Annotated in this window: 50 protein-coding genes, 1 tRNA gene and 1 pseudogene (2 of these 52 cut by a window edge); 33 read left to right on the forward strand and 19 right to left on the reverse strand. The window is 49.5% G+C overall.

The features are described from left to right. From QUF18_RS03780 to QUF18_RS03815, 8 genes are all read left to right on the forward strand, one after another. A protein-coding gene (locus tag QUF18_RS03780; RefSeq protein WP_289385359.1) for a helix-turn-helix domain-containing protein crosses the window boundary here: on the forward strand, positions 1-724 show its 3' portion. The gene continues 41 nt to the left of window position 1, outside the view; the window shows 724 of its 765 coding nt (coding positions 42-765); its start codon lies beyond the left edge, outside the window; its stop codon occupies positions 722-724. Between the two features lie 196 nt (positions 725-920). Continuing rightward, positions 921-2114 carry a tyrosine-type recombinase/integrase gene (locus QUF18_RS03785; RefSeq protein WP_289386124.1) on the forward strand — a complete coding sequence of 398 codons (1194 nt, stop codon included), beginning with the start codon at positions 921-923 and terminating at the stop codon, positions 2112-2114. 2 nt (positions 2115-2116) lie between these two features. Beyond that, the gene (locus tag QUF18_RS03790; protein WP_289385361.1) at positions 2117-3070 is read left to right on the forward strand and encodes a hypothetical protein; all 954 of its coding nucleotides are present in this window, start codon (positions 2117-2119) and stop codon (positions 3068-3070) included. Between the two features lie 96 nt (positions 3071-3166). Then, positions 3167-3361: a helix-turn-helix transcriptional regulator gene (locus QUF18_RS03795; RefSeq protein WP_022711063.1), complete on the forward strand. Its 195-nt coding sequence runs from the start codon at positions 3167-3169 to the stop codon at positions 3359-3361. A 94-nt stretch (positions 3362-3455) separates the two neighbouring features. Then, complete coding sequence (locus QUF18_RS03800) at positions 3456-3770, forward strand: winged helix domain-containing protein (protein ID WP_289385367.1); 315 nt, start codon at positions 3456-3458, stop codon at positions 3768-3770. Then, complete coding sequence (locus tag QUF18_RS03805; protein ID WP_289385370.1) at positions 3767-4654, forward strand: DUF7146 domain-containing protein; 888 nt, start codon at positions 3767-3769, stop codon at positions 4652-4654. The genes QUF18_RS03800 and QUF18_RS03805 overlap by 4 nt, the downstream gene beginning before the upstream one ends. Further along, positions 4651-6159, forward strand: a complete 1509-nt coding sequence (locus QUF18_RS03810) for a YfjI family protein (protein ID WP_289385371.1) — start codon at positions 4651-4653, stop codon at positions 6157-6159. The genes QUF18_RS03805 and QUF18_RS03810 overlap by 4 nt, the downstream gene beginning before the upstream one ends. 82 nt (positions 6160-6241) lie before the next feature. Beyond that, positions 6242-6628: a hypothetical protein gene (locus QUF18_RS03815; RefSeq protein ID WP_289385373.1), complete on the forward strand. Its 387-nt coding sequence runs from the start codon at positions 6242-6244 to the stop codon at positions 6626-6628. 140 nt (positions 6629-6768) lie between these two features. Here the strand turns inward: QUF18_RS03815 and QUF18_RS03820 are convergent, their stop codons facing one another. The 3 genes from QUF18_RS03820 to QUF18_RS03830 form a co-directional block, all read right to left on the reverse strand. Beyond that, positions 6769-7539 carry a toll/interleukin-1 receptor domain-containing protein gene (locus tag QUF18_RS03820; RefSeq protein WP_289385375.1) on the reverse strand — a complete coding sequence of 257 codons (771 nt, stop codon included), beginning with the start codon at positions 7537-7539 and terminating at the stop codon, positions 6769-6771. A 383-nt stretch (positions 7540-7922) separates the two neighbouring features. Then, positions 7923-8291: a hypothetical protein gene (locus QUF18_RS03825; RefSeq protein ID WP_289385377.1), complete on the reverse strand. Its 369-nt coding sequence runs from the start codon at positions 8289-8291 to the stop codon at positions 7923-7925. A gap of 53 nt (positions 8292-8344) precedes the next feature. After that, positions 8345-9010, reverse strand: a complete 666-nt coding sequence (locus tag QUF18_RS03830) for a hypothetical protein (RefSeq protein WP_289385379.1) — start codon at positions 9008-9010, stop codon at positions 8345-8347. 544 nt (positions 9011-9554) lie between these two features. Between QUF18_RS03830 and QUF18_RS03835 the strand changes: the two genes are divergently transcribed. From QUF18_RS03835 to QUF18_RS03850, 4 genes are all read left to right on the forward strand, one after another. Further along, positions 9555-9713: a plasmid mobilization protein gene (locus QUF18_RS03835; RefSeq protein ID WP_289385381.1), complete on the forward strand. Its 159-nt coding sequence runs from the start codon at positions 9555-9557 to the stop codon at positions 9711-9713. Further along, positions 9710-10006 (forward strand): hypothetical protein, encoded by a 297-nt coding sequence (locus tag QUF18_RS03840; RefSeq protein WP_289385382.1) that lies wholly within the window; start codon positions 9710-9712, stop codon positions 10004-10006. The genes QUF18_RS03835 and QUF18_RS03840 overlap by 4 nt, the downstream gene beginning before the upstream one ends. 84 nt (positions 10007-10090) lie before the next feature. Continuing rightward, positions 10091-11587 (forward strand): hypothetical protein, encoded by a 1497-nt coding sequence (locus QUF18_RS03845; protein WP_289385384.1) that lies wholly within the window; start codon positions 10091-10093, stop codon positions 11585-11587. Then, a complete protein-coding gene (locus QUF18_RS03850) occupies positions 11587-13638 on the forward strand; it encodes a hypothetical protein (RefSeq protein WP_289385386.1) in 2052 nt (683 codons plus the stop codon). The genes QUF18_RS03845 and QUF18_RS03850 overlap by 1 nt, the downstream gene beginning before the upstream one ends. Here the strand turns inward: QUF18_RS03850 and QUF18_RS03855 are convergent. The 5 genes from QUF18_RS03855 to QUF18_RS03875 form a co-directional block, all read right to left on the reverse strand. Then, positions 13632-13877: a hypothetical protein gene (locus QUF18_RS03855; RefSeq protein WP_289386172.1), complete on the reverse strand. Its 246-nt coding sequence runs from the start codon at positions 13875-13877 to the stop codon at positions 13632-13634. The genes QUF18_RS03850 and QUF18_RS03855 overlap by 7 nt on opposite strands. Continuing rightward, a complete protein-coding gene (locus QUF18_RS20360; protein WP_353074477.1) occupies positions 13819-14424 on the reverse strand; it encodes an SH3 domain-containing protein in 606 nt (201 codons plus the stop codon). Before QUF18_RS20360 ends, QUF18_RS03855 begins: the two co-directional genes overlap by 59 nt. Before the next feature lie 189 nt (positions 14425-14613). Further along, positions 14614-15192, reverse strand: a complete 579-nt coding sequence (locus QUF18_RS03865) for a hypothetical protein (protein ID WP_289385388.1) — start codon at positions 15190-15192, stop codon at positions 14614-14616. Between the two features lie 7 nt (positions 15193-15199). Continuing rightward, entirely contained in the window at positions 15200-16540 is a 1341-nt protein-coding gene (locus QUF18_RS03870; RefSeq protein WP_289385390.1) for an AAA family ATPase, read from the reverse strand. 60 nt (positions 16541-16600) lie between these two features. Next, positions 16601-16855, reverse strand: coding sequence for a helix-turn-helix domain-containing protein (locus QUF18_RS03875; protein ID WP_353074478.1), 255 nt, complete (start codon positions 16853-16855; stop codon positions 16601-16603). 285 nt (positions 16856-17140) lie between these two features. Here QUF18_RS03875 and QUF18_RS03880 point away from each other — a divergent pair, with 285 nt between their 5' ends. Both QUF18_RS03880 and QUF18_RS03885 read left to right on the forward strand, forming a co-directional pair. Continuing rightward, complete coding sequence (locus QUF18_RS03880) at positions 17141-17434, forward strand: hypothetical protein (protein WP_289385392.1); 294 nt, start codon at positions 17141-17143, stop codon at positions 17432-17434. A gap of 290 nt (positions 17435-17724) precedes the next feature. Beyond that, positions 17725-17907: a hypothetical protein gene (locus QUF18_RS03885; protein ID WP_289385394.1), complete on the forward strand. Its 183-nt coding sequence runs from the start codon at positions 17725-17727 to the stop codon at positions 17905-17907. Between the two features lie 417 nt (positions 17908-18324). Here the strand turns inward: QUF18_RS03885 and QUF18_RS03890 are convergent. Then, positions 18325-18400: transfer RNA gene (locus QUF18_RS03890), tRNA-Thr, on the reverse strand. Positions 18401-18621: 221 nt separating this feature from the next. Continuing rightward, entirely contained in the window at positions 18622-19584 is a 963-nt protein-coding gene (locus tag QUF18_RS03895; RefSeq protein WP_289385397.1) for an NAD(P)H-dependent flavin oxidoreductase, read from the reverse strand. A 492-nt stretch (positions 19585-20076) separates the two neighbouring features. Between QUF18_RS03895 and QUF18_RS03900 the strand changes: the two genes are divergently transcribed. Both QUF18_RS03900 and QUF18_RS03905 read left to right on the forward strand, forming a co-directional pair. Then, complete coding sequence (locus tag QUF18_RS03900; RefSeq protein ID WP_289385399.1) at positions 20077-21090, forward strand: hypothetical protein; 1014 nt, start codon at positions 20077-20079, stop codon at positions 21088-21090. Between the two features lie 204 nt (positions 21091-21294). Beyond that, positions 21295-22263: a methyltransferase domain-containing protein gene (locus tag QUF18_RS03905; RefSeq protein ID WP_289385400.1), complete on the forward strand. Its 969-nt coding sequence runs from the start codon at positions 21295-21297 to the stop codon at positions 22261-22263. 35 nt (positions 22264-22298) lie between these two features. On the opposite strand, the gene QUF18_RS03910 is transcribed toward QUF18_RS03905, so the two are convergent. From QUF18_RS03910 to QUF18_RS03925, 4 genes are all read right to left on the reverse strand, one after another. Further along, the gene (locus tag QUF18_RS03910) at positions 22299-23153 is read right to left on the reverse strand and encodes a TIGR02186 family protein (protein ID WP_289385402.1); all 855 of its coding nucleotides are present in this window, start codon (positions 23151-23153) and stop codon (positions 22299-22301) included. A 1-nt stretch (position 23154) separates the two neighbouring features. Beyond that, a complete protein-coding gene (locus tag QUF18_RS03915; protein ID WP_289386127.1) occupies positions 23155-24036 on the reverse strand; it encodes a sulfite exporter TauE/SafE family protein in 882 nt (293 codons plus the stop codon). A gap of 666 nt (positions 24037-24702) precedes the next feature. Next, the gene (locus QUF18_RS03920) at positions 24703-28278 is read right to left on the reverse strand and encodes a peptidoglycan-binding protein (protein ID WP_289385404.1); all 3576 of its coding nucleotides are present in this window, start codon (positions 28276-28278) and stop codon (positions 24703-24705) included. A 353-nt stretch (positions 28279-28631) separates the two neighbouring features. After that, positions 28632-29381 carry an outer membrane protein gene (locus QUF18_RS03925; RefSeq protein ID WP_289385407.1) on the reverse strand — a complete coding sequence of 250 codons (750 nt, stop codon included), beginning with the start codon at positions 29379-29381 and terminating at the stop codon, positions 28632-28634. A gap of 967 nt (positions 29382-30348) precedes the next feature. On the opposite strand from QUF18_RS03925, the gene QUF18_RS03930 reads away from it, so the two are divergent. The 5 genes and pseudogenes from QUF18_RS03930 (at position 30349) to QUF18_RS03950 (ending at position 36936) form a co-directional block, all read left to right on the forward strand. After that, entirely contained in the window at positions 30349-32142 is a 1794-nt protein-coding gene (locus QUF18_RS03930; RefSeq protein WP_289385408.1) for an acyl-CoA dehydrogenase C-terminal domain-containing protein, read from the forward strand. A 56-nt stretch (positions 32143-32198) separates the two neighbouring features. After that, on the forward strand, positions 32199-33407 hold the full coding sequence (locus QUF18_RS03935) for an acetyl-CoA C-acetyltransferase (RefSeq protein ID WP_289385410.1): 1209 nt from the start codon (positions 32199-32201) through the stop codon (positions 33405-33407). A gap of 14 nt (positions 33408-33421) precedes the next feature. Then, positions 33422-35638 (forward strand): 3-hydroxyacyl-CoA dehydrogenase NAD-binding domain-containing protein, encoded by a 2217-nt coding sequence (locus tag QUF18_RS03940; protein WP_289385412.1) that lies wholly within the window; start codon positions 33422-33424, stop codon positions 35636-35638. Positions 35639-35761: 123 nt separating this feature from the next. Next, positions 35762-35983 (forward strand): annotated as a pseudogene (locus QUF18_RS03945) (S24 family peptidase); the annotation flags it as partial. Positions 35984-36042: 59 nt separating this feature from the next. Then, entirely contained in the window at positions 36043-36936 is an 894-nt protein-coding gene (locus QUF18_RS03950; RefSeq protein WP_289385415.1) for a thermonuclease family protein, read from the forward strand. A 57-nt stretch (positions 36937-36993) separates the two neighbouring features. Here QUF18_RS03950 and QUF18_RS03955 read toward each other — a convergent pair whose 3' ends face one another. Next, on the reverse strand, positions 36994-38643 hold the full coding sequence (locus QUF18_RS03955) for a lysine--tRNA ligase (protein ID WP_289385417.1): 1650 nt from the start codon (positions 38641-38643) through the stop codon (positions 36994-36996). Positions 38644-38954: 311 nt separating this feature from the next. Here QUF18_RS03955 and QUF18_RS03960 point away from each other — a divergent pair, with 311 nt between their 5' ends. Beyond that, complete coding sequence (locus QUF18_RS03960; protein ID WP_289385419.1) at positions 38955-39362, forward strand: tellurite resistance TerB family protein; 408 nt, start codon at positions 38955-38957, stop codon at positions 39360-39362. A gap of 76 nt (positions 39363-39438) precedes the next feature. Here QUF18_RS03960 and QUF18_RS03965 read toward each other — a convergent pair whose 3' ends face one another. Further along, complete coding sequence (locus tag QUF18_RS03965; protein ID WP_289385421.1) at positions 39439-40326, reverse strand: transporter substrate-binding domain-containing protein; 888 nt, start codon at positions 40324-40326, stop codon at positions 39439-39441. Positions 40327-40596: 270 nt separating this feature from the next. On the opposite strand from QUF18_RS03965, the gene QUF18_RS03970 reads away from it, so the two are divergent. Further along, entirely contained in the window at positions 40597-42546 is a 1950-nt protein-coding gene (locus QUF18_RS03970) for a glycosyltransferase family 2 protein (RefSeq protein ID WP_289385423.1), read from the forward strand. A 445-nt stretch (positions 42547-42991) separates the two neighbouring features. Then, entirely contained in the window at positions 42992-44185 is a 1194-nt protein-coding gene (locus tag QUF18_RS03975) for an ATP-binding protein (RefSeq protein WP_374806462.1), read from the forward strand. 35 nt (positions 44186-44220) lie between these two features. Here the strand turns inward: QUF18_RS03975 and QUF18_RS03980 are convergent, their stop codons facing one another. Then, positions 44221-45513: a GNAT family N-acetyltransferase gene (locus QUF18_RS03980; RefSeq protein WP_289385425.1), complete on the reverse strand. Its 1293-nt coding sequence runs from the start codon at positions 45511-45513 to the stop codon at positions 44221-44223. Between the two features lie 342 nt (positions 45514-45855). Here QUF18_RS03980 and QUF18_RS03985 point away from each other — a divergent pair, with 342 nt between their 5' ends. Next, positions 45856-46863 carry a glycosyltransferase family 2 protein gene (locus tag QUF18_RS03985; RefSeq protein WP_289385428.1) on the forward strand — a complete coding sequence of 336 codons (1008 nt, stop codon included), beginning with the start codon at positions 45856-45858 and terminating at the stop codon, positions 46861-46863. 162 nt (positions 46864-47025) lie between these two features. Here QUF18_RS03985 and QUF18_RS03990 read toward each other — a convergent pair whose 3' ends face one another. Continuing rightward, positions 47026-48324, reverse strand: a complete 1299-nt coding sequence (locus QUF18_RS03990; protein ID WP_289385430.1) for a lipopolysaccharide biosynthesis protein — start codon at positions 48322-48324, stop codon at positions 47026-47028. A gap of 263 nt (positions 48325-48587) precedes the next feature. Between QUF18_RS03990 and QUF18_RS03995 the strand changes: the two genes are divergently transcribed. The 5 genes from QUF18_RS03995 to QUF18_RS04015 all read left to right on the forward strand — a co-directional run bounded on the left by QUF18_RS03995 (position 48588) and on the right by QUF18_RS04015 (position 54697). Continuing rightward, positions 48588-50120, forward strand: a complete 1533-nt coding sequence (locus QUF18_RS03995) for a GumC family protein (protein WP_289385432.1) — start codon at positions 48588-48590, stop codon at positions 50118-50120. Between the two features lie 41 nt (positions 50121-50161). After that, a complete protein-coding gene (locus QUF18_RS04000) occupies positions 50162-51502 on the forward strand; it encodes an O-antigen ligase family protein (protein ID WP_289385434.1) in 1341 nt (446 codons plus the stop codon). Continuing rightward, entirely contained in the window at positions 51499-52278 is a 780-nt protein-coding gene (locus QUF18_RS04005) for a polysaccharide deacetylase family protein (protein ID WP_289385436.1), read from the forward strand. The genes QUF18_RS04000 and QUF18_RS04005 overlap by 4 nt, the downstream gene beginning before the upstream one ends. A gap of 62 nt (positions 52279-52340) precedes the next feature. Further along, positions 52341-53573: a glycosyltransferase family 4 protein gene (locus tag QUF18_RS04010; protein WP_289386128.1), complete on the forward strand. Its 1233-nt coding sequence runs from the start codon at positions 52341-52343 to the stop codon at positions 53571-53573. Continuing rightward, the gene (locus tag QUF18_RS04015) at positions 53570-54697 is read left to right on the forward strand and encodes a glycosyltransferase family 4 protein (protein ID WP_289385439.1); all 1128 of its coding nucleotides are present in this window, start codon (positions 53570-53572) and stop codon (positions 54695-54697) included. The genes QUF18_RS04010 and QUF18_RS04015 overlap by 4 nt, the downstream gene beginning before the upstream one ends. A 154-nt stretch (positions 54698-54851) precedes the next feature. Here the strand turns inward: QUF18_RS04015 and QUF18_RS04020 are convergent, their stop codons facing one another. Further along, entirely contained in the window at positions 54852-55415 is a 564-nt protein-coding gene (locus QUF18_RS04020; RefSeq protein ID WP_289385441.1) for a GcrA family cell cycle regulator, read from the reverse strand. Positions 55416-55567: 152 nt separating this feature from the next. On the opposite strand from QUF18_RS04020, the gene QUF18_RS04025 reads away from it, so the two are divergent. From QUF18_RS04025 to argF, 3 genes are all read left to right on the forward strand, one after another. After that, positions 55568-55804 carry a hypothetical protein gene (locus tag QUF18_RS04025; RefSeq protein ID WP_289385445.1) on the forward strand — a complete coding sequence of 79 codons (237 nt, stop codon included), beginning with the start codon at positions 55568-55570 and terminating at the stop codon, positions 55802-55804. 216 nt (positions 55805-56020) lie between these two features. Further along, positions 56021-57214 carry an aspartate aminotransferase family protein gene (locus QUF18_RS04030; protein WP_289385447.1) on the forward strand — a complete coding sequence of 398 codons (1194 nt, stop codon included), beginning with the start codon at positions 56021-56023 and terminating at the stop codon, positions 57212-57214. 13 nt (positions 57215-57227) lie between these two features. Further along, positions 57228-57671 carry the start of an ornithine carbamoyltransferase gene (gene argF / locus QUF18_RS04035; protein WP_289385449.1) on the forward strand. Its footprint extends 483 nt past the window's final position, so 444 of the gene's 927 nt are visible here — the first part of the coding sequence; its start codon is at positions 57228-57230; the stop codon falls past the right edge of the window.

Genomic DNA, 57671 nt, shown 5'->3' on the forward strand with positions numbered 1-57671 from the left:
CCGCGTCGCTGAACGTGTGCGCGAGGAGATCGCGCGCCGCAGGATTTCCCGCCAGCATCTGGCAGATGAGGCACGTATCAGCCTCTCGACACTTGAAAAAGCACTGTCAGGGCATCGGCCTTTTACACTCGCTACCATTATCAGGCTTGAGCAGGCTATGGGGTTTGAACTGCGCGATCAAACGGAGACAGAAAAGCCGAAGCCTGCCGCTTCCAGCGGACATGCGGCGGAAGAGCTTGGTTCTTATTCGCGCGCTGCCGTTTCGTGGCTGGAAGGGACATTCATAACGCTTCGCCCTTCTTTCGGTAATCACGGTGATATTTTTGCTTACTGCACGGACATTGTCTGGGACTCTGAGAACACGCATCTCAAATTCGAAGAACGTGAGCGTACCGATGCATCCTTTTCACAGCGTGGTTGTGTTTCTGTCCCGCATCTCTCGGGGCATGTCTATCTGGTGACCAATACGTCTGGCCAGTACCGGATGGCGGTTCTTTCGCGTCCGAGTATTGCTGGTGAAATGTATGGCATTCTGACGACCCTACGTGCAGGGCAGGGTGCACAACTGACGCCGGTATCAGTGCCTTTGGTGCTTGTTCCGATGAAGGTTTTTGAAGTGCCGGTTTTTGGACGTATCACACCCACAGATCAGGCCTATGAGCAATATTCGCGTTTGCTCAACAAAACGACTAGCGATGGCTATGCCAGTTTTGTGACGCCATAATTCAAGTCGAAGTGGCTTCGCATTTTATGGTGCCGCTTACGGGCAACTAATTGTAATATCAAGATAAATCAGCTTGTATCACCTGTTATCAATTGCCACATACTGCCGGATGGTTCTTGTTTCGTTCGGAATCATGGCCTATCATTAAATCTCATACAATCGCACCTTAAAAGGTGGATTGAGGGGTGGATTGAAAATGGCTCGTGGGTTGAACAAATTAAGCGCCCTTGCTGTGAAAAATGCCCCCGCTGGCAAATATGCTGACGGGGGCGGTCTGTGGCTTCACAAGCGAGATGATGGTGGGGCGCAATGGGTGCTGCGTATCACTATTCATGGTAGGCGCAGAGAAATGGGGCTTGGCTCTGTTTCCGTTGTCTCCTTAAAGGAGGCTAGGGAAGCGGCTGACCGATATCGGGCGCTAGTACGCGATAACATTGATCCTATTAAAGATAGAGAGCGCCAAAAAAGAGAGGCAGCCCGTAATCTGCATTTCTTAAGTGATATCGCTCTTGATGCTTTTGAAAGTCGCAAAGCCGAACTTAAAGGAGACGGAAAGGCTGGGCGTTGGTTCAGCCCGCTGGAGCTTCATATCATGCCGAAGCTGGGCAAGATGCCTGTGGCTGAATTGGATCAAAAGGACATACGTGATGTTTTAGCTCCTATTTGGCATGATAAGGCTGAAACTGCACGTAAAGCACTGAACCGTCTTAGCATTTGCTTAAAACACGCCGCAGCACTCGGTCTTGAAGTTGATCTGCAGGCTACAGAGAAAGCCCGTGCTCTTCTCGGAAAGCAACGGCATAAGGCTCAGAACATTCCTGCAATGCCTTGGCTAGAAGTTCCGGCCTTCTATTCAGGGCTATCTGACGGATCAGTTACACACCTTGCTTTGCGCTTACTTATTCTGACCGGTGTTCGCTCGAGGCCACTCCGTCATATACGAGAGGAACAAATAGACGGTGATATCTGGACAATCCCCGCTGATGATATGAAAGGCCGCAAAGATGCCACAAGTGATTTCCGCGTTCCATTATCGCCGGAAGCAATGAGCGTTATTGAGCAAGCCCGCAACCATGCCCGTGACGGTTATTTATTCCCGAGTATTCGCAAGGGCGTAATATCAGACATGACAATGGCAATGTTCATGTCACGGGCAGGATTAGAAGCGCGTCCACACGGCTTCCGCTCAAGTCTGCGGGACTGGATCGCAGAAGCAACCGAAACGCCCCATGATATTGCAGAGACTGTTTTAGGGCATGTCGTCGGGGGCTCTGTAGAGCGTGCATATCGCAGAACAGATTTTATTGAACAGCGGCGTAATCTGATGGTTCGCTGGTCGCAACATGTCACAGGCCAAAATGGGCAGGTCGTAAAAATGGTGAAGGGTTAAATATGCTTGCTATTGATGGCTATGGCTCATTGTATCGGTTTTATTTAGCTGCAAAGAAGGCAATACAAGACCGCGTCCCGCTGCCATATAGTTTTAGCGAAGAACCTCAGCCGGAAGTATTTTCATGGGATGCGTACCGTGAGAATGTAGATGTCGCGGCAAAATATCTGGTGCGGAATGTGCTTTCGGACAGAATAAACAAAGGTGATACGTTTCCTTGCATATTAAATAAAGATGGCACACTCATTACATTATCAACATTCTTACTCACAGTGACTGAAGGGTTTGCGCTCGAAAATTCAGCATTTTTAGACGCCAAAGATAAGGCGAAGGCTGATGGCTTGGTGCTTGATGGAGAGTACATCTTTGGTCTAAAATCACTCACCTCTGATTATTGGCATGCCCCCTTCATTTCAGAGCGAATATTTACTGATAGTTCTTTGGTTCTCGATGATGTTCTCTATCCTTATGGTAGGGGGATGCCGTTAATCGATTGGCGTAGCGGCACCGTATCTCTCAAAAGGTTAAGAGCTTTGCATGAGGCGATTGAAGCTATGCGTATCTCTACGTCTGCTTTTGAAAAAGCTGGTATTCAAGTGGATCAATTTGATGCCAGAGAAATTATTGACGCATACGATGAATCTGACGCGCCCAATCTATTGAATATGCTCGCCCCCTACGATGGTTGCACGATTGTCGCTCCGATTGAATGGATTGGTGAACTGAATGGCAGCGAGGAGGAGGCGCTAAATGAGCCTGCTGATAACCTATTCTCTGGGGCTCCAAAATCTGCAATCCTTTCTCTCTTAAAGGCGCAGCCAACACTCACGAAATCGGGAGTAAAGGCGAAACTGTTCCCCAAAACATCTACGCGCCGCTTTAATATGCATTGGCAGCAAGCCGCAGAGGAAAACCCCGCACTTGCTAAACCTGGACGGCGTAAAGAGAAATCATAACGCCGTATCGATACGCTTTTAATTTCGTGCAGACTATTTGTTTCTTTTTTGTTCACTCATGTTTCAGCCCATATCAACAAATATCGAGGCTGATTGATGAATATCACTGACACTCTTTTGACTGCACGTGAAGGCGCTCAAGTCCTGCAGGTGAGCATCCCAACATTTTGGCGACGCGTGGCTGATGGCACCGTGCCAAAGCCCGTGAAAATCGGGGCGCTGTCTCGCTGGCCGCGCTCTGAAATCATGGCTGTGATTGAAGCCGCAAAAGCTCAACGCTCTGCAGCATAAACAAACGACCCCGCCATTATGGACGGGGCCGAGGGTAATCTATCTCACGCATAGACTATAACCCCACCCGTCCTCTGTTGAAAGAGGATTTCCCATGTCTGATAAAAATAAGCCTTGGAAGGCCGCAAGCTATACCGTGAGCCATAATGAGGCTGAGCCGTTCAATGTGAGCGTAAAAGGCCGTGAGCGCTGGACGCTGGAATGTCTTATCGCTGCTGGTTCAAAAGGCTGCACACCGATTGATAATCCTGCCCCGCGCTGGTCTGCCTATGTCTTTGATCTGCGTAAAGTTGGTATTCAGATTGAAACTGTGACCGAGCAGCATGGCGGCCAGTTCAAGGGCAATCATGCGCGCTATGTCCTGCGCTCCAAGGTTTCACGGGTAGAGACAGAAGCGAGCGCTGCATGAAGACCAGCGCCCGAACAATTACAAAGGCACTGAACGGGCATTGGCATGGCCGCTATGGTTTGTGCCTTTGTCCTGCACACGCCAATACCAAAAGCCCCGCCCTGAGTGTTTCAGATGGTTTTGACGGACGGCTGTTGCTGCGCTGTCATGCCGGTTGTGACTTCCTGTCCATATTGGACGCTCTGAAAGGTCTGGGGCTGATTGAAGGCTCCGGCCATTATGCTCCGCCTTCCTTTGAGGAAATGGAAGCTCATAGGCTCAAGGAACTGGACAAAGCGAGGAAACAGGAAGCAAGGGCGCTTGAATGCTGGAATGTAGCTAAGCTTATTCATGGTACTCTGGCAGACACTTATCTGCGTTCCCGTGGCATAACTGCCCCCATTGGGCAGTGCTTGAGATTTCATGGCTCGTGCTGGCACCCGACCGGCCAACAGCTACCGGCTATGGTGGCGCTGGTCGAAGGCGCGGAACGTCTGGCAATCCACCGGACATATTTATGCGCTGACGGCATGGGCAAGGCTTTCGTTGAACCTGCCAAGGCCATGCTCGGTTCTGTTGCTGGTGGTGCTGTGCGGCTCTCTGATGGTGCTGACAAGCTGATTGTGTGTGAAGGCATAGAAACCGGCTTATCACTTCTCTCCGGCCTTGTGTGCGGTTCTGTGTCGGTCTGGGCGGCTTTATCAACCAGCGGCATGAAAGCTCTGACCTTGCCGGACAAGCCTGCATTGCTAACCATTGCAACCGATGGCGATGAAGCCGGACGTCAGGCCGGTCATGCGCTTGCTGAGCGTGCCTCTGCCGTTGGCTGGGAGGTTTCAATGCTTCCTGCGCCTGATGGCCGCGACTGGAACGATATTCTCATGATGAAAGGGGCTGCTGCATGAACGCGCCCGAACCTATTCCGTTTAAACCGGACTGGCCTGCGCCTGATATGCGCTATTTACGCTCTGAACTGCCGGAACCGCCCAACCTGCCGCTTGAGGATGTGTTTTCGCCGCGCTGGTCGTCATGGATACGCGCCGCGGCTGAGGCGAAAGCGGCACCACCGGATTATGTCATGGCTGGCGCTTTGTCTGTTTGTGGCGCTCTTATCGGTAATAGCCGCTGGCCGTCCCCGTGGCAGGGCTGGACAGAGCCTCCTGTTTTATGGGCTGTGGCTATCGGCAATCCGTCAATGAATAAATCCCCTGGACTGGACGCTGTTCTTAATCCACTGAAAAAGGTGGAGCGGGCTTTGCGTGAGCAGGTACAAGGCGAGGTCACCGAATGGAGGGCAAGAGCCGAGGTTGCAAAGCTGGCAGAAAGTGCTTGGAAGGAAGCGGTAAAGGCAGCAATCAAATCCGGGGATGCTGTCCCGTCACGCCCAGCCAGTGCCAACGCCGGTAAAGAGCCGATTATGCCGCGTCTGGCCGTCACTGATACCACCGTTGAGAAACTGGCAGTGATTGCCTCTGTGCAGCCTCGTGGGGCGTTATTGGCGCGTGATGAGCTTGCTGGATGGCTGCAAGGTATGTCGCGCTATTCCGGTGGTGGATCCGACCGGCCTTTCTGGTTAGAGGCGTATGGCGGTCGCAGCTATTCAGTGGAACGCATGGGGCGCGACCCAGTTTATGTTGACCGGCTCTCTGTTGGTGTTCTTGGCGGTATTCAGCCGGATCGGTTGCGCTCTTTGCTCATGAAAACTGATGATGATGGCTTATTGGCGCGTTTCCTGCCGGTATGGCCTAATCCTGCGCCGGTTAAACGCCCTGATTTGTCCTATGATGAAAGCTTTATGGAAAATATCATTCATCGGCTTTTGTCGTTGCATATGCATGCCGATGAAAACGGCACTGTCCGGCCTTGGATAATCTCATTCTCGGAGGATAGCCGAGTCTTGCTGGATAGCTTTCGTGAAACAGCAAGAGGCTGGGAGAACGGTGCTGAGGGGCTACTGCTTTCATTCATCGGGAAACTGGCGGGGCTTGCTGTCCGGCTGTCTCTGGTGCTGGGACTAATGGAGTGGGCATCTGGCGAAGCTGAGGAGCCGCAGGAAATTGCTGTTCATCATTTCGGGCGCGCTGCTCATATGGTCGAAAGCTACCTGCTGCCAATGGCACGGCGGGCTTATGCTGATGCATCTGCGCCAAAAGCCGAGCGGGCAGCTAGGCGGCTTGTGAAGCTGATAAAGGAAAAGGGATGGCGGCAATTTACTGCGCGTGAGGTTTTGCGTGCTGAGCGTACAGGGCTGTCCAATTCCGACGACCTTAACCCAGCACTCAATGCCTTGCAGGAGGCAGATATTATTCGGCCTGTTTCCACGTCCAGTGGTTCGCAAGGTGGTAGAGCGCAACGGCTATTTACGGTCAATCCGGCAGTGTTTCGAGGCAATCATGACAAAGTGGCTTGAAGTAGCAAAGAAGGCCTTACCCCCTTCCGACGAAACCGACATAACCGACAAAACGTATAGTCGGGCGTGCAAGGGAGGTGAAATGCAACCTCAAATTGGTGTTTCGTCGGTTATGTCGGTTTCGTCGGGAGGGGGTATATCAAACTCTCAGCCGGTGAACGCCTCACCGCGGTCGGCACAGAAACCCATCCAGCAAAAACAATCATCGTCCGAAATGCAGACGATGTTTCGCCATGAGTGGAAGCCAAACACCAATGCAAAGCCGGATGACCCTGAAACCTATGCTGAGGCTCTGCGCATGCATGGAGCTATGTCTTACGGTGTGGCTATGCGGGTGCTTGGCTGGGGCGGTACGCGGGCAAGTCAGGCAGAGGATGCTTTACGGCTCGCCGGGCGTATTGTGTTCAACAGCCAAGGCCGCGCTGTTTTATCTGATAATGAGAACCATCAAAACGAGGTGGCGAAATGAGTGTAAATAATGCGTCCAAATTGGACATTCAGTAACTCCGCACACTGAGGTGGGGTTTACCTACCCCTGTCAACAGACCCGAACTTATCGGGTCTGTTGACAGGGGTGCCAATATGGATGCTCTTTAGTCGCTTTTCGCGCTAATGGGATATTAAATTTTTTAATAGTTCATGTAAGTTATTGTTGCACGAAATAGTTATTGTGCCTGCTGTGCCTCCACCTGAATCTCCAAGAGTAAATTGCGTTGCTTTAAATGAATATTGGATGGCAGATTCATTTTGCAATTGATCCAAAACAGTCTTGATTGGTATAAAGTCCCGCTCATAAACGTTAGATACAGCAATCACTTGATTTGGCTCATGAATTATTATTTCTTGGACAAGGAATGCTCCTATGGCTATCAACTCATGCGCCATTTTACCTAAACGCAGACGTATTATATAAGGAGCCTCAAAGGTTAAGACAGATTGTACAAGGCTATTCGCATCAATCGAGGGTACCTGAGAGCCTAGTTGGCGTGCTATTAGTTCAAATATCTGAGTTACCTGTAGTGGATCATTCGCTTCAATGCCCTGTAGGAGACTAATAGGCAAAGGAAGATCAACCGGACGCAGTCCTGAATGGCAAAGAGGCGCAATTGGAATGTCTCGTGCCCATCCTGCACCAGCTTCAAAATTAATCCATGGTCTGCTGATGCTATTAGGGCTGCAGAGAAGTATCATTGCTGCGCAAGAACGTAAACCTTCCGTAATTCGGTCCAGCCAATTTTGTCCAATCTTAATTGTGTCTGAATCAGAAGATACGAATACTTCGACCATTCCTAAAAAGGTTTTCTCAATTTGTTGTTTAAATATATTTGCAAGCTCTTTTTCTTCTGTAATATGACTTAAAAATATCGTGGTTTTTTTCATATTTAAGTTTCCTTTTCGCAGCGCCACCGACATTAATTGTGAGGTATTGTTTTAAAATAACATTGTCTATCATGGGATTCCAAAGTGCGAGATTCTAATGCTTGTCGTTACATTTATATTATAGTTTCGGAGAGCTGTTGGAATTAAAGGAAATATACCTGTCCATTCCCTTGTTGCGTTGCAAAATGTGCGCGCGAGACCTATCACATTAGCGCAAAGTAGTCTTATCCGTATTGGGCAGTCAGCGGGGGCTATCAGATAGAGATATCGCGGCGAACCGGTATTAGCCTGCAGACGGTAGGGAATTTGCGACGGAGGCGAAAGGTAGCTACTTAACGGGGGGCTAACGGAAGGCGACATTTAAGTAGCCTTCCTAAGTGCCGTTAGCGAAGTTTTTCTAATGGCATATCATAATTTATGCGGTAGTACTCGTTTGGATTGTCCGTAGGAGGCCAATCTGTCTTGATGCGGTTTTCTTTTGTGGCTTTGAATTGAACAATAGCACGTACTTCGCCGTCATTATCAGCAATAGCTTCTCTGCGAATACCAATAATTGTGCCATTCAAATATGACTGCTTGTTCTTAGCTTCATGCATGAAGAACTCTTTACCAATCAACCCATCAATCTCAGCGTCTTTTATGCGCCATGAGACTGAATCAAAAAGTCCAGCCTTTTGATCAAGTGTCACAAGGCCTTTGGGCCTGCCATCTTCATACCGGCACAGTACATGAAGGGATATTGCATTGTTCATTTTGACCCTCAGGGTTTAATTTATTTATGGATGCTATGCGTGAGAGATTAGCGTTATTCTATGGGGAGGGTGACCAAGAATGCAGCTAATCGCTTAGCTTCAGCTTCAGATAGATCAGAGGGAAGCTTTATTTCGACTTTATAGTCCGCTCTGAGCTGAAAAGTATGATCGAGAACCATCTTTGATGGCTCAAGTACTATTGGATCCTCTGCTTCCAAGGTCTCTTCACGCGAGATGGCTGGAACATGGCCGATAGTTGTGCTTTCACCTTTGGCTGTGGAGGCTAAGCCGCGTATACTTAACTCCCATTGCATACGGCTTTCTCCTGATGGGTATCTGCCTTTGATGTAACGGCCACATTCAAGAGTTTCTAACTCCTTAAAGACCCGCCTGACATCGTACTCTGATAAGCCCGTTCGATACGCGGCTATACGTACAGGCATTTCCCAAGAGTCTTTTTTGCGGTCATCAAACCAATTGAATATACGTTTTGCGGCGTCATCCTCTTGGTACATCTTCTGCAGTTTATGCGTTATGCTTTCGTCCATTTTATTATCATAACCCTTTAAAATCATCAAATAACATTTATCATTGATGTACAGCGTTGATTGATGATTGTAAACGATATTATTGATTGTTGTGGACGAGGGGGCAATCAACAGGCTACCAGCGCACACGGAACAATGTGGGTTTAAATGGCTGGGGCGATGATGGTGCAAATCTGCCTCATGTCGAATTTAGTGACCAATACGCGTGTGTACGCGTACGCGAGGCAATCTACCATTCAAGGCAGAGACGGCCTTTAGATACGTCTACCCCCTTCCGACAAAACTTATCATATTGGTAATTATGGCTTTTCATTTTGACATGCAGCGTCATGATTTTCTGCGCAATACGTACGCGGGGGAAATATAGCGCCTATAACGGGAAAGGACTTTCGGGAGCAGTACGCGCACGCACGCGAGGGTTTCACTGTTTAATCCCATATCGACTGAAAGAAAATCAAAGCAGGCCTGAGTTTTCCGACACTATAAAAAGGGTCAAAAAAGAGTTTTGCGACCAATACGCGCGTACGCGCGAGGGAAAGCACGTTATTTTTGGGTTGCCAAATTGTCGCACTGTTAGACGATTATAATCCAGCATGATCTATTATGATCCGATATGATCTAGCCTGACATTGTATTCAACTATTTGTAATTACAGCATTATTTTTGTTTGCTGGCGCTGGTTGTGGTATTCTTTGTTATAACAAAGGAGGCCGTTATGCGCTCAGACGTTGCAATGCCAGACTATATTCGTATTCGCGTTTTTCCAGATGAAAAACAGCACCTGAAAGAGGCCGCTCAAAAGCGCGGTATTTCTCTTTCTGAACTGATCCGCTCCAAGACCCTGCCAGCCAAAGAATGCGAGGCTGCCGCATGAGCGAAGTAAATGAGCCAGTCATTAAACCGTACCGTACCAGCAATGGCATGTATTTGCTCCACCCTGAATTTATCAGCGGGCTAATCGCTCAAATCTCTTGGCAGTGTATCAATCCAACGACCGGCGAAGCGGATCTGGCAGCAGGGGCGGCACTGTTTCAGAAGGCCGCATTTCTGCTCTGTAAGCAAGTGGAAACCGATGTTCTACAGCGCGGCGGCACGACAGCAGAGGCTGAGTATCATGCGCAGGAAATGTTCACCTTCTTCGATGCCGGAGCAATCGGCATTCAGTAATGCCCAGCCATGAAAGGGCTATCAATGCGAAATCAGAAATCTCTCATTCTCGACCACTCCACTTTGAATGGAAAGGCGTGACATATGCGTAATCTACTCACAAGTTTTCTCGACCAGCGCGAAACCATCGGCAATCTGTTAGCGCCATTCGTGACCGGTCAACCACAACAGTTTCAGCAGCGCGACCCGCAAGCTCTACGGGATGCCGTGCTTTCAGGATTGCCACAGCAAGCACCGCAACAGCAGGCACCAGCTACCCCTGATCTGCTTGGGGCATTTTTTAATGCACAACCTCAACAGCAGCAGCCTGCCGTTGCGAATATGTTGCTTCAAGGTTTAGAGCCATCTCAGAAGTCGGTTCAGCCTTTACTGCCGCCTATCAACATTGACCCGCAGAAGGTGGCAGAGGTGCCGCGTGCGGTCGATTCGATGCAAACCGCAGCAACACCGCATACAGTGCTACAGCAGCAGCCACAGGCTAAATCTGGTGGTTTTGCAGACATGCTGTCCAAATTTGGCGAAAGTGATTTCGGCCAGCGGTTCAGTGATATGATGCTCGGCTGGGGTATGGGCGGCACCATGCAGGATAGTCTGTCAAAAGGCAGCCAGATGATTGCCGCCGGAAACCAAGACCGGAAGACCAAAAAAACACAGAACCAGACGATTGAATGGCTCAAAGGCCAAGGCATGAGCGAGGCTGAAGCTCAGGCAACAGCCAGCGACCGCCCTGCATTGAATGCCTTCCTGATTGCTCTGCGTAAAGGCGTTGATCCGAAAGACGCGTTACAACAGCGGAAGCTGGAACTGGAAATCAAAAGTCTGGAAAACCCGCAGCTTTCACCATCCGATCAGCTTGCTCGTGAAAAGTTCGAATGGGATAAAACGCAGGGCGGCGTTGATGCGCCTAAGATTGTCGAGTTGTATGACGCAGAGGTCGGCCAGCCATACAAAGCCACATGGAACGCAGCCACCCAGACATTTGACCGGATTGGTGGTATCAAAGCACCAAGCGGTACGCAGCTATCAGTGGGGCCGAATGGTGAAATCACATTCCAGCAGGGCAGCGGGTTAAAGCCGCTCACCGAAGGCCAGTCAAAAGACGCGGTATTTGCTACCCGTGCGGAAGGTTCGCTCGGTATCCTCAACCAGCACGGCAATGCCTTAGCAGACTTTCAAGATAAAATGGCTAGCGGTGTTCCGGTGGTCGGGAATTACCTCAAATCTGAGGGCTACCAGAAAGCGGAACAGGCAGGGCAAGAGTTTTTGCAGGCTATTCTGCGTAAAGACACTGGTGCCGCCATCACCAAGGAAGAAACCTCTGAGTATGGCGCTGTATATCTTCCTCGCCCGGGGGATAGCGCTGCTGTCCTTCAACAGAAAGCAGCTTCTCGTCAGCGAGCGCTTGAAGCACTTAAAGCCGGTATGCCGCCGCAGGCTATTTTGCAGGCTGAGACTGCAATGAAAAACACTGATGCGGCATATCCTCCTTCTGGCGCTCCGCAGTCTGGAATGCTTGAGGACGGTTATCGCTTCAAGGGGGGCAATCCTTCTGATCCGAACAATTGGGAAAAGGTGCAATAATGACTGGCCCTTGGGAAAAGTACAAAACACAAGAAACCGCGCCTGCTGGCCCTTGGCAGAAATATGCCGTCCCAGCCGCAGGCCCCTATCAGGGCAGCTTTGCCAATGATAGCACACAAGGTCCGACATTTGCCCGCGGTGGTGCTGGACTGCCACAGGAAAAGACTTTGGGCGGCGCGGGTATGACATGGATGGAAAACGCCATTAACGGCATTCCGATTGTAGGCCCATCCATTCAGAAAGGCTCTGACTATATCGGCAGTAATCTTTACGGGCTGGCAACTGGTCAAGACCCTGCGCAAATCCGTGAGGAAGTGAACCAGCGCCGCGAAGGGCGAAATGAAGCTTATCCAGTCTCAGCCTTCTCGGGGCAGCTTGCAGCCAACATTGCACCAATGTCTGCTATCGGGCGCACAGCAGCGGGAGCAGAGGCTTTAGGCGTAACCGGCACAAACTGGCTAACCCGTGCCGGCAACTCTGCTGCATCCAGCGCGATAGTTTCAGGAGCGGATATTGCGGCGCGTGGTGGCGGAGCAGCGGACATGATAAATAATGCGTTGATTTCAGGCGGTATTGGTGCCGCTATCCCCGCTCTGGGTGCTGGTATCTCCAAAGGGCTTGAGACCTTCGGCAATCGCAATATGTCGACCATCGGCGCAATGCTCAATCCTGCCAAGGAGGCAGAAAGGCGTGTTGGCACTGCATTTTTGCGAGATGCGCAGGCTGATCCGAAATCTATTATGAGCGCCGCTGACAGGCAGGTTGCACAGGCGAACAATATCCCGCTTGTAAATGCCGATATTGGTGGAGAAACAACCCGCGCTCTTGCCCGCTCTGTTGCCAACCAGTCACCGGAAGCGCGCGCAGTCATCGAGCGGACAGCCAGTGACCGCTTTGCAGGGCAAGGCCAAAGAGCGACCGAGTTCATTAAAAAGATTGTTGGCGGAAATGCTGATGATATTGGCTACAGACACGCATTGCAGGAGCAGGCCAGATACCACAATAAAGCCGCCTATGATACAGCATACAGCGCCCCACATGCTCAGCAGGTCTATACCAAAGGTTTGCAGGAACTTATGCAGTCGCCCTCACTGCGTAAGGCTGTTGCTGATGTGCCAACACGCAGCGCAGACAGAGGCGCGGTGCAGGGCTTCAAAGAAATCGGCAATCCATTCACGATAAATAGCCAAGGTGCTTATGTGCTACGTCAAAAAGCGGATGGAACGTTCGTTGCGCCCAATTTGCAGTTTTGGGATCATGTTAAGCGGAATCTTGATAGCCAGATTGGTACGGCACATCGTGGCGGTGATGCTTCATTGGTGGCTGATCTGAGTGCTATCAAAAACAAGCTGACTTCCGAACTGGATACAGCCGTCCCAGCATATAAACAGGCACGGCAAGGGGCTTCCGGTTTCTTTGATGCTGAGGACGCATTAGACGCTGGGCGCAAGTTTGTTAACTCCCCGCGTAGGGTGCCGGAAGTGCGGCAAGCATTTAATGCCTTCAATGGAACTGAGAAACAGGCATTTGCAACCGGCTATGCTTCTGAACTGATTGACAGGATCAAAGTGACAAATGACCGCTCAAATGTGATTAATCAGGTATTCAAATCTCAGTCGGCACGAGAAAGCATGGAAATGGTGCTTGGCGCCCAGAAGATGAAGCAGATTGAAGCTTATGTTCGCGTTGAGGATTTGGCCGACCGGTTGCGCGGGGCAATGGGCAATTCCACTACAGCCCGCCAATTGGCCGAGCTTGGGATTGGTGCTGGCGCTGGTGCCTATGGTGCTTATACTGGCGATTGGAGTAGCGCTTTAACGGTCGGGGCATTAACCGCTGGTGTAACCCGTGGTGGTCGCTGGCTTAAAAATAGCGCGAATGACAAAGTATTGCAGCAAATGGCAAACCTGCTGACAAATGAGCACCCACAGGCGCTTATTATCGCAGCACAACAAGCAGCAATTAAGCCGACCTATATGAGAGCCTTGGAGAAGCTGTCTGAAATGTTAGCAATACCAGCGCGTGGCGGTGCTGTAATGGTCGGTCAGTAAAAGAGGCTCACTACCCAGTCACCAAAGCCAAACAATCTTTCTTCTTTCAACCACCATCCAAGCGGCAGCAATAGGGCTGCCGCTATGATGTAACCAATAAGGGCGAATGGCTGAGGATTGTTTTGCATGAATGAACCATAGTACGGCTGGTGAAAATGTCGAGAGGCATACTGGCGGCAATTAAAAATAACACTGTGGGTTTCTGCCGCCTGGGCGACTATATGCGCTACGTCCACCACATCGCCTACCGTTACGCATTAGATCATAGGGACAGTCACAAGTACCCACATATGGTTCACGGGTTGGCTGACCAGCGCGGCTCTGCCTAACTGGTGCGACTGTTTGAGTAGGTAGAGTTCTTGTTGTGGTTGGCGCTGGTCTAATAACGGGTTTTTCGCTCGTAAGAAGGCTGCTGCTTATCCAGCCTGTGCGGTTGCGATATTCAATGCTGAACCAATCACCGCGGACATTGAGAACTTTCACAAGATGCCCTTTTTCAATCACTGTGATGATTTGGGATTTAGTCGAGGCTTCCGCCCTCATATTGGCGCGCTGCGATGTGTATAGGCTAGCACCAATGAACGGTGATGGTTTCGCGACCGGTGGCGGGGTGTTTGTTGACCGCTGCGTTTGCTGAGGCTGGATAAGACCAAATGCCTGAGTAGTGTTTTCAGATATTGAGTTTTGAGGTGCTGGTGACGGCCGGCTGGGGATATCATCTTTACCGCCTGCAAGATAACCAATGCCTATAAAAGCAATAACCAGCCAAAGACTTGGTTTTTTCATGAGCTTCTCCCCATTCGCCCAATCCCAAGTCTTATTGTTCAGAGTCGTTTAATAAATGCTCTAGTTATAAAGTCTAATATGTTTTTCTTTTTTAGGGAGAAGGCTTTGCTGTTGAGCTAACCAACGCCGCATTGGGAATAGTGACCTATCACACAGAATTAATACGAAATTTTCATCATAGAAGTATGTTTAACTCACATGTCCGAAGTCTGTATTGTTTTGCGCATCTTTCTGCTGAAGAATTATGTTGGCTTTTTTATTATGTGGGAGATCAATACTTTTAGAGTTCCACTCGGTCTTTCCGTCGAGTGTTTTCTTTCCGCCAACAAGGGTCTTATTTAGTATTGCCTGTCCGCCATTAAAATTAACATCGAGTTTTTTATGCGCTAAATAACATGTAACCTTCTGAATATCAAAAATGTTCATCAATCTTGATAAAGCTAGGGCGGAAAGAAACATTCCCTCATATTGCTTTAGAATATGCAACCATGTTCCTTGGTTTACCCTTCCTTTAAGCTCTACAATATGTAGATGAGCCCCACTTTCATCAAAGGTTAAAAATGCTCCGTCTGCACATTTTTGTTCACTCAATGAGACAATAAGTGCTGCCCCTGCTTTTGAACAAATTTGAACAGCTTTACCGGTCACGCTAAATTTAGCTGTGCTCGCTCCGGCCTCTTCTTTTTCTATGATTTCAAGTGAGTCTTGAACTTGATAGACATACTGCTTGCTAAATATTGGCAGATGCCCTTCGCAATCCCTAAACATGCTTAGATTAAGACCCCATTAATGAGATAGTTTCGTCAGCTAAATTAATAAGTATTTCATTTAAACTTGGGACTGCAAAACCGTCATTTTCTCGCTTTAGTTCTACAACGGAGGTTCCAGACTTGGTTGGTCTAAATTCATAAGCTCGAACATCGCCTGGATTTATTAAATCGCTATCTTCGTAATCTTTCTGGTTTAGAAAAGTTTCTTTATTCTTTCGCTCATACATTGCCATCAGGTTGTTAAGTTGTTGGATAAATGTATCGCTGTGTGTCGTTAGCGTGATGTGTATCCCTGCATTTAATAGGCGCGCAATGGCTCGCGCCATATACCTTTGAGCAGACAAGTGAAGATGCGCCTCAGGCTCTTCCAGAATTATGTGAGTACCAACCCCTCTACCTTTTAACAAAATGAGCAACGGAGCTAATTCCGTAATCATTGAGGATGCCGCGTGCATAGGTACGGCTTTGTCACTTCCTTCAGAAAAATATAGATAATTTGGTGTTAAATCATCAGAGGGTTTAATTGTCCCTTTAGCTACGTTTGTTTCGAGCCATCGCGCGACTTCGGATTGAGCTGTTTTCCGCTCAATTGGGGGCCATGTAATACGCTGCAAAAACTCTGCTAAAGGCATAGGAAATTTAGGGGCCTCATCTTCACTTTCAAATAAATTTGAGACGAGTGCTTTAAGAGCTAATAGCAATCCTGTCCTGGCGGCAGGAATGTAAATAGGGTTTCGATATTGCCCCCAAGTGCTACCATAAAGAGCCATACCAATGATTTCATAGAATAATCTACCGCCAATATTATCGTATGCCTGTGGGGTGTTGCGTGGGAAACGAACACGGATCACACTATTACCGCTGGCTTTACTAACGCTGCCCGATACAACTTTATTCGTAGCTTTGTCATATTGTATTTCTGATACATCGATGGCCGCAGTGATGCTTTCAAAATCATCGCTGATTTTGAATTTTATTTGAGTTGTTTCAAAGCCATCATATGCAAAGACACGACTTAAAAACGACTCGCAATTTTCATCAAAATATGCCTGAACAACATTGATAACATCTTCGATTTTTTTACGATCAATCTCTAAAGAACTTCCTTGGTTACTTTTAGATTTACTTATGAATGCCTTATACCAACGCGGCCACGAATCTTTTGAAATTCCATTTATATTTGCTAAAGCCCACATCAAGCTAGCAATATAACTTTTCCCTGTATTATTCTGTCCAATAAATATTGTTAGTGGCGCTGCGCTAATTTCAGCGTGGCCAACCTTACCTAAATTATTTACTTCAAAAGATAGCAATGTATCTACTCTGTTATTAGAAAGAAATTTCAACCGTTTCTATCATGAAGATAGGAGGTTAGGAAAGCCTAAACGGAAAAAGCAATAATTAGCTTATTTAGACATTATTGCCACACCAACGCCCGCAGCCTCTCCCCCATGTTCAAGGAACTGCACGCCTGCATCCTCTAGCGCTCGTTTAATGGCGGTGAGGTTGTTGTGCGTGGGTACACGGCGACCTTTCTCAAAATCGCGAATAGTGGAAAGTCCTAAGTGTGCGGCTTCTGCAAGCTGCTCCTGTGACCATTCGATTAAGCCTCTAGCGGCTCTTGATTGTGCTGGTGTCATCATGGTTGCTTTATAGCGCAATAAATTAATTTCATCAAGAAATAACGAAAACTGTTGACGGTTAACCTTAATGGGTGATAACTGTCATTTATTGATGATTTTCGTTGATTTGGAGTAGCTAATGCCAAACGCACCCGTTCCGGCAAACGCCGAAGGTATGCCCGCATATAAGACTGCATGTGAAATTCACGACAACATATTTCTGGCTCTGGATATTGCGGAGAACCAATGCCCGTTCCCAGAGGAAGCGTGCGAATTGATGCGCGACGCACTGAGCCAGACGAAACAACTACTGGAGAAACTATCATGAGCGGTTCAGTGCCAGACATACAACCAGCGCCAGCAGGCAAAATGGGCGAGACAGCCACCATGCGACCAGCGCTAAAGTTTACGAAGAAAGATGCACAGCTACCATTTACGGCTATGGCTTTACTCGATGTTTGCGCTTTAGCGGTGAATGACCTTGATGCAGACGGGAGTGCGGAACACACTAGGCGCTATGCCAGCAGTATCTCGACTGTGATTAATCATGCGCTCGATGTGTTCGTAGACTTTCATGAGAAACTGGATCGGTTAGGCCGCTTGGAGGTATCAGAATGAACACCTCACACAGTCTACTGGGCGCAAATGATCTGCTGAGCATATCCGGTCATTTGATTGAAGCTATATTCATGGCCGCATGTGACCTATCCGACAAACGGCAGATAGAAGCTATCCAACAGGTATGCATAGTCGCACAAAAGCACATCAGCGATGCCAGCGAGATTATCGACACAGTACGGAAAAGCGGCCTGTCATGATGCTTATTCGTTTATGGTTAGCGCTTGCAATTCTCAGAGTGAGCAGAAAGTTTTCAATCTGGTTGCTGCCGGAAGCTAAAGGGATACGCGATGAAGCAGATCAATAGCCCTGTCATTCATAGTTTCCGTAGGCGGTTGCTCGAAAAGTGGATTGAGGATGCGATTGCGCTTTTAGATCAATTTGACGGCGATGCAGATTTTGAGGAGTGCGACGCTGATTATGAAGATGAGCGAGAGGAGCCGCGCTATATCGTGGGCGGGGCTGGTGTATAATATTCACGCTGAAAACAGCGGCGTATCAGCGTGAGTTTTGTCACTCCATAAAAACCAGCGTTCGAAATATGCGACTTCCTGCATTGCAGGGTGAGTGGTGACAGGCTTTACTTTTCGGAGGCAGACATAGCCGGAAAGCTTCACCGATTAATCCGATATCACAACACGAGAGAACCGGAGTTTGCCGACACTATAAAAAGCTGCTCAAAATCAGTTTCGTCGGTTATGTCGGTTTTGTCAGGAGGGGGTAGAGTAATGTCTTGGGTCTTAAGTGAGCGAGGGGATGTATCGCACTTCAAGCTATTTAGTCTCTGCAGCTATTAATTCTACCGCTGAATAAAAGGGGGATTGGTGGGTGGATTGAAAAGTAAATTTGCAATGTAAGTTATTGATTTTAATTGATACTTTCAACGATTATGGTGCCGCTTACGTGACTCGAACACGTGACCCCATCATTACGAATGATGTGCTCTACCAACTGAGCTAAAGCGGCAGGGATATATTTCCCTCAAACAGGCAACGTATTAAACCAGCCCATACGGGCGCGTGATAACGAAGTCTCATACTCTTTGCAAGGCGCAAAAATAAAAAGGAGTGCTTTCTGACCGGTGATGAAAATTATTATATTGCCCTGAAAGAATGCACAAGAAACTTGGTATTCTTTCCGGGATTTAAATTGCACTCTGCTTGAAAGCATCTTCGCTTAAAATTGATTTATGACTGGCAAAGCGCTGTTTTTGCAGCTTTATATTGTTCAGCCCAGCGCTCAACCAATTGTCCCGCTGGCAGAATTTCCTTGACCGCTCCGATCCCCTGACCGCAGCCCCAGATATCTTTCCATGCCTTTGCGCCAGTGGTTGCTTTCTGGAAATCCATCTTGCTTGGATCAGCTTCCGGCAGATGATCCGGATCCATTCCGGAAGCCTCAATTGACGGGCGCAGATAATTGCCATGAATCCCTGTGAAGTAGTTGGAGTAGACAATATCCTTTGCGCTGGATTGTACAATCATCTCTTTATAGGCGTCTACTGCATTGGCTTCTTTGGTGGCGATAAAGGGTGAGCCGATATAAGCAAGATCGGCGCCCATTGCCTGCGCTGCCAGAATGGCGCTGCCGCTGGAAATAGCGCCAGACAATGCTACCGGCCCGTCAAACCATTCGCGAATTTCGGCCATTAAGGCAAAAGGAGAGAGGGTTCCTGCGTGGCCGCCGGCACCGGCTGCTACGGCGATCAGCCCGTCTGCGCCTTTACGTATGGCCGAATTGGCATGGCGGTTATTGATCACATCATGCAGAACGATGCCCCCATAGGAGTGGATCGCTGCATTGACTTCCGGTACTGCGCCGAGGGAAGAAATTACAACCGGCACTTTATATTTGATGCAAAGTTCAAGATCTTGCTGCAATCGCAAATTGGAGCGATGGACAATTTGATTGACGGCAAACGGTGCGGCTGGTTGCTCCGGATGTTGTTGGTTGTGTTGCTGAAGCCCTTCGGTGATCTCGGCCAGCCACTCGTCCAGTTGTGCCGGAGTGCGGGCGTTCAATGCCGGAAATGCGCCGATAATCCCGCTTTTACACTGCGCCATAACCAGAGCCGGATTGGCAATAATAAACAGCGGTGCCCCGATTGCCGGTAAACGCAGGTGGTTTTTGAGAATATCTGGAAGAGCCATTTCGCATTCCCGTAATTGACGTTAACGTAAACGGTATATTGATGGTATAGATGCCATGATGTCAAAGGCAAAATACCGGCTGAGGATTTAAAATAACAGGAAGCTTGCCGTTTGACGAATGTGCGATATCTATTGTTTAGTGTGCGGGGTACAGGACTTTTGGCTGTTAAGCCACGTATGGCTCAAAGGGATTCATATGGGCTTTCGCGCATTTGAGATAATGAAAAAATTCGGAGCGGGCACTGTGAATTTGATGCGCTGCGACACGCTTTTGGAGAAAAAACAGCATAAAAGAACCACAAAAGCCTGTAAAATCGGGATTTTATGCAAATAGTCTTTGTGGAACAATATGTTAAGATCGTATACAATCTTTTTGCTCTCTGGCGACAGATAGGATTTTATAAAGCTTAAAAATCAGTTAATGCGTATATCTGCTATTTTTTGCATAAATACTGGCGCAGAAGAATGCGACGGTTATAGGAAGGGACAATTTTGCAGGGCATCGAAAGTGCAATTCGCAACGCTTTAACCAAAGCGGATTCATCTGATCCGGCTATGCGCCAGCGGATTTATGAGTCCGTTTGGAGCGCGCATGAACGCGCTATGGCGGCGAATACTCAGCTTTCGGATCAGCAGCGCGCGGAACGTCGCGAAAAGCTGAAAACTGCAATTTCTCAGGTTGAGCAGGAAATGCGCCAGCCTGTCAGCCCTGTTGCTGAAGAGCCGCTTGCACCGCAGCCGCATTATGATGGCGGACTTGGCGTGCCGGAACTGGATCGTACGGAAATGCGGGCACAGCCTGAGGCTTTCCGCAAGCGCCGTGGTAAAGCACAGGCAGAGCCTGACCTTGGTTATGAGCCGGATATCGCGCAGCCTGTTGCTCACAAAAAACGTAAAAAATCACGTCTTGTTTCTCTGGGGTTGCCATTGGCGTTTTTGCTGACGGCGGGTTTGATCGGTTGGTCGCTCTATAATAGTTTTGTCACTGTTGGACCTGTGAGCGGTAATAGTCACTCTCTGCCCGGCAATGTCGCGCCGGTGATGCAGGGCAATGAAGCTGACAGTAAAGACTGGATAACAATCTTTACACCCGCACAGCCAAATCGTGTGGCTGTTCAGGGGAAAGCGACAGCAGAAATTTCCGGCTCCGGCAATGCCCGCTATGTGCGGGTTAAATCGCCGACGGCTCAGGATACAGCCAGCTTTGATATCGGGCAGGGTGTGCTGGATCAGATCGAGGGTAAACAAGCGACTTTTGAAGTGATGGTGCGCAGTGATGACGGCGGCACAGTGCAGATGTCCGTGAGCTGTGATTTAGGCACATTAGGCGATTGCGGTCGCAAGCGTTATGATGTGACAGATCAGCAAAGTAGCTTGTTGTTTGATCTGGCTGTTCCGGAAGTATCGTCTGCGAATAGCGCAGGGCGGATCATTGTTGCCAGTGACATTAATGGCTCCGGCAAAAGCGTCGATATTTATGCGATCCGTGTGAAGGTCGTGCAATAAGCACGATCATACGCGGCGCTCTAACACTCTATATTTACAGCATAATTTCACCTTAAACTGATCCAAGTTTAAGGTGAAATTATGCTATAGCCGGATAAACCGGCACAGAAAAAATCTGTTTCAAAACGCTGACCGTGTAAAAAATATCTTGTCAAATACCGCGCATCACTGCATATCGCGTGCTCTGCAACAAATGCGGTAACTATGGCGCGGGCATTTTTCTCTTCCGGCGATCTGATAGCGGATCGTCGCGCTCATTATGCGGTCATGATGTCTGAGGCGGGAGACCATTCCGCAGCAGCTGACCTGATGCGTCAGTCACTTGATTATCTGAAATCTCAGTTTCTGCAATGGCCTGCCGGCATGTTCATGCTGAGCGAAATGTATGAAAATGCAGGCGAAACTGAAGAGGCCGTTATACTGTGGCGCCAGCTTCTCAAGCTTGATCCTGATGACCGTTTTGGTGCAGCGCTGAAACTGGCGCAATGTGGTCTGGGGGAAACCCCTGATGCAGCCCCGCCTGCTTATATTGAAGCTTTGTTCGATGCCTATGCGCCGGATTTCGAAGAGTCGCTGGTCGATAAACTGCAATATTGTGGGCCGCAAAAGCTGGCCGGATTGATTGCCAAACATTTCCCTGAGCGCCGCTATCAGCATGTGCTGGATTTGGGTTGCGGCACCGGCCTGATGGGCGAGGAAATCCATCAGTATTGCGGCTTGCTCAGCGGTGCCGATTTGTCAGAAGCAATGTTGAAAAAGGCTGATGAGAAACAGATTTACACACGGCTGATTAAGGCTGATGTGAACCTGTGCAGCAGAGCAGCCCTTGTAGATGACGCACTGCCGCAACCGGATATGATCCTTGCGGCCGATGTGTTTATTTATATCGGCCAGTTGGAGCGTGCGTTTGCGCTGGCGGCCGAGTGTCTTCGGAGAGGAGGGGTGTTTGCCTTCTCGGTGGAAACACATGACCGTCCTGAAATGCAGGATTCAGACGGTTCATGTGACGATATGATTTTACAACCCTCTTTACGTTTCACGCATTCTGCCCGCTATATTCAAAATCTTTTACAGGCCAGCCGTTTTGACATGCTGGATTATCAGCATATCGCTTTGCGTCTTGATCGCGGTGAATATCTCGACGGTTATGTTTTCATTGCACAAAAACGCTGACAAATCTGCCTGATAGCCTTGGGCTTGATCTGCTATCAGTCTTTACGGAACAGCACTTGTCCGATCCAGCCTGTCAGACCGGCGAGAAACACGGCGAACAAACCATAAGCCAGACTATATTGATGCGCAGCTTCAAAAATTTGCTGCTCAAGACCGGCTTTGACAATGTTAAGATGACTGGTGGCCTCGCCAATAAAAACGCCGTGGCGGAACAACAAAGCACGCGCTTTGTGCCGGCCGACCGGCACATTGGCTGACAGCGCCAGTGTCGCACGGAAAAGGGTCTGCGAGACAAATTCCACAGAGCCGACATTCTGCGTATAAATTCCCTGTCGGGATTTCAGCTCGCGCAGTTCCTGAGCGAAACGAATAGTATTCGGATCGGTTAAAGTGCCGTATTCCGGCGACAACGAAAAATAATTGACGCCGAGTGATAGCTGGCGATAGGTGCGCTCGTCCGTTATATCCTGCAATGGTCGGGTTGATGCCAGTGAATAGGACAGCGGTACCGATTGGAATGTCTCGGAATCGGCATTCACCCACACACCGAGATAACGCGATTTCTCACGCACAACCAGATTGCGCTGCGGGCCTTCCAGCACCACAATAATGTCGTATCGTGCCTGCCTGCGGATCAGCGGATCAGCATTGTCCAGCGCACCGAAAATTGTCAGGTTGGTGCCGTTGAAATTCGAAGCAATGGCTATCGTCTCGGTAGATAGACCGATCTCAATAGTTTCCGGTAATTGCTGCGGTTCCAGCAAAGCATTGACTGCAGGCACTTCCTGCCCGCGGTCCTTTTTGCGTGGTGCAGTATCACCACTTTGCAGTGGCAACAATGCGGAAAGCAGGAGCGTCGCAAACAAAGTCTTGGCGAATGATGTCTTCATCTTACTCATCCGCAAAGCCGATGGAGAAGAGGTTATCCGGCTGAATAAACAGGCCGAAAGCCAGTCGCAGAGCAACGGCCAACACCAACAGTGCCAGCAACATGCGCAATTGTTCACCACGCAATTTGCGTCCGGCACGAGCGCCGTATTGTGCGCCGATCACGCCGCCGACCATCAGCAAAAAGGCCAGAACAATATCAACCGTATGGTTGTTGGTCGCCTGCATAACCGTTGTAAAGGCGGTGACGAAAGTGATCTGGAACAGCGAGGTGCCAACAACCACATTGGTTGGCACGCGCAACAGATAGATCAGTGCCGGAACCATAATGAAACCGCCGCCGACACCCATAATCGAAGAAAGTAAGCCGATACAAAAGCCGATGACCAGAACCGGAATAATGCTGACATAGATCATCGAAGCGCGGAAACGCGCTTTAAACGGCATTTTGTGAATCCAGTTGTGCTGACCAGAGCGGCGTATATCCGGCGCTGTGCCGCCTTTGCTGCGCCGCAGAGTGCGCCAGCTTTCAACAGCCATCAACCCGCCAACAGAGCCAAGCAACACAACATAAAGCAGCGAGATGATCAGATCGAGCTGACCAAGCTCACGCAACAGGGAAAACAGATAAATACCGATCAGTGATCCGACCAGACCGCCAACAACCAGTAGCAACCCCAGTTTGATATCGAGGGTACGCCGCTTGAAATGCGATAATGCGCCTGAAACCGAAGAGGCAATCACCTGATTAGCGCCGGTCGCGACGGCAATCGCTGGCGGAATATTGTAGAAAATCAGCAAAGGCGTGATGAGAAAACCACCACCGACACCGAACAGGCCGGATAAAAAACCAACAGCTGCCCCCATGCCGAGAAGAACCAGCATGTTGACCGAAATTTCCGCTATTGGCAGATAAATACCCACGTCCCGTTACCGCTACTATGCTGCTGCGGGTACGCAAATATCTGTAAACCTGATCTGTGGTTTGCAGCTTTGATCCCGCAGAATGCTCCCGAATATGCTATCTGTGCCTATCAGCAGACTTTGCAGCTTTTCGATGGCAGAAGACAGTCATTATCAGTGAGCTGACAGAATTATATGTCTGAACATCATTTGCGACGTCAAACCTGAAAAATATCTGTATCGGAACGTGTCGCATTCATGCTGAGTGCAGTCTGCACAACAGACACTGTGTCTGTTTAAAAGCCTGCGAAGAAACGCTGTAATCTCAACTGAACAATACCCGCTCTGATGGCGCTTTTGCATACAACATATTGATTGTTGCAAAAAACTGTTAATTTTCTGCGCCTTTAGCGCCATGATGTCAAACCATGGCTGTGCATAATATGATGCGAAACAAGCAGCCTGTATCTGCACTGTAAATTGTGGGGCATAACTGTTGCAGTAAGGTCGCAATTTTCACCATGATATCAAACAAAAATGCCCTGCTATGGTTGAGTAGCAGGGCATTAAAACGCATTTCGAAAGTATAAGTAGTTTCAACGGTTCAATATTAACTGATGCCGCTCTGATTTTTCAGTTTTCAATCAATCAGCTGTTGCGTGCCAGTAATGCTTCCACCAGCGGCTGATCGACTTCACCGGTTGGCTTCATGCCGTTGGATTTCTGGAAGGCGGCAATCGCGTCACGGGTCTTGGAACCCATTACACCATCGGCGCTGCCTGCATCATAACCGTTCTTCTGCAGGATCAGCTGAATATTGCGAACGGCCTTTTTCATATCCACCGAAGCGGTGGTTAAGGCTTTCTCGTCTGTCCACGCATCCGGAATATGCACAGAATTGGCATCTTCAATCATATCCTTCGGCTTCCAGAGCTTGGTCAGATTGACCGCACGCTCCAGCTGTTCAGGCTTGAGCGATTTCGCAACCTGATCGCGCTTTTCAGCAGCATCGGCGTCACCGGCTTCAGCGGCCAGCGCGAACCATTTATAGCTTTCTTCCAGACTTTGTGTGCGGCCTAAGCCTTTGGCGGTCAGAATGCCGAGATTATACTGGCTGTCTTTAATGCCGAGTTCCGCGGCTTTGAAAAACCACTTGGCAGCATCGTCATTATTAACTTGTCCCTCAGGGCCCATTGCATACAGCACTGCGAGATTATGCATCGCGCTGGCATTGCCCTGAACGGCTGCCTGCTCGTAAAGCTTGGTTGCCTTGGCTGCATTGCGTGGCATGCCGAGGCCTTTTTCGTTGAAATTGCCAAGGCGGTATTGTGCCGGCGCAAAGCCGCGTTCAGCGGAAAGGGCATACCATTTTGCAGCTTCTGCATAGTCACTGGCTACACCGCGACCATCTGTATAACGCATGCCGATTTCGTACAATGCGCGGGCATCACCACCTTCGGCGGCATTGCGCAATGCAATTGAGCCGACCTCTTTCGGGATAGCAGGCACAGCTGATGCTTTGACGGATGCGGTAATCTCCGTCTTTTCAACGCGGGTCTGTGGTGCTGCCTGAAGCGGAGCCGCAACGAAATTTTGTTCTTTAACACCTGGCGCTGCAACATTAAGTGCATCTGGCATTGGCTGGAGTGCCGATGCCGTTGATGCAGGCTGATTGATGGTCACAGGCTTGATAATGGCCTGCGTGCTGCCAGCCATGGATGTGGCCGAGAGTGGCTGTGTCGGGAACTGACGCGCGCCAAGCGGCTGAGCCTCTTCGCCATCTGGCACCGCGCCATGGTCGAGACTGGTGATCTGCACGGAAGGTGTGATCTGCTCCGACGGATAACCAGCATTATTACCGGCACTGCCCAATGTGGTGATGGTTGGTAAAACAGGCTTTGCTTCTTCAGTCACAGCAGGTTTTGCGCTGACAGGAGCAGTCTGAATTTTCGATACATCAGCAGCCTGCGGAACAGTGCTGTCTTTGGTTTCAACTAGATAAGTATTACCGAGCTGCAGGCCGGTTGCTGCAATAATGACAGCGCCGAGTGCCAGCAAAAGCGGCTTACGCAGCGAACGTTTTGGTTTGTCGGGTGTCGCCGTGCGATTTTCATCCGAGGTAATGTCTTCATTCAGATCACCATCGGTCTGCTCCTGATCGCGCAGACGACCGGTTTCATCAGCCGCTGCCTGAACTGCACGACGGGCAGCGCTAATCAGGTCGGATTTTCCGGTGCTTGCAGGCTGATCGGAACTACGATTGCGCTGTTCATCGCGTACACGACGGATAATTGCATTGAGATCCGGCATTGCTGCAAGCGTCTGATCAATGCGGATATCTTCTTTGTTCACATCCGGCTGTGTTGCTGCCGCCTGCGTATCAAGCTCCAGTAAGTCACTGGCTTCGATCTTGAAATCATCCGTGGCGGCAGGTGCCTGAACATCCGGTTTCGGGCGGCGTACAGCTTGTGCAAACCCGCCAAGCAGAGATTTGCGGGCGTCCGCTTTCGGAGTCTCAAGGTCTGCATCTGAACGTGCTTTATCGGCAACCGGATTGGCCGCTGATTTGACAGCAGCGCGTGCTGCCTCAATTGCTGCATCGGCCGGTGAGGGCGCGGTGGAAAAAGAGCGTGCTGCATTGCCTGCGGTCTGAGGTGCATCTGCACCCCATTCCGGAATAGAGAACTGGTTTGTGTAACGACCGGTGTCGCTCTGTTCACGAAGCTGTGCAGCCGGGCGCGACACTGCCGCATGTGGCGGCTTCTGAAGATTGTCCTGCTCCATCTGTCCCAGACGTTCAGCAATTTTCAGCAGTGTGTCATGCACGCGGTTAAAAGTGCGGTTATTGCGCTCATCGGTTTCACGGGTCAGTTGTTCCAGAGCTTTGACATCATCGGCGAGCTGGCGGGCAAAGCCGGTATCACGAGCAGAGCCCTTATCAACAACCTGACGGATCGCTTCTTCGGCTGCTTCACGGGCAGCGCTTAAAACGGTGTCGCGGTTAATATCAATGGCACGTTCAATTACATCCAGGCGCGGCTTGATTTCTGCCAGTTCCGGCATCAGCGCTTCAGGTCTGCTCAGCTGCTCGGTGATGAAGCTCAGCTGTTTTTCAAGATTCTGCATCAGCTGCTGATCGGCCTGTGGTGCAGCTACAGGAACGGCTTGCAAAACAGCAGTCTGTTCTGTGACCTGACGGGTAATGTGGTCGAGACGGCTTTCAAGCGCCTGAATAAAGCGATCATCATTCAGTGCGGTTTTGTGCGCACTGCTGCGATATTGCTCATCCAGATGGCTGGTCAGATCGGCAAAACGGCGATCCAGCTCTTCAAAAACGGCAAGTTCCTGTTCCGGCTGCTGGCGGTTATAGCTGGTTGCCAGAATAGCGCGGCTGATTTCGTCCAGACGTTCATCCAGCTGGCGCAGGCTGTGGCTCTGATTATCCGGTAATCTTTCAACAGCCTGTCGCAGGCCATCAAGACGTGCACTGATGGCTTCCAGAGCCGGATCAAGATTGACCGGCTGATTGGCGATCAGCTTTTCGGACTGTTGCTGTTCAAAATTGTCAAAACGCTCATCGAGTGCATCCCAGCGGTGGCTCATACGACGCAGGGATTCTTCACGTGCCAGTGTTTCGACAGTGCGCTTTAATTCCTCAAAATCACGGCGCATCACTGCATCCGTGTTCGGGGCGTGATTTGCGGCAGATGTAAAATTGCTGGTGCCTGCAATAAAGCGGTCGGTCGCGGAAAGGCGCGCCGGTGCATTCTGACGGGTGTCAGGCATATGTAGTTTTTCACTGATCGCCGCGGCTTGTCTGAGTTCGGTGCGCGCGCGCAGACGCTGCAATTCTTCTGCAATTGCCGACAGGGCTTCTTTGTGCGGATGATCGGCGACAGGTGCTGATTGTTGAGGACGCGCCTGCTGCGCGGGTTGCTGAGGACACGCCTGCTGTGCGGGTGTTTCATGGCGCAGAAATTCCAGCGCATCCGCAGCGGCAGTCTCAGAGAAAGCAGTTTGGGTATTGTTCTGATTTTCAGGTTCTTGCTTTTTGCGCAGATGATCTTCCAGCGCGGACAAGGTGCGGTTCAGCTCATCAAGCGATGCCAGCGGGCGGCGTTCACGACGCATATTCAGGTTTTCGAGAGGGGACCGCTGGTTATTCATCGCCATTTCACCTTCAAACTGTGCCGCCATTTTACTGGCGCCGGTCAGATCATTCATTTTGCTTTCCGCCTGCGGTTAAGCGGGCGCTGAAGCAAAACTTTTGTGCGGTGACGTTAAGAGATCACACGAAACACAGATTTTGCCGTAATCACACTTTTGTCGAAACGTGGTAAATAAGCGGTTAACTTTAGAATTAATTATTAGTTTTATATTGGATGAATATTAGTTTTTTCTGATAGTTCGGCGGTAAACCTTGTGGTGCGGGCTGGTGCAGCCTCTGAAACAAGATGAAACACAATGCCGGCCTTGATGTATCGCGAGCTCTGAAATGCCTTTAAATACAAGAAAAGCCCTGCCTCATGAGAGGCAGGGCTTCTGATTTTAATCGTAATCTTTAACAAATCAGACGATTAGAACTTGTAGTTTACACCGATACGAACTTCGTTAACCGAGGTTTTGAAGTTGCGGTTATTGATGTGATCTTTTGCTCCACCAACAATATTAGGGTCGATCAGCGAAACGCCGTTCTTGCCAAAGTTTTTGTGAAGATACTCGGTTTTGATTGTCCAGTTGTCTGTCACTGCATATTCAACGCCTGCACCAGCAGTCCAGCCAACAATATTTTTCTTTTCGGATGTTTCAAAGGCAGCCTTTGAATAACAATTGCCGATGGTTGCACCAACGCGCGCACTGTCACAACCTAAAGAGTATTTTGACTGACCCCAAGCTAAACCACCTGTTACGAATGGCAGGAAGCGGTCAACAGCATAACCAAGACGTGCACGAACTGTACCGTTTGTGCTCAGCTTATCTGAACCGTAATAAGGATCGTTTACGTTGGCGCCGCCCCAGTTTTTCTTAACTGAACCGAAAGAAACGTCAGCTTCTGCACCGAGAACAACATTGTTGTCGAACTGCCAGTTATAACCAGCCTGCAGACCACCGAAACCACCTTTGGTTTTCTGTTCGCGAGCATCTGGATTGTTTACGTCATGGGACTTGCCCCAGCCGTAACCGGCATGCGCACCAATATATGCACCGGTCCAGCTGAATGCTGAATATTCAACTGCTGCTGGTTCTGGAGCAGAAACGATTGCGTCTGCGGCGAAAGCCTGACCGGACAGAACAGTCATGGCGAGAAGGGCTACGATTTTTTTCATATTCGAAATCCATGAGTTAGAGATTTAACGTGACTATAGCGTCAAAAAAATTAATGGCTACTTATAAAAGACGGTTTAGAAATTACTAACTATTATAACGCAAATTGCTAAAATACGTATATTTTTCAATATGTTGCGAATTTCAAAATTCTTCAGTCAGATTCATCGTTAAAAATCAAAATGTTAAATTATTTGCGAATTGAGTGATTTTCGATTGAGAATAATATATAATCGAATTGCATTTATTTTTCGCAGGCTTTTGTCTTTCTGACTGTTGCGAAAATACATCGTTTTTGAAGATGAATTTGAGTGTGTGCAGTAAAAATTTCTTGCAAGAACCGAAAAATACTCTGGTTTCAAGAGAATCGGGCTTCTAAAATCGGCCTGATTTGTGTTTTTGTGCATCCAAGCGAGAGCATTCCAAAAAGATCAGTGCGGGTTACGTCCAGATTGGGTCAAGGCACCCGCGTCTCAATTCTTTAGCTTTTTCGCATCGTCGTGCCATTCAAGTGTTCCAGCTTGAATGTGAAATGCTCCAGCCCTTCTGAGGCTTGTTGTTTCTGCCATTGCCCGTACAGCGAACCGGAAACACAAAATTAAATGCTGAAAAATGATTTTGACGTTTACGCAAACGTCAAAATTTACTAGGCTGAATTTTGAAGGTGCCGGATTTTCATCTAAGGTGTCATATTCAGGCCGGTTCTTGCGATGATACGCATAATATAGCCACATAATGGAATAGGCTGTATTTTGATAAGCAGGGACTGGTGCAGCCAGCCGGAGAGGGGATGGCTGCGCTATCGGGTCTATATGACAGGGAAGATATCGGCACCACAGAGTGCAGTATACCTGTGTTCTGAATGTTTGAATGAGGCAAAACACGGATTAAGTGCGCCTGACGTTTCAGACGCCTTCATCCGATACCGGCAGAACGCTTTTCTGCCGTCGTCAAACTTGGAGGAAGTGCATGCCAGTCTATCGCGCGCCGGTTCGGGATACGCAATTTATTCTCAATGATGTTTTGGGCGTACAGAGCCGCAATGATCTGCCATCCTATGCGGAAATGAGCAGCGACACTGTTGAGGCTATTCTACAGGAAGGCGCAAAGCTCGCTGAACAGACCCTGTTCCCTGTCAACTATAGTGGCGACCGTGAGGGCTGCGAGCGCTTGCCCGATGCCTCCGTTAAGGTGCCGCAGGGTTTTAAAGAGGCCTATGATCAATATTGTGCCGGTGGCTGGGTTGGGCTTGCAGCACCCGAAGCGTTTGGCGGTCAGGGTCTACCCTATCTGTTGCATGCTGCGGTGGGTGAATATATGTCATCCGCCAATATGGCGTTGATGATGTATCCGGGTCTGACGCAGGGCGCGATTGCTGCGATCATCACCCATGGTACAGATGAGCAGAAACAGACCTATCTGCCAAAAATGATTGAAGGCCGCTGGTCCGGCACCATGAATCTCACCGAACCGCATTGCGGTACGGATTTAGGTTTGTTGCGCACCAAGGCTGTGCCACAGGCCGATGGTTCCTACAAGATTTCCGGTTCGAAGATTTTCATCTCCGCCGGTGAACACGACATGACCGATAATATCATCCATCTGGTGCTGGCACGTATTGAAGGCGCACCGGAAGGGAATAAAGGTATTTCGCTGTTTATCGTGCCAAAATTCAATCTTGATGCCAATGGCGAAGCGGGCACACGCAATGGTGTGACCTGTGGTTCTATTGAAGAAAAGATGGGCATCCACGGCAATTCCACCTGCGTGATGAATTATGATGAGGCAACCGGCTTTCTGATTGGTGGTGAGAATAAAGGCCTGCGCGCTATGTTCACCATGATGAATGAGGCGCGGCTTGGTGTAGCGCTACAGGGCTTGTCGATTGCCGAAACAGCCTATCAGAATGCCGCTGACTATGCACGTGAGCGTTTGCAGGGTCGTGCGCTGACCGGTGCCGCCTATCCGGACAAGAAGGCCGATCCGATCATCGTACATCCGGATATCCGTCGCTCACTTCTGACCATTCGTGCCTTCAACGAGGCAGGCCGTGCGCTGTTGCTATCCACGGCTTTGCAGTCTGACATTGCGCATTACAGCACTGATGAATCTGTCCGCGAATTGGCTGATGATCATGTTGGCCTGCTGACACCGGTGCTGAAAGGCGTACTGACCGATAAGGGCTTTGACCATGCGGTGATGGCGCAGCAGGTGTTTGGCGGTCACGGCTATATCGAAGAAAACGGCATGAGCCAATATGTGCGCGATGCCCGTATTACCATGATTTATGAAGGTGCCAACGGTATTCAGGCGCTGGATCTGGTGGGGCGCAAGCTGCCTGCCCATGGCGGTCGTGCCTTGATGGCCTATTTCAAAGAAATCGGCGATTTTTGTGAAGAAAACCGCGCTGATGAAGCGCTGTCCTTCTACACCAAACATCTGAAAAAAGGTCTGAATGATCTGCAAACCGCTTCCATGTGGCTGATGCAGAATGCGATGGCGAAGCCGGACAATGCTGGCGCTGCCTCGACAGATTATATGCATCTCTTTGGGCTGGTGGCTTTCGGCTATATGTGGGCGAAAATGGTTAAGGCCGCACAGGCAAAATTGAATGCCGGTGATGGTGACAAGGCTTATTTTGAAACCAAGCTCGTCACCGCTCGTTTTTATATGGAACGTATTCTGCCGGAAACGCAATTGCGCCTCGTGCGTATTCAGACCGGTGCCGATACACTGATGACACTGCCGGAAGATGCTTTTTAAGAACTGCTCAGCAGCGTGTTTTGAAGAGCTTATAAAGTTTGGGAGTTAATTGAACTATGACAGACGCTTTTATTTATGATCATGTGCGTACACCGCGCGGACGCGGTAAAAAGGATGGCAGTCTGCATGAAGTGCCTGCCGTGCGCCTTGGTGCCCATGTGCTGAGCGCCTTGCGTGACCGCAATGGCATTGATACCGCAAAAGTAGATGACATCATTTTCGGTTGTGTCGATCCGGTAGGTGAGGCGGGGGCGGTTATTCCGCGCTCCAGTGCTTTTGAAGCAGGTTATGACTTTAAAGCACCGGGTCTGCAAATTTCGCGTTTCTGTGCTTCTGGTCTTGATGCCGTTAATCTCGCTGCCGCTAAAATTGCTGGCGGCACGGATGAGCTGGTGATTGCCGGTGGTGTGGAAAGCATGTCCCGTGTCGGCATGGGTATGTCCGGTGGTGCATGGTATATGGACCCGTCAGTGGGCTTTCCGGGCTGGTTTATGCCGCAGGGTGTTTCTGCCGATCTGATCGCCACCAAATACGGATTTTCCCGTGAAGATGTGGATTCTTATGCGGTGGAAAGTCAGCGCCGTGCAGGTGAGAGCTGGAAAAAAGGCTATTTCAAAAACTCGGTCATTCCCATCAAGGATATTAATGGCCTGACTATTCTCGACCATGATGAGCATATGCGCCCGACCACGGATCTGGCGGCGCTCTCCGGTCTCAACCCGTCTTTCGTGATGCCGGGGGAAATGGGCGGCTTTAATGCTGTCGGTATTCAGGCTCATCCGGAAGTTGAAACCATCAATCATGTCCATCATGCCGGTAACTCGTCAGGTATTGTCGATGGTGCGGCGGGTGTGCTGGTTGGCTCCAAACGCGCAGGCAAAATGCTGGATATCAAGCCGCGTGCCCGCATCCGTGCTTTCACCAATATCGGTTCTGATCCGGCATTGATGCTGACAGGTCCTGTCGATGTGACGGAAAAGCTGCTTGAACGTGCAAAAATGAAGCTCTCGGATATTGATCTGTTCGAGCTGAACGAGGCTTTTGCAGCGGTAGTACTGCGTTACATGCAGGCGTTTAATATTCCACACAGCAAGATCAACGTAAACGGCGGTGCCATTGCCATGGGGCATCCTCTGGGTGCAACCGGCGCGATGATCCTCGGCACTGTACTTGATGAACTGGAGCGGCGTGATCTCAATACAGCACTGGTTACCCTGTGTATCGGTGCGGGCATGGGCACGGCGACCATCATTGAGCGGGTGTGAGGGAGGTTAAACCAATGACAAATTACACGAATTTCAAAGTTGAAACCGGCGCAGACGGTATTGCTGTTGTTACATGGAATATGCCTGACAAAAGCATGAATGTGCTGAATGAAGACGTGCTGACCGAGCTCGACAAGATCATTGATCAGGTTGTGGCAGACAGCACGATTAAAGGCGCGGTGATCACATCGGGTAAGGATACATTCTCCGGCGGCGCTGACCTTACCATGATGCAGAAAATGCTCAGTGTTTTCAAAAAAGAGCAGAAGCAGGATGCTGAAAAAGCTGTCCAGAACCTGTTTGATAATGTCGGCCGTATGACCGGCCTGTTTCGCAAGCTTGAAACTTGCGGCAAACCGTGGGTTTCGGCAATCAATGGCACCTGCATGGGTGGTGCGCTGGAACTGTCGCTGGCTTGTCATGGCCGTGTGGTATCTGATGCGGATGGCGTGAAGCTGGCGCTACCTGAAGTCAAAGTCGGCCTGTTTCCGGGTGCCGGTGGTACGCAACGTGTACCACGTCTGGTCAATCAGCAGGATGCTCTGCAGATGATGACCACAGGTTCGAGCCTGACTGCTGCTCGTGCTAAAGGCATGGGGCTGGTGCATGAAGTGGCTCCGGCGAAGAAGCTCGTGGAAACCGCCAAGAAGATGATCCGCAACGGTCTGAAACCGGTGCAGCCTTGGGATGAGAAGGGCTTTAAACTGCCGGGTGGTGCGATTTATTCCGCAGCCGGTGCCAATCTCTGGCCTGCGGCAACGGCCATTTTGCGTCGTGAAACCTCTGGTAATTATCCGGCGGCACTGACCATTCTCAAATGCGTTTATGAAGGTCTGCTGGTGCCGTTTGATACCGGTCTGAAGATTGAACAGCGCTATTTCACGCATATTCTGCAGACCACCGAAGCCCAATCGATGATCCGCTCGCTTTTCGTCTCCTTGCAGGAGCTGAATAAAGGTGCGCGTCGCCCAACTGATATCAAGCCAACCAAGTTCAAGAAAATCGGCGTGATCGGTGCCGGTTTCATGGGCGCAGGCATTGCTTATGTTACCGCAAAAGCCGGTATTCCGGTGGTTTTGATCGACCGCAATCTCGAAGCAGCTGAAAAAGGCAAAGCGCATTCAGTTGATCTGATTACCAAGGAAATGCAGAAAGGCCGGATGACGGCTGAGGACAAAGACAAGCTGCTGGCGCTGATTACACCGTCTGCCGATTATGCGGCGCTTGACGGTGCGGATATGGTGATTGAAGCCGTATTCGAAGATCGCAATGTTAAGCAAGCCGCAACGGAACAGGCGGAAGCCGTGCTGGGGCAGAATGCCATTTTTGCATCCAACACATCGACATTGCCGATTACCGGTCTTGCCAAAGTTTCACAGCGTCCGAAGAACTTCATCGGACTGCACTTCTTCTCACCGGTCGACAAAATGATGCTGGTGGAAGTGATTATGGGCAAGAAAACCGGCGAGAAAGCTCTGGCAACCGCACTGGATTATGTACGCGCGATCAAGAAAACGCCGATTGTTGTCAATGATACACGCGGCTTCTACGTCAATCGTTGTGTCCTGCGTTATATGTCTGAAGCCTATAATATGCTGGTGGAAGGTGTGCCACCTGCGATGATCGAAAATGCCGCCAAAATGGCCGGTATGCCGGTTGGCCCGTTGGCGCTGAATGACGAAACAGCAATTGATCTGTCGCAGAAAATTCTCAAAGCCACGCTGGCTGATCTGGGTGACAAGGCCGTTGATCCGCGTCATGTCGAACTGGTCAATACGCTGGTGGAGAAATATGATCGCCTTGGCCGCAAGAACGGCAAGGGCTTTTATGATTATCCGGCGCGACCTGCCAAGAAACATCTGTGGCCGGAGCTTGCCACACTCTATCCTCAGCAGGATGCAGACAAAGTAGATGTGGAAACTCTCAAGCAGCGCTTCCTCGTCACGATCGCTTTGGAAGCAGCGCGCGTGATGGAAGAGGGCATTGTGACCGATCCGCGTGAGGCCGATGTCGGCTCTATTCTGGCTTTCGGTTTCGCGCCTTATAGCGGTGGTACTCTGTCTTACATTGACGGTATAGGTGCCAAGGCTTTTGTCAAACTGGCGAAGAAATTGCAGAAGGATTACGGCGCGCAATTTAAGGCACCTAAACTTTTGACAGATATGGCAGAAAACGGGGAGAGCTTTTATCAGAAGTTCAATCCGTACAAGCCAGCCGATAAGGCAGCATGATCGCTGATTTTTAGCTGCAGTCATAAAATGGCGCGGATTTCTCCGCGCCATTTTCGTTTTTGTTGATGTTCTGATATAGGGAATGGGCTATAGTTGTAAGGATTTTATTCCTTGGGATGGCTTATGTTTACCCATGCAGAACTCTGGTCAGCCATTGATATGGTGGCAAAACGGGCGCAGCTGACGCCATCCGGTCTGGCACGACGTGCCGGGCTTGATCCTACAACATTTAACAAGTCCAAACGATTTTCCGCAGATGGCAGACCACGCTGGCCATCTACCGAGTCTCTGGCGAAAATTCTTGAGGTCACAGCAATAGATGTTATGACATTTGCGCAACTGCTGGGCGGCGACAAAATTTTTAACGCACAGCAGAAGAAGCATGACAATGAACAGGAGTGAGTATGCGTAAAACGGCGACTCTTCGTACAATCTTGCCGCCGATCCTCGCTTTTGGCGTTGGTGCCACATTATTTGCTGCCTATGTAGCGCCTTTTTACGGTGCACTTGATCGTGACGCAGGGAGCGGTGATACGGCGATTGTCGTCGAGAATTTTGATCTGCCGGAGGATATGCCGCCGGAAAGACTGTCCTCAGGCACACTCGCAAATGAAGAACCCCGCACGGATAATCCCCTGCCGGATGCGTCCGGTGCTTTGCAGGATCAGCCGCTGGAACGTGTAGATCCGCGACCGCCATTGAGTGATTTAGGTTTAGCAACGCCTATTCAGGAAAAAGAGGCACCTTCTCCTGCCCCTGAGGATAAGGCCGAAGAAGGTGGTTTGTTTTATCGACCGGTTGCTATGGCCGCAGGAAGACTGGCCGTTGGCAACCGCACGATTGAGCTGAATGGTATTAATATTGTGGAGCCGGACGCCTCCTGCGCTGATATCAATGGCGAGGTTTGGCAATGCGGTATGCAGGCGCGTACAGCCTTCCGCTCATGGTTGCGCGGACGTGCTGTCAGTTGTGATTTGCAAGGCACTGATCCTCAGCAAGAGCTGATCCGAACCAGCTGCACATTAGCTGGAACAGATGTCGCCCGTTGGTTGGTAGAGAATGGCTGGGCGAGGGCGACTTTCGGCGGGCAATATGCGGATAGTCAGACACAGGCTGAGAAAATGCTGCTCGGTGTTTTTGGTCGCAAACCTGCAACCGAACTGCCTGAGCCTTCTAGCAATGCACCGGAAATCGCACCGTCACCACTGTTTCCGCAGGATAATGCTGCACCTGAACAAACGGTGCCTGCACAACCGGCCGCACCGGATTTGCCGTTTCCCCCGGCACCACAACAATAGATACAAAAAAAGCCGCGGTTCTCAGAACCGCGGCTTTTTTGATGATTATCTGCAAGGTCAGGCGCGCTTGAGTGCTTCCGCAATCAGACCGCGTGTTTCATCAATGCCATAAAGCGCTACGAATGAACCGAAGCGCGGGCCGCGTTCCTGTCCGATCAGTACTTCATAGAGCATCTGGAAGAACGAGACGGATACGCCTGGGCCGCCGTCAGGGCTCTTCTTATTGTGATCCTGATAGCGTTCAATCACGCGTGCCACATCCAGAATGGCATTTTGGATTGTGCTGCCGTCAGCAGCCTTATCCAGAGCGGTAAGCGCCTGATCAAGATGACGCAGAGCCTGCTGTTCAACTTCATCCGGTGCGCGGAATTTCTTGTTCGGCTTCACGAAATCATTGAAGTAGCGGATGGCATATTCCACCAGAGCATTGAGCTCAGGATGCGTTGCCGGAGATGCGCCCGGTGCATAGCGGGAAATAAAGCCCCACAAGGTGCTGGCATTTTCCGCATTGGAGGCGCTGACAAGATTCAACAACATGGCAAACGGCACCGGCAGATCAACTTTCGGCGGGTTGCCATAATGCTGATGCCAGACCGGATTATTCAGTCGCGCGGCCCAATCCTGTTTTTCATAGGCTGCCAGATAAGTGAAATACTCATCCACCGCTTTCGGGATCACATCGAAATACAGCTTCTTCGCTGTTCTCGGCTTCATATACATGTACAGGCCGAGGCTTTCAGTCGGCGCATAAGTCAGCCACTCATCAATGCTGATACCGTTACCTTTCGACTTGGAAATTTTCTGACCGAGATCATCAAGGAACAGTTCATAGACAAAATGTTCCGGCGCACGACCACCGAGAATTTCACAAATTTTGTCATAGATCGACTGATTGGTCTGGTGATCTTTACCAAACATTTCAAAGTCAACGCCAAGTGCTGCCCAGCGCATGCCGAAATCCGGCTTCCACTGCAGCTTCACATTACCGCCAGTGACCGGCAGCGTGGTTTCAACACCGTTTTCATCGTCAAATGTGATGGTACCGGCTTTCGCATCCACCTTCTTCATCGGTACGTAAAGCACGCGGCCGGAGGTTGGTGAAATTGGCAGGAACGGGCTGTAAGTGGCGCGGCGTTCTTCACCAAGCGTTGGCAGCATGACGGCCATGATGTCGTCGTAACGCTCAACGGCACGGAGCAATACTTCGTCAAAACGACCGGATTTGTAATAGTCGGTCGCGCTTGCAAATTCATAGTCAAAACTGAAGGTGTCGAGGAACCGGCAAAACATGGTGTTGTTGTGATCGGCAAAGCTCTTATAGTCGCCACCAAAGGGATTTGGTACGGCTGACAGTGGTAACTGCAAGTATGGCTCGAGTGCTGTGCGATCCGGAACATTATCCGGAATTTTGCGCATACCGTCCAGATCATCTGAGAAGCAGATGATCTTGGTTTTAACTTTGTCTTCGGTCAAAACGCGGAATGCATGACGCACCATGGACGTACGCGCAACTTCACCGAAAGTACCGATATGCGGCAGACCGGAGGGGCCGTAGCCGGTCTCGAAAATCACGACTTCGGGAAAGCCGGTTTTCTCGTACCGTTTTATGATTTTCCGTGCCTCTTCAAAGGGCCACGCTTTCGCCTGTGCTGCTGCCGCAATCAGGTCGGGCGCAAGGTCGATGTGGTTTGAAAGGTCGGTTGTCATAATATCTTTCCTGATAGGAGGTGTTGATTGAAATATCCGCACTTTTTACGGGTACGGATAGACAGGTCTATGGTGAGACGCGGGTTTCGTCAATGCGGTGCTGCGCTTTCTTTGCAAGCGCTGGGGGATATGCTGTGCTTTCTTCGCAAACGCATGAGGTTATGTTGCGCTTTCTTTGAAAGCGCGGGGGTGTAATGCAAAAATGATGGGGGTTGTGTGCATTATCCATGGGCTTAAACACAATTGAACACTTGTTAAGCGCTATAGAATAGTCTCAATCTTATATTTCAGACTATGCAGGAGTTCTTGGAATGAAAATCACGCCGCAGGATGCGCTGATCTATATTATGGTAACGGTTTCAGCTGCGGATGCGCGGATGACAGATGCGGAATTGTCGTCAATCGGCAATCTGGTACATCGTTTGCCGGTCTTTACTGGTTTTGACGTGGATGCAGTGCCGGAAATCGCAGAGCGTTGCTATGAGCTGCTCACCAATGATGATGGTCTGGATCGTATTCTGGATATTGCCCATCAGGCATTGCCGGAAAAACTTTATGAAACTGCCTATGCGCTGGCTGTTGAAGTGGCTGCCGCCGACTTGCATGTTGAGCAGGAAGAATTGGCATTTTTGCAGCTGATGCGCGATTTGTGGAATCTCGACGAGCTGAGCGTTGCTGCAATTGAACGCAGCGCCCGTGTGCGTTTCCGCAAGCTGTAATATTCTATCGGGCGCGTTTGTTAACCGACGCGCTTTTTAGAGCGAGTTTTGCGTGCCGGTTCTGGCACGCACCGCTCTAATAAAACCCGACCGGAAAATAACGCAGATATAAATCATCAAGAACGCCTTTACGCTCCAATGCGCTGAGTGCATTATTGAATGCGAGGCGCAGATCGGTATCCTGTTTACGCAGGGCGATGGCCATACCTTGGCTCAAGAATTCCGGTGCCGGATAACTGCCGCCAACAAAGTTGCAACATGCGCCATTGGAATTATCTGAGGTAGCAGCAGGGCTCATCCAGAGCGACAGGCTCATTGCATCTCCGAAAATCAGCTGAATTTTACCGTCTTGCAGATCCTTATAAAGTAGCTCGCTACTCTTATAAGGCGTGATTTTGGCTTTCGGAAAATAGGTTTTCAGTAAAGCTTCATGAGCTGTACCCGCAAGGACGCCGACGCTTTTATCATCCGGTGAGAAGGAGGCTATGTTAATTTGCTCTTTCTTGGTGGCGACAAAACGGGCTGGCAGGCTGAAATAAGCACGGGTGAAGCTGAAACTGGTGCGTTTCTCCCGATCAGGGACGAGGCCCGCGACTAAGGCGTCGGCTTCATTGTTGCGGAGTGCGGGGAGCAACTCATTCCATGGTCGCGCTTCGATCTGACAGCGATTGGTGATGGATAGTTCCTGACAAATGGCGCGGATCAGGTCGATATTATAACCACTCAAGCGCCCTTGCGGGGTAAGACTATTGAAAGGTGCAAAATCTGTGCCGGTTAAAAAGCGGATTTCACTTCTTTGCGAAATATCCGGTTTTGCCGGTTTTTGGTTGTCGCCTTCCAGATGCGGTGGTGCGGCATGAGCGGAAAACATACTGCCAGCCAACAGAATTACAAAGACAAAACAAGCCTTTGACCAGATTTTAAAAATCTGTGGCAGCGTGATGTGGTTAGGTGTCTTGCACATGAATGTTTTCGGTTCCGTTTGGCGGCTTGATCTCAGTATAAAATTTTCTCGCTCTCATGAAAGCGGAATATTTTTTTGTAATAAATTTATGTTAAAATATTGATTAATATAAATTATTATTGAAATTTGAAGTTTTGGATAAAGTATATTTTACAGTTTTTATTTTTATGCGATGGATATTATTGTTAAAAAATCGTTAATTTCATAAATATCGCAAATTTGTTTTATCTAAGTTAGTAAAATTTCTCCTTGTTGTTTCTTGGTGGTGAAATGACGTTACATTTATTATTTTCGCAAAGCTTTATAAGCCTGTGCGCAGCCTTCTCTGTCCGCCTTGTTAATGCGGGGCTTGGTAAAGCGGAGATTGTAGCGGCCTTTGCCGGTGCCGTACGTCACAATACATCATTTAATGATGAACTTGTGCATCGCGGCGCTATTTCGGAAAGTGCGCTCTACCGGCTTTGGGCTGAAGAAACGGGGTTGATTTATGATGATGAACCGGCTGCCAGTGATGTTTTGCTGCGCCCTTTTGATGGTGCCGCCCGTCTGAGCAGTATTCGTCATGTGCTGGTCGCAGGACGCAAAGGGCAGAGCCTGCTCTATATGGCGCCGGATCTGAAAGAGCTGGCGATGCTGAAATTTTATCTGCGGGAATATCCTGATATGCGTGAGCGGCTGCGCTTATGCCCGCCAACCGTATTGGTGGCGCTGCTGCATCATCGCTATGGAAAGGCGGCTGCGGGTCGTGCGCAGACAATGACACCGTCTCATTTCTCTGCGCGTCTTGTGTTGAACGGCTGGCAGGGTTTTTGTTTTAGCGGTTTATTGCTCGGATTAATGTGGGTGTTTCTGGCAAAGCACGGGGCTTACTTGTCATTTCTCTATTGGGGCTTGACCCTGTTCTTTTTTGCCTGTGTCGCGATACGTCTTCTGGCTGCATGGAATGCCCGCCCGTTACATATCAGGCCTTTGGCACCCTACCGACCCTATGATCTGCCAATTTATACGATCCTTGTGCCGCTTTATAAAGAAGCCAGTATTGTCCGGCAGCTGGTTACTGCCCTGAGCAGCCTGAACTGGCCGGTAACAAAACTGGACATCAAGCTGATTTGCGAGGCGGATGACAGTGAGACGCTGTCGGCTTTGTCACGGGAAAACCTGCCTGCACATTTTGAGGTTCTGCGCGTGCCCGCGGTCGGTCCGAGGACCAAACCAAAAGCATTGAATTATGCTTTGCAATTTACGCGTGGTGAATTGGTTGTCGTCTATGATGCGGAAGACAGGCCACATCGTGACCAGTTGCTTGAGGCATGGCAGGCATTTCGCCGGGGTGACAAAGCACTGGCTTGTCTGCAAGCGCCATTAGTGATCGGTAATTTTAGTTGTAATTACCTGACGCGATATTTTTCATTTGAATATGCGGGGTTGTTTCGCGGCCTGTTGCCATGGCTAAGCCGGAGAGGGGCGGTGATGCCTCTGGGCGGAACCTCAAACCACCTGAAGCGAAAAATGTTGCAGGAGGTTGGTGGGTGGGACAGTTATAATGTGACGGAGGATGCCGATCTGGGCATGCGCCTTGCACGCTTTGGCTACCGTGTGGATGTGATTAACCGGCCAACGACCGAGGACGCGCCGGAAAACTATAAAGATTGGAAGACCCAACGAACCCGCTGGTTTAAGGGCTGGATGCAGACATGGCTGGTTCATATGCGTTCCCCTGTACAAACGTGCCGTCAGTTGGGTGTTTGGCGTTTCAGTCTTTATCTGCTCTACACAACCGGCTTATTGCTATCTGCATTATTGCATCCTTTTATGCTGGTTGGTCTTATTTGGGGTGTGGTACTAGGCCTGTCCGGTTTCCACGATCAGGCTGTCATAGCGGCGGTTATATTTAACGGAATGAACTTGCTGACGGCCTATCTGAGTTTTCACATACTCTGCAAGAAAACGCTGCGTTTTGATGAAAGGCGTAGGTATTTTTATCTCTGGGGCGTGCCATTCTACTGGTTATTGTTGTCAGTGGCGGCATGGCGCGCTTTTTATCAAATGTTCACGGCGCCGCATCATTGGGAAAAGACACCGCATTTCCCAAGTCGTCTGGCAGAGGGGCAGTTAGAAAACGGTGAGCGGCCGATACCAGTGCATGGATTATCTGTTTATAATCAGAAAAATACACCGAGGCCGGAACGGCTTGTCACAAATTCGCAATATAAATCATAAATAGTCCGCTCACGACGTATCCGGAAAGCGGGAAGCTGTTTTTAGCCAAGATGTTCTGGTTTTGCTGAGGCAGGATGCTTTTAAGTGAGGATTTGCTGTGCCGCAAAAGCAAGTATTTTACATTTGTAGCTGGTTGCTTTCATAATGATTACATGAACACTTGTTGAAATCGAATATGCTCGGAATACTTGCACAGAGTGCAAAATTGCTTCGGGTTAAGTACGTGTAATTCCAAAGAGTGAGCTGCAAATGCTCAGCCCTGTTTGTACAAATAGGGATAAAGGCGGCATTCAGATATATGATAGCGGATAAGAAACAGCAAAATAACGTGTCTGCAGTAACGGGTGCGGATATAGCGGAGATGAGCGATACGCCGCATAAGCCACAATGGTGGAAATCCGTTCGTAAATCTGCGCCTGCTTTGTTGCTTTTGCTACCTTTTTATATGCTGTTGCGCTATTGGGGTGTTTCGGCGCTGTGGGCACTTACAGTTTGCCTGTTACTTTTCATGCTGATTGTTGCGTTTCTTGCTTTCACCGTGCCGAAGCCTGTCGCTGTCATCGCCAAAACTGGTAAGCGTGAAGGCCCGCTGTCCCGTTTATCCGGTGAAATGCTGGCAGATTTTTTACCTGACCCGCTGGTGTTGTTCGATACGGACGGCACAATTCTTTATGTCAATTATGCTGCGCGAGAAGCCTTCCCGCCACTGGCACGGGATACCTCGCTTTATCTCTGCTTCCGTTCGCCGGAAATGCACTCTCTGATACAAGGGATTATTGCTGACGGACAGGCGCGCTCAACGGATTATCTTGAGCGATTGCCGCTGGAGCGTTGGTACCGTGCTTCCGTTATGACTTTTGAAACGGCAAAAGGTGAGGCAGATTGCTTTATCTTGATCTTTCGCGATCAAACGGAGTTGCGTCGCATTGACCGTATGCGCTCAGACTTTATCGCTAATGCCAGCCATGAATTGCGTACACCGCTGGCCTCGCTGCGCGGTTTTATTGAAACCTTGCAAGGTCCTGCACGGGATGATGCGGGGGCACGCGAGCGTTTTTTAGGGATTATGCAGACACAGGCAGATCGTATGTCACGCCTGATTGATGATCTGTTGTCTCTCTCGCGACTTGAGATGAAAGCGGCCATACCGCTGAAAGATCGCGTCGATGTCGGGCAGATCCTCTGCCATGTTGTGGAAACGCTTGCACCCATGGCATCGGGTGTTGGCGTGACTATTGAGTGGGTTAAACCCGATCATCCGGTTTGGTTGCCAGGAGACAGGGACGAGCTTATTCAGGTGTTTCAGAACCTGATCGAGAATGCCTGCAAATACGGGCAGGCTGGCAAGCGTGTTGTGGTTACGCTTGATGAGCAGAGTGCGGAGAGCAGTCAGGTTGATGCGTTGCGCGGTTTTTCTGTGAGTATTGAGGATTTTGGTCCCGGTATTCCGGCAGAGCATTTGCCACGTCTCACGGAACGTTTCTATCGTGTGGATGTTGATAGCAGCCGTGCCCATAAAGGTACCGGCTTGGGTCTGGCAATCGCCAAGCATATTCTGACACGCCACCGCGGACGACTGATCGTTCGCTCACAGCTTGGAGAAGGCTCGGTCTTTACCGTGGTTTTTGCCGGATCATAAGGCCGCTCTAACACTCTAAAACGCTGAAATTGTTGTCAGCGCTGTAATGCACGGAAAAAACGCCACTTCAGCGGGCGCAGTGCCTGCCAGAAGGCGGTGGCGCGCAGATACTCCATCACTGCTTTTTGCATGGCATATAATTTGCCGCGCGTTGTTGCAGTGAATGTCATGCATTTCAGCGGAATGGTCAGGTCGCAATTTTGCAACTTCCATTCCTCATCGCCGACACCGAGGTCGAGACAATCATAACCTTCGTCTTTCAGGTGCTGAAGCAGTAAATAATGCAGCGCATGACCAGGGGAATATTTGGCCCATTTTTTTAAATTAGACGCAATCATAATACCGTAATAATGCGGGCCGCTGACCAATCCCCACATGCAAGCGAGGATTTCACCATCCAGTTTCAATGCGGAAATATGCAAGGTGCCAGTGGCTTGAAATGCAAGCGTAGCCTCTTTGAAATAGTGGATTTTCTCGGGATATTGATCAAATCCCGGAACGTGGGTTTCAATAAAACGCTGTTGCTTTTCATGGAGCATGAATTCCAGAAGCTGTTGTTGCTCCTGAGCAGTTTTAGCGATGGAAAACGTACAGTTGCCTAATTCATGTAGATGACGAAGTTTGCGACGGATCGATTTTGGACGCACAAGGTTTTGTTGTATCGTCTCCCAATCATGCGTCAGATTATTAGCATGGCTGTCTGCAAGATTATCTGTATTGGTCAGCAAAAAAAGCGGGTTTATCAGCGCGCCCAGTTTCTCGGGCATATTCTTGAATTCAGCATAATCAAAGGCTGGTAATATAGCGAGAATTTGGCGCCACAGGTTTTCGGCTTGTGACTGGTTCCACTCTATGCCGCAATCGAACAAAACAGGTGCATTATAATCAGCAACACCCTGATCTGTGAAAGACAGAATACGCGTATGGTTGCAGGGTAGAATTGAAAGGGGCAGAAAAACAACCGGGCGGCCGTCTTTCATCCGGACTTCAATAAGGTACAGTTCTGCTTTGAGAGCCGGCGCGTAGGTTTGCTCCCATATTTTCAGAAATGTTGTAGTCTGAAAAATGTGATAATTGGGGCTGGCATCACTGTTTAACTTGCTCGGAGCGCCTTGGCTTGCAGTCGGCCATTCAGAGGAAACATCCCCAACAGTTTGTACACAGCGAATGTCATAATTGATTTTCAGGGAAGCACGCAGATCCGTGTGTTGATTTGTAAGCTGGTGACCGGACATCTTTTCAGGTGCTGGTCCAGACATTGGTACAGACTCAATAAAGCCCAAACCCGCATCCTGACGGGAAAGCTGTATTGAACTGAATGATGTCATGCCACTTTATCCTGTTTTGCTTCGGTGTCAGGCGTAATTGCGGATTGCAGTTCTTTGGACTCTGGCAGAATTGAGTAAATAATGTCCTAGGGTCAATCAAGATGTCCGGTTTATTGTCTGTCTCGTAGAGAAACACAAAAACTTGGTAAATAATTGTATTCATTTGAATTTTATATAAGCAAATCAATAATGTAATAAGATCTGCACTATGGTTGCCGAGTAATGAGGATAGCCCTTGTTAATTGCATTTTATATGTCTTATGCCTATATGCGCCTGACGTAGAGCGATTTCAGTTCATGTTGAAACCGCTCTGGCAAGTGCTCAGACAGGCAGGATGTCCGATGACGGTCTCAATCATTATTAAAGCATTGAATGAAGAGCGACGGATTGCTGCCGCGATTGAGAGTGCGCTTGCAGCACTGCCGGACGGGCAGGGTGAAGTTATTCTGGCGGATAGTGGTTCCACAGATCGTACGATTGAAATCGCCAAACAATATCCGGTTATTATTGTGCAAATTGAAGCACCGGCAAAACCAAGCTGTGGCTTAGGCCCGCAACTTGGATACCAATATAGCCGCTATCCTTATATTTGCCTGATGGACGGCGATACCGAGCTTGCACCGGACTTTGTTATTGAGGCTAAGACATATCTTGAAGCAAACGCAAAAACTGCCGGTGTAACGGGTCATGTCATGGAGCGTAATCACGACAATCTGGAATATGTCCGCCGTGGTTTGCGCAAGACAGCTTATAAAGCTGTGGGTGTGATTGACCGGATTAACTGTGGCGGTCTTTACAGGCGTGAAGCTATAGAAAGTATCGGTTATCTCTCAGACCGTAATCTGCATAGTTATGAAGAGTATGATTTGGGCGTGAGATTACGCAATCAGGGCTGGACATTGTTCCGGCTTGACCGGCGTTTTGTGTATCATACAGGTCATAATGTGAATGCTTACAAGCTCTTAATCCGACGCTGGAAGACGAAATATATTCGCGGAATTGGTGAACTGTTACGCTCAGCAACCGGAAAACCGCATTTCAAGATGCTTTTTGCAGATTTGCCGGAATTGCGTCTGTGGATGGGGGTCTATGGATGGATCATCATGATGCTGCTGATGTTTGTGGTGCTGCCGCATATGGGGCTTGCCGTTTTGATTGACCTCTTCATGATTGCAGTAGCAATCGGTTTGATGAGCGTTAAAAACCGCAGCTTGTCTGTGGGGCTGTATTCTGTTGTCGCGTGGTTTCTTCATGCGGCGGCATTGCCGCTTGGTTTCTTCGCATCACGCAAAGACCCGGAGACCTTTATTGAAAGTAAAGTTCTTCAGAGCAAGTTAGAGACCGACTAGAGCATAATTTCACCTTAAACTTGGGTCAGTTTAAGGTGAAATTATGCTCTAATTTTAGTGTGTTAGAGCGACCTTTGTGTGCCAAGTATCGCACACGGCGCTCTAAAGCGCATTCCGCAAAGTGTGAAGCGGTTCTCGGGGTACAATACGCGTAAAATGGGATCAATTCATTCGGGCTTGTGCAGCCTTGCGCACGAGCTTGTAGAGGAACAGCCACGCACATAAAGCGATCGAAAATTCAATCAGATAGATCGAGATAAATGTTCCGGTTGGAGGCATCAGCCATGTGGCAAGTGCCAAGACAGGCGCTCCGAGTATATTGCCGGTATTGAGAATAGCTGCGCGATAGACATGTTCACCTGCTGCGCCCATAACTTCTACGGCAACAGACCACAATGCATAAAAAATAATGACCCAGCACAATACCTGTGTGAAGTAGATCATAGACTGATATTCACTGCCGAAAATCAATGGCAGATAAGGTGCTAAGCAGTAAATAACGACGGCAGTGAAGACAGCTATTCCGACAGCCATCACCACAGATTTTTGCGCCAGTGGCCAGGCTTTATCAATACCGTTTGCACTCATCTTGGCAAAGCGCGGATAGAGCAGGCGGCTCATAGCATCGATATTCAGGTAGCTGCTGTCAACAATGCGGCGCGCCACACCGTAGCTACCAATCACTGCAGGCGAAAGAAGAAGGCCAAGCAGAAGTAGATCGATATTTTGCCGAATGGCACGGAAAATAAACGGCGTCGCAAAGAAAATGCCGAGTTTAAGCTCTTCCCGTACAATATGGAATTTAGGCATACCAAGAGGCTTCAACCACAACCAATAAAAACCTGTGACAAGAACGTGGCATATAAATTGCCACCATGCCCAGCCGCTGATTGTATCAACACCAAAGGCGATGCAGGCCAGAATGGCTGCGAGGGTGCGGGCAAATGCAAAACCAACCACAGAAAGATTGGCGGCTTTGAAATTGCTGTGTCCGATATAAATTGCTTCAACCAGCAGGATGAGCCGTAGCAAAACAATATTCGTGACGAGAAACAGAAACAGGCTAATCTGATCAGTCAGGGGATCCGTCGAAAAACTGACCCAATAGGGTAAAATAAACATACCCGCAGCAACGAGCAGGCTGCCGCTGATGCTAACAAGTATCAGATTATGGCCGAGCATTTCCGGATATATAGTTTTATTCTGCGCTACGCGGCGTAAAAGAGATTCTGCTCCGCCTATACCACAAAGATGCACGGCAATGCTGGTGATTGCCATGATGGTAATAAACATACCAAATTCAGAAGCACCAAGAAAACGGGCGAGGATAGCAAATGTCACAAGCTGAGCGACGCTCGCCATGATCAGACTGCCGCTTGAGGCCATATAGGAGAGGAGCGAAGGCAGATAGCGCCTGATACGCGCAGGCAAGCCGTTATCTGGCAACTCCGTTTCACTCATATTTTTGTTTCCCTTGACGCTGTTTCTGTAAAGCATTTTTGAGCAAAAAGAAATGGCTAAGAGCGTCACTTGCAGCAATAGATCACAGCGTATCTAATTAAAATCACTAATATTTAATGCTTTGTTTTTCATGACTTTCAATAGTTAAGCATTATCTCGCAGAGATCGTTAACCTTTTTTTTTAATGTTTCTGTTAGTGCATATATAAGATTGAGCAGATCATGCCCGTAAATGAATTTTGATCAAAATAGTAGAGATGTCTGATGTATACTCTGCAAGAATTAGCCCAAAAAGCCAAAGCCACGCCTGTTGCAACGCGCGGGGACGAGAGTGTTTTGCATGGGCAGACAGAGATGCAGCCTGCAACTTCTGCGGTCTCCTTTGATAGTCTTCCGCCCGTAGTCCGTGCTCAGGGATGGGTTTTTCCGTCCATCGGACTCTCAGATATTATCAATTGGTTATTGCGTTATTGGCTCTTGATTTTGCTTATGGCGGTATTGGGTGCGGCTGCCGGTATTGCTTTTGGTAAAACCGCTAAACCACGCTTTACAGCCGGTACAGATATATTGGTCTCTCCGTCCAATTTGCAGTTGGTGCCAAACGATGTTTTCGCAACCAGCATGCAGGCTGAAAGTCAGCTGATGGATGTTGAGAGCAAACTTCGGGTGCTGACATCCGGTAATGTGCTGCAACGTGTGGTTGATGAACTGAAATTGCAGGATGACCCGGAGTTTAACGGAACAGAAACTGGCCTGCTTTCCGGATTTCTTGGCGGGGCTAAGAAGGATGCCGATAGTATTGATCCTGAGAAGGCAAAGAATATTTCTGCCTTGCGTGAACTGTCCTCCCGCATTGATGCGCGCCGCCCTGAACGCTCCTATTTGATTAATCTATCCGCATGGGCGCGGGAACCGGAAAAAGCCGTATTGCTGGCGAATGCAACTGCGAAAGCTTTTCAGGAAGAAGTTGCCCAAAATGAGCAGGATGGCGCAGCCCGTGCAGCCCGCGCTCTGATCGAGCCTTTGAATGAATTAAAACAGGCTGCCACTGAAGCGGAAATAAAAGTTGCACAATTCCGTAACGCGCAAGGTTTGCAAACCGGTAATGCCGGCGGTCTGGTCAGTGAGCAGGCTCTGACTGAAACCAACTCGCAGCTTGTCGGCGCTCTGAGCCGTCAGGCGGAAGCTAAATCGCGTTATGATGAACTGACGAGTGCAAAAAATCAGGCGCTTGATCCGTCCGCCACATTGCAATCGGCAACGCTGACTGCCCTGCGTACTCAATATGCAACTTTGAAGCAGCGTGTGGATGCAATGGCGATGACCTATGGGCCGCGCTATCCTGAGCTGGTGAGCGCGCAGTCGCAGTTGTCTGGATTGCAGGCGCAAATTTCGCAGGAAACATCACGGATTTTGCGGGCTGCAAAGCTTGATCTTGAACAGGCAAATTCAGTGGTTGAGACATTACGCAGACAAACCGAAACCGCGCGTTCTGCGGTATCTCTTGATACCGATGCGCAGGTGACGCTAAATGATCTGGAGCGGGATCGCTTGGCTAAGACAACATTGTATCAGACTTATCTGACCCGTGCACAGGAGATTGCCCAGCGCCAGCAGATTGATACGACTAATATTCGCATTGTTTCAACAGCTTTGCCGCCGAAAAGCCGCTCATGGCCCCCTGGCACTGCTTTGCTCACGATTGCCGGTGCCATGGTCGGTGGCGGGATGGGTGGCGGACTGGCGTTGTTGTTCGGTTTTGTAGGCGCTATGCGCAGGCAACGGCGTGTTCTTTAAATGAATGTGTTTGGCTGATAACTGAAGAAGACATTTAGCATATGCGTGTAGGCACTATTGCGAATTCGACCAAAACAAAAAATATATTTCCTGCAACTTTGTTTATACTGCAGTTTTTATATTTGTGGGTATCAGTAGATCCCTATGTTGAGGTAAATGCAAATGGCTCAGAAAATACTTCAAGCCTGATCAATCAATTTTCTGTATTATTACTTTTTACTGGTGTGATTTACTATATAAGAATTAGTCCGTTAAAGGGGTTAATATTACAGCCAAGAGTGCTGATGGTGCTGCTGATTTTATGGATGGTACTGGCTGCATGGTTTTCCAATGAGCGCACGGATTCTTTTAAGCAGGTCATTCTTTCCTTAATTTTGCTGATAAATGCCTCGGTGTTTTTGCTCTTACCACGCTCAGAAGAGCAGTTTGCTAAAATGGTTATGGCAGGGCTGTTGATTATGCTGGGATTTGCATATTTCGGCGTGTTGTTTAAGCCATTACAAGCCATTCATCAGTTTAGTACGGAATTGGGTGACGAGCAGCAGGGCAATTGGCGTGGCCATTTTGCTCATAAAAATGTTGCCGCAGCGGCCATGTTGATCTCCTCTTGCTATGGGCTTTATCTAAAGGATAAAGGTTTCCGCCTGGCAGGCTGGCTGATTTTATTTTTCTCTGCAATTTTCTTGACGCATACTGGCGGCAAAACCTCTACTGCTATGCTGCCACTGATTTTGCTGATTGCTTTTGTGTTTGAGAGAATACGATGGCTGCGTTGGCCAATTGTTGTGGGCGGCGTGTTGCTGATCAATTTTTTGACTGTTGGTGCAGCGTTGATACCGGCAGTTTATGATTTCCTCGAATCCTTAGGAATTGATGCCAGTTTTACCAATCGTGCCGATATCTGGCGGTTTGCGGTCAATGCAATCGCTGACAAGCCGTTTCTTGGTCATGGTCTGCACGGTTATTGGCAGACTGAGCGATTGATCAATAATGATACGGTTGAAAACTGGTCGCCAAGAGCATTTAATGGCCATAATGCTTGGGTCGATGCCCTTATTAATCTGGGGGTTGTTGGTTTTGTCTTGATTGTTATCTGGGTGATCTTTTTGCCTTTGATTTATATCAGGCGCATAACAAAACGTAATTTATATTCGCCACTTGTGCGATTATACGTTCGTATTTGGCTTTTTGCTGTGTTTTCAAGCGCGATGGAAAGTGCATTCTTTGAGACTGGCAGCTTGTTATGGTTTAGTTGTATGATGGCTATATTTGGCATGCGTTTGCAGGCGTTTGCTCTTCCGCAATCAGGCAAATCAGCAATGGTAAGTGTTGAAAATGAGCCGACTGACCTCTCAAAGGACAGTATAGGAGTGAAGCAGTGAGGCATAAAATCCAATATTGGATGGGACGCATACAGGCGCATTTAATGCGTCGCTTTGCACCTAAAACACTGCATGTAACATCGGCGCGAGCGGTGATCTCATTTACTTTTGATGATGTGCCGGATAGCACTCTGTATTATGGTGCAACCATTCTGGAAAAATATGGCTTGCGCGGCACATTTTATATCGCAGGTCATCTTGCGGGTACATCGGAAACGACACGACAGCTTATTAATGAAAACGGGATAGCCGAGCTTGCAGAGCGTGACCATGAGATCGGCTGCCATACTTATTCGCATCCGAATATTGCGACATTGAGCGGCGCGCAGTTGCAAAGTGAAACGGATCAGAACCGGGCATTTTTAAATAGGGTGCTAGATAAGCATCAAGGGAAGGCCGGATCGCAACTGAATTTTGCTTATCCCTATAATGCCGTTTCCTATTTTGCCTATCGGCGCATGGCGAAGAATTATCGCAGTTGCCGTGCCGGAGAAAACCGGATTAATCGCGGCGCAACATGCCTGCAAATGTTGTTTGGCATGGAAATCGGCCGGCCAGACGAAGAAGTCACGCAACTAAAAGCGGAGATTGATGCGGTGAAAGCCCAGCCCGGTTGGCTGATCTTTTTCACACATGATATTTCGGAAACGCCAACGCCTTATGGTTGCACGCCTGCTGCTTTTGAAAGACTGGTGCAATATGCAGTGCAAAGTGGCTGTGAGATTTTAACGGTTAATGAAGCGCTGAATAGTTATCAATCGGTGCAAGCAGCCTGAGAAGCATTGTTTGTGCTGTATGATATTTTCCTGCTATTTGAGGAAGCCTGATGAGTTCTGATATGACGCAACTGCGTTTGCTTGCCATTAATAATTATTTTTACCGGCGTGGCGGTGCAGAAGCGATCTTTCTGGATCATATGAGCCTGTTCGAGGAAATCGGCTGGGAAGCTATTCCGTTTGCTATGCAGCATCCGGAGAATTTGCCGTCAGACTGGTCGCGCTATTTCGTGTCTGAGATTGAATATGGTCGTGAAAGCTCGGCACTTACAAAGGTGAAACAGGCGGCAAAAGTCATTTATTCCCGCGAGGCACAGCAAAATCTGAGCCGGTTGCTGGAGACTGCAAAGCCGAATATTGCCCATGCCCATAATGTTTATCACCATTTGTCGCCGTCGATTTTTGCCACGTTGAAGCAGCATAATATTCCGGTTGTGATGACAGTTCATGATCTCAAACTGGCCTGTCCCGCTTATAAAATGCTGGTTGACGGGCATGTTTGCGAGCAGTGCAAGGGTGGGCGGATTTACAATGTCGTCGCCAATCGGTGCATCAAAGGCTCACTACCATTGAGCGGGTTGGTTTTTGTGGAAACCGCAATCCATCGTATGCTCGGGCTTTATCGCAATAAGGTTGACCGTTTTGTGGTGCCGAGCCGTTTCTACCGTGAAAAGCTGATCGAATGGGGCTGGCCGCCAGAACAGCTGGTCTATATCCCGAACTTTGTGGAAACAGATCATCTGAAACCGGTCTATGAGGCGCAGGATTATCTTCTTTTTGCGGGTCGCCTTGCTCCGGAAAAGGGACTGAAAACGCTGATCCATGCAGCGACAAAATCCGATGTTAAGCTGGTGATTGCAGGTACCGGTCCCGATGAAACGGAGCTGAAAGAACTGGCAACAGAACTCAATGCGCCGGTAACTTTCGCCGGTTATGTGACGGGCGAAAAACTGCACCGGCTGATCGGCGAGGCGAGGGCACTGGTGCTGCCATCTGAATGGTATGAAAATGCGCCGGTGAGTATTCTCGAGGCCTATGCGCTGGGTACGCCGGTAATCGGTGCGCGGATCGGCGGTATTCCGGAAATGATCCGAGAAGGTGAAACCGGCTTGATTGCGGAGGCTGGCAATGCAGAAGATTTGGCAAAACAGCTAAGTCATATGGCGGCTTTGCCGGTTGCAGAGCGTAATGCCATGGGGCTTGCAGGACGCGCGTGGGTTTTGAATGAGTTCTCGGCTGAAGCTTATCGCAATCGAATGCTGGAACTCTATGCCACGCTTGGAGTAAGCACATGACTAAGCGCCCCAAAGTGATGATGCTGGGCTTGCGCGGTGTGCCGCATGTGCAGGGTGGCGTGGAAAAGCATGTGGAAGAGCTAGCCCGTGTCTTTGTTGAAAAAGGTTGGGATGTCGAAGTGTTGGGCCGCAAACCCTATCTGACACAGAAAAAGCCCTATCAGTGGGAAGGTGTGCAGGTTACGCCGCTCTGGGCACCGCTTTCAACCAAGTTTGAAGCGATTGCCCATACCTTTCTCGGTGTTTTGGTCGCGGCTATAAGGCGGCCGGATATTTTGCATATTCATGCGATTGGTCCCGCTTTACTGACACCCTTGGCGCGGTTATTGGGCTTAAAAACAGTCGTGACCCATCATGGTTTTGATTATAATCGCGACAAATGGGGCGGGCTTGCCCGCAAAATGCTGAAAACCGGTGAGTGGGCAGGTATGCGCTTTGCCAGTGAGCGGATTGCTGTTTCCCGTCATATCGTTGAGACAATGGCGGAGCGCTATCATGTATCAGCGCAGTTTATTCCCAATGGTGTGACCTTACGCGAAAGTGCCGGCACAAGCGAAGTCCTGCAGCAGTTTGGTTTGATCGAGAAGCAATATGTGGTCATGGTCGCCCGTATTGTGCCGGAGAAAAACCAGCACGATTTGATTGCGGCCTTTGCTGCGATGCAGGCTGATGGGTTCCACACGGATAAAAAGCTGGCGATTGTCGGTGCAGCGGATCATCAGTCGCCCTATGTGGATCAGGTGAAAGCTCTCGCCGCCAAAACGCCTAATGTTATGCTGACAGGAATGCAGCGCGGCGATGATCTGGCAGCTCTTTACCGCAATGCAGCGCTTTTTGTTTTGCCATCCAGCCATGAAGGCATGCCGATCGCGATGATGGAAGCGATGGGCTATGGCCTGCCGGTACTGGCAAGTAATATTACTGCTAATCTGGAGGTTGGTTTGCCGGAGGGGGATTATTTCCCGCTTGGCGATACGCAGGCCTTAGCAAGGCAGATGGCCGTGAAACTCGATCAGCCTTTCAGCCCTGAGCAGGCAAAAGCACAGAGTGCGGAAGTGGCGGCAACCTATGGCTGGTCAGGAATCGCCGATCAGACTTTGGCGGTTTATCAGCGTCTGATTTAAGCCTTGCTTGTCAGATCAGGCAAAAAGCAGTGAATTTCGAGCTTTGCTTTTGCATTATCTCAAGATGAATTAATGCGGTATGCTCATGATGCGCTCGATCTGAGGGCAATAAAAAAGGCGCCGAATGGCGCCTTTTTTATTTAATCTGTTCCGTTTAGCGGGCGCGACGGCGCTCTGCTGTCGGCTGGAAAGCCAGCTTGGAATGATAGCTGCAATACGGGCTGGATTCACCGGATTCATGACCACAAAAATGGAAGTCGTCATGAAGCGGATCGCCAACCGGCCATTTGCATGTGCGTTCGGTCAGCTGCAGCAGGGTCAGGTGACGCGAAATAGGCACCACAACATTTTCATTCGAGCGAATGATTGGTGCTGCAACGGCATCTGTTAAAATCTCGGCCTGCAGCGCTGCGCTGCCAGAGGATTTCATGACTGTTGCACGTGGTGCAGCCGGACTGGCGCTAACACTGGCAGCAGACATGCTGCTGACATTGGAGGTCGTTGCTGACCGTGGTGTTGCGACCGGTGCGGGTGCCGGTTTTTTGCTACGTGGCGCGGCAGTGGTGGTTTTGCCGCGTCCGGAGAGTTTAAGGCGGTGCACTTTGCCGATCACCGCATTACGGCTTACGCCACCCAGCTGGGCTGCGATCTGACTTGCACTCAGACCTTCACTCCACAACTTCTTGAGAAGCTCGACGCGTTCATCTGTCCAGTTCATTGTGGCTCAGGCTCCGTTCTTTATAATCTTATAGCGTCCGGCGTTCGTTTTTGCGGGCCCGTTCAAGCAGGCACCATATGTACCGGACAGCTGGCGCTGTCGCACTAAATCTAGTCTTACTTTAATATGAAACTACCTTATGCAGGGACGCCATGACAAGCGCAGCGCCCTTTGCAGCATTGGTTTTCCCCAACCTTGGAGATCAGCGGGCATTTAATAGACCGCTTTTTTTTAATTACAAGGTTTTCGTGCAACACATGCGCGTTTATTTCATGGCAGTAGCGGCTGAAAATGATTATTCAGTCTTAAAAATGGTTTTAGCACAGTGGTTCCGCAATTTCAGCCTCTATAATAAATTTGTCTGTCAGCGACATTTTTGCGCATTTTGATGGAGTTATTTTCCTGACTTGTCACAGGGGTCTTTGATTGACATTTAAATCATGGCGAACAATAGTGCATTGTCTAGCCGCCCTGAGGGCGGCTTTTTGATTTCATCTGCGCGCAACACCCGCTTTACCGGAGGGGAGTTTGAGAGAACTCACGGAGACCGGCGAAGATTGAGATGCTGCCCGCTTCAATTTAAAGGCTTTGGAGGCCTTATTGGCATGACGACTGCAAATGTGCACCCGCTTTACGACACCTATAATCGTGCAGCGTTGCGCTTTGAGCGAGGGGAAGGCGTTTGGCTGATTACAGAAGATGGCGATCGCTATCTTGATTTTGCGGCCGGAATTGCTGTGAACGCACTCGGCCACAGCCACCCTCATCTGGTAAAGACACTTCAGGATCAGGCTGCCAAATTGTGGCACCTGTCCAATGTTTATGAAGTGCCGGGTCAGGAACGCCTGGGTCAGCGCCTTGTCGATAATACATTTGCCGATAAAGTTTTCTTTACAAACTCGGGTGCCGAAGCTCTGGAATGCGCGATTAAAACCGCGCGCCGCTATCACTTTGTCAATGGCCAGCCTGAGCGTTACCGCGTTGTCACTTTTGATGGTGCTTTCCACGGCCGCACACTTGCAACCATTGCCGCGACCGGTCAGGCCAAATATCTCGAAGGTTTCGGTCCTAAGGTTGATGGCTTCGATCAGGTGCCTTTTGGTGATGAAGCTGCGTTACGCGCTGCCATTACACCTGAAACCGCTGCTGTTCTGCTCGAGCCTGTTCAGGGTGAAGGCGGCCTTCGTTCTGTCTCAACCGAATTTATGCGCCTTGTTCGTCAGATCTGTGATGAAAACGGCCTGCTGCTGATCCTGGATGAAGTGCAGACCGGCGTTGGTCGTACAGGTAAATTCTATGCTTATGAATGGACAGGCGTTACCCCTGACCTGATGGCAACCGCCAAAGGCATCGGCGGCGGCTTCCCGATGGGCGCATGTCTTGCAACTGCAGAAGCAGCCAAAGGCATGGTCGCAGGCGTACACGGCACTACTTATGGCGGCAATCCGCTGGCGATGGCCGTTGGTGAAGCTGTGCTGGATGTGATGCTGGCCGATGGTTTCTTCGATCATGTGAATGATATGGCATCGCAGTTCCGTCAGGGCATGGCGTCAATCATTGACCGTTTTCCGGACGTCTTCACAGAAGTGCGCGGCAAGGGCCTGATGATCGGCCTGAAATGCGCTGTTCCGAATACTGATGTGATTACCGGTCTGCGCGCTGAGAAAATGCTCAGCGTCGGTGCGGGTGATAATGTTGTGCGCTTGCTGCCGCCGCTGACAGTAACGGCAGATGATATGCGTGAAGCCCTGAACCGGATTGAAAAGGTTGCAGCGAAGCTTTCAAAAGCTCCTGCATAAACGGTGACTAATAATGGCAAATGATAAGACTTTAAGGCATTTTACCGATCTCTCAGCAGTCAGCCCGCAGGATCTGCGCTTCATCATGGATGAAGCGCGTGCCCGCAAAGAACGATTAAAAGCCGGTGAGCGCGATAAGCCGCTTGATGGCAAAGTTCTGGCAATGATTTTTGAAAAGCCGTCCACGCGAACCCGCGTCTCTTTTGATGTGGGCATGCGCCAGCTTGGTGGTGAAACCATCATGCTGACCGGTTCGGAAATGCAGCTTGGCCGCAGTGAAACCATTGCGGACACGGCTAAAGTTCTGTCACGCTTTGTCGATGCCATTATGATCCGTACAACCTCCCATGAACGCATGCTCGAACTGGCAGAGCATGCGACCGTGCCGGTTATCAATGCGCTGACTGATGATACGCATCCATGTCAGATCATGGCTGATATTCTGACATTTGAAGAA

The organism is Pseudochrobactrum kiredjianiae (assembly GCF_030362795.1).
In the GTDB taxonomy this organism is placed as follows: domain Bacteria; phylum Pseudomonadota; class Alphaproteobacteria; order Rhizobiales; family Rhizobiaceae; genus Pseudochrobactrum; species Pseudochrobactrum kiredjianiae.

What these genes read in the sequence shown, in the direction of transcription:
- QUF18_RS03785 (WP_289386124.1), top strand. Translation starts at nt 921, where the DNA reads ATGGCTCGTGGGTTGAACAAATTAAGCGCCCTTGCTGTGAAAAATGCC.
- QUF18_RS03790 (WP_289385361.1), top strand. Translation starts at nt 2,117, where the DNA reads ATGCTTGCTATTGATGGCTATGGCTCATTGTATCGGTTTTATTTAGCT.
- QUF18_RS03795 (WP_022711063.1), top strand. Translation starts at nt 3,167, where the DNA reads ATGAATATCACTGACACTCTTTTGACTGCACGTGAAGGCGCTCAAGTC.
- QUF18_RS03800 (WP_289385367.1), top strand. Translation starts at nt 3,456, where the DNA reads ATGTCTGATAAAAATAAGCCTTGGAAGGCCGCAAGCTATACCGTGAGC.
- QUF18_RS03805 (WP_289385370.1), top strand. Translation starts at nt 3,767, where the DNA reads ATGAAGACCAGCGCCCGAACAATTACAAAGGCACTGAACGGGCATTGG.
- QUF18_RS03810 (WP_289385371.1), top strand. Translation starts at nt 4,651, where the DNA reads ATGAACGCGCCCGAACCTATTCCGTTTAAACCGGACTGGCCTGCGCCT.
- QUF18_RS03815 (WP_289385373.1), top strand. Translation starts at nt 6,242, where the DNA reads ATGCAACCTCAAATTGGTGTTTCGTCGGTTATGTCGGTTTCGTCGGGA.
- QUF18_RS03820 (WP_289385375.1), bottom strand. Translation starts at nt 7,539, where the DNA reads ATGAAAAAAACCACGATATTTTTAAGTCATATTACAGAAGAAAAAGAG.
- QUF18_RS03825 (WP_289385377.1), bottom strand. Translation starts at nt 8,291, where the DNA reads ATGAACAATGCAATATCCCTTCATGTACTGTGCCGGTATGAAGATGGC.
- QUF18_RS03835 (WP_289385381.1), top strand. Translation starts at nt 9,555, where the DNA reads ATGCGCTCAGACGTTGCAATGCCAGACTATATTCGTATTCGCGTTTTT.
- QUF18_RS03840 (WP_289385382.1), top strand. Translation starts at nt 9,710, where the DNA reads ATGAGCGAAGTAAATGAGCCAGTCATTAAACCGTACCGTACCAGCAAT.
- QUF18_RS03845 (WP_289385384.1), top strand. Translation starts at nt 10,091, where the DNA reads ATGCGTAATCTACTCACAAGTTTTCTCGACCAGCGCGAAACCATCGGC.
- QUF18_RS03850 (WP_289385386.1), top strand. Translation starts at nt 11,587, where the DNA reads ATGACTGGCCCTTGGGAAAAGTACAAAACACAAGAAACCGCGCCTGCT.
- QUF18_RS20360 (WP_353074477.1), bottom strand. Translation starts at nt 14,424, where the DNA reads ATGAAAAAACCAAGTCTTTGGCTGGTTATTGCTTTTATAGGCATTGGT.
- QUF18_RS03865 (WP_289385388.1), bottom strand. Translation starts at nt 15,192, where the DNA reads ATGTTTAGGGATTGCGAAGGGCATCTGCCAATATTTAGCAAGCAGTAT.
- QUF18_RS03880 (WP_289385392.1), top strand. Translation starts at nt 17,141, where the DNA reads ATGAGCGGTTCAGTGCCAGACATACAACCAGCGCCAGCAGGCAAAATG.
- QUF18_RS03885 (WP_289385394.1), top strand. Translation starts at nt 17,725, where the DNA reads ATGAAGCAGATCAATAGCCCTGTCATTCATAGTTTCCGTAGGCGGTTG.
- QUF18_RS03895 (WP_289385397.1), bottom strand. Translation starts at nt 19,584, where the DNA reads ATGGCTCTTCCAGATATTCTCAAAAACCACCTGCGTTTACCGGCAATC.
- QUF18_RS03905 (WP_289385400.1), top strand. Translation starts at nt 21,295, where the DNA reads ATGGCGCGGGCATTTTTCTCTTCCGGCGATCTGATAGCGGATCGTCGC.
- QUF18_RS03910 (WP_289385402.1), bottom strand. Translation starts at nt 23,153, where the DNA reads ATGAAGACATCATTCGCCAAGACTTTGTTTGCGACGCTCCTGCTTTCC.
- QUF18_RS03915 (WP_289386127.1), bottom strand. Translation starts at nt 24,036, where the DNA reads ATGCTGGTTCTTCTCGGCATGGGGGCAGCTGTTGGTTTTTTATCCGGC.
- QUF18_RS03920 (WP_289385404.1), bottom strand. Translation starts at nt 28,278, where the DNA reads ATGAATGATCTGACCGGCGCCAGTAAAATGGCGGCACAGTTTGAAGGT.
- QUF18_RS03925 (WP_289385407.1), bottom strand. Translation starts at nt 29,381, where the DNA reads ATGAAAAAAATCGTAGCCCTTCTCGCCATGACTGTTCTGTCCGGTCAG.
- QUF18_RS03930 (WP_289385408.1), top strand. Translation starts at nt 30,349, where the DNA reads ATGCCAGTCTATCGCGCGCCGGTTCGGGATACGCAATTTATTCTCAAT.
- QUF18_RS03935 (WP_289385410.1), top strand. Translation starts at nt 32,199, where the DNA reads ATGACAGACGCTTTTATTTATGATCATGTGCGTACACCGCGCGGACGC.
- QUF18_RS03940 (WP_289385412.1), top strand. Translation starts at nt 33,422, where the DNA reads ATGACAAATTACACGAATTTCAAAGTTGAAACCGGCGCAGACGGTATT.
- QUF18_RS03950 (WP_289385415.1), top strand. Translation starts at nt 36,043, where the DNA reads ATGCGTAAAACGGCGACTCTTCGTACAATCTTGCCGCCGATCCTCGCT.
- QUF18_RS03955 (WP_289385417.1), bottom strand. Translation starts at nt 38,643, where the DNA reads ATGACAACCGACCTTTCAAACCACATCGACCTTGCGCCCGACCTGATT.
- QUF18_RS03960 (WP_289385419.1), top strand. Translation starts at nt 38,955, where the DNA reads ATGAAAATCACGCCGCAGGATGCGCTGATCTATATTATGGTAACGGTT.
- QUF18_RS03965 (WP_289385421.1), bottom strand. Translation starts at nt 40,326, where the DNA reads ATGTGCAAGACACCTAACCACATCACGCTGCCACAGATTTTTAAAATC.
- QUF18_RS03970 (WP_289385423.1), top strand. Translation starts at nt 40,597, where the DNA reads ATGACGTTACATTTATTATTTTCGCAAAGCTTTATAAGCCTGTGCGCA.
- QUF18_RS03975 (WP_374806462.1), top strand. Translation starts at nt 42,992, where the DNA reads ATGCTGTTGCGCTATTGGGGTGTTTCGGCGCTGTGGGCACTTACAGTT.
- QUF18_RS03980 (WP_289385425.1), bottom strand. Translation starts at nt 45,513, where the DNA reads ATGACATCATTCAGTTCAATACAGCTTTCCCGTCAGGATGCGGGTTTG.
- QUF18_RS03985 (WP_289385428.1), top strand. Translation starts at nt 45,856, where the DNA reads ATGACGGTCTCAATCATTATTAAAGCATTGAATGAAGAGCGACGGATT.
- QUF18_RS03990 (WP_289385430.1), bottom strand. Translation starts at nt 48,324, where the DNA reads ATGAGTGAAACGGAGTTGCCAGATAACGGCTTGCCTGCGCGTATCAGG.
- QUF18_RS03995 (WP_289385432.1), top strand. Translation starts at nt 48,588, where the DNA reads ATGTATACTCTGCAAGAATTAGCCCAAAAAGCCAAAGCCACGCCTGTT.
- QUF18_RS04000 (WP_289385434.1), top strand. Translation starts at nt 50,162, where the DNA reads ATGCGTGTAGGCACTATTGCGAATTCGACCAAAACAAAAAATATATTT.
- QUF18_RS04010 (WP_289386128.1), top strand. Translation starts at nt 52,341, where the DNA reads ATGACGCAACTGCGTTTGCTTGCCATTAATAATTATTTTTACCGGCGT.
- QUF18_RS04015 (WP_289385439.1), top strand. Translation starts at nt 53,570, where the DNA reads ATGACTAAGCGCCCCAAAGTGATGATGCTGGGCTTGCGCGGTGTGCCG.
- QUF18_RS04020 (WP_289385441.1), bottom strand. Translation starts at nt 55,415, where the DNA reads ATGAACTGGACAGATGAACGCGTCGAGCTTCTCAAGAAGTTGTGGAGT.
- QUF18_RS04025 (WP_289385445.1), top strand. Translation starts at nt 55,568, where the DNA reads ATGACAAGCGCAGCGCCCTTTGCAGCATTGGTTTTCCCCAACCTTGGA.
- QUF18_RS04030 (WP_289385447.1), top strand. Translation starts at nt 56,021, where the DNA reads ATGACGACTGCAAATGTGCACCCGCTTTACGACACCTATAATCGTGCA.